This window comes from Streptomyces sp. NPDC088730 (genome assembly GCF_044751215.1).
Taxonomy (GTDB): domain Bacteria; phylum Actinomycetota; class Actinomycetes; order Streptomycetales; family Streptomycetaceae; genus Streptomyces.
In genome coordinates this window covers 54992-110694 of record NZ_JBIVLK010000012.1, presented here as the reverse complement: position 1 = coordinate 110694, position 55703 = coordinate 54992, and the positions used below count along the sequence as shown (strand labels likewise).

Genomic DNA, 55703 nt, shown 5'->3' with positions numbered 1-55703 from the left:
GCTACCTCGTCGCGTACAACCAGCTCTACCTCTCGCTCCCCGCGGAGGTGGAGCGCGCCACCGGATCGCAGACCGCCCTCGGCGCGCTGTTCGCGCTCTCCTCGCTGCTCGTCGTCTGCGCCCAGCTGCCGGTGACCCGCTGGACCGCCCGGCGCCTGGCACCCCGTACCGCGCTCGTCGCCGGGCTCGTCACCGTGGCCGCCGGATTCGCCGCCGTGCCGTCGGCCCCGCACGGGCCCGCCGGACTGCTGCCCGCGGCCGCGTTCGTCGTCCTGCTCACCCTCGGGCAGATGCTCCTGGTGCCGGCCGCCCGGGGCCTCGTACCGGATCTCGTCGACGACCGGCACCTCGGACTCGCCACCGGAGCGCTGTCCTCCGTCTCCGGTGCGGCCGTGCTCGTGGGCAGCGCCGCCACCGGGGCGCTGCTCGGCGCCCCGGCCCCCGTCCGGTGGGCGGTGCTCGCCGCGGTCCCGCTCGCGGGCGCCGCCCTCGCGCTGACCCTTCCGGCGGGCACGGAGAGCGAGGGCAGGGCGGCCGGGCGGCCGGTGCGGGACCAGGGGCCCCGGCCGGTCCAACCCGGGCCGTAACAACTGTCGTCGCAATCCTCCAAGGGGTCGCGGGGCACTGGTGCGCGCCGACTACCCTTGAGGCGTGACTATTCGCCTGTATGACACCAGCGCCCGGCAGATCCGTGACTTCGTCCCGCTCACAGCGGGCTGTGTCTCGATCTACCTCTGTGGCGCCACTGTCCAGGCCGCTCCGCACATCGGGCACATCAGGTCCGGGCTGAACTTCGACATCATGCGCCGCTGGTTCGAGCACCGCGGCTACGACGTGACGTTCGTCCGGAACGTCACCGACATCGACGACAAGATCATCACGAAGTCGGCCGAGCAGGGCCGCCCGTGGTGGGCCATCGGTTACGAGAACGAGCGCGCGTTCAACGCCGGTTACGACGCGCTCGGCTGCCTGCCGCCCACCTACGAGCCGCGCGCCACCGGTCACGTCCCCGAGATGATCGAGATGATGCGCGGCCTCATCGAGCGCGGTCACGCCTACGCCGCCGACGGCAACGTCTACTTCGACGTGCGCTCGTTCCCCGGCTACCTGTCCCTCTCCAACCAGGACCTGGACGATCTGCGCCAGCCCTCGGGCGACAACGAGACCGGCAAGCGCGACAAGCGCGACTTCGCCATGTGGAAGGCGTCCAAGCCCGGTGAGCCCAGCTGGGAGACCCCCTGGGGCCGCGGCCGTCCCGGCTGGCACCTGGAGTGCTCCGCCATGGCGCACAAGTACCTCGGCGCCGCCTTCGACATCCACGGCGGCGGCATCGACCTGATCTTCCCGCACCACGAGAACGAGATCGCCCAGGCCAAGGGCTTCGGTGACGCGTTCGCGAAGTACTGGGTGCACAACGGCTGGGTCACCATGTCCGGCGAGAAGATGTCGAAGTCGCTCGGCAACTCCGTGCTCGTCAGCGAGATGGTCAAGACCTGGCGCCCCATCGTGCTCCGCTACTACCTCGGCACCCCGCACTACCGGTCCATGATCGAGTACAGCGAGGACGCCCTGCGCGAGGCCGAGTCCGCGTTCGCCCGCATCGAGGGCTTCGTCCAGCGCGTCACGGAGAAGGCCGGCGAGACCGTCGAGCCCGCCGCCGAGGTGCCGCCCGCCTTCGCCGAGGCGATGGACGACGACCTGGGCGTCCCGCAGGCCCTCGCGATCGTCCACACCACGGTCCGCCAGGGCAACAGCGCGCTCGCCGCCGACGACAAGGAGGCCGCCGTCTCCCGTCTCGCGGAGGTCCGTGCGATGCTCGGGGTACTCGGTCTCGACCCGCTCGACGACCACTGGGCCTCCGAGAGCGACCGGGGCGACGATCTGCACGGCGTCGTCGACACCCTCGTACGGCTCGTCCTCGACCAGCGTCAGTCGGCGCGCGAGCGCAAGGACTGGACGTCGGCCGACGCCATCCGCGACCAGCTCAACCAGTCCGGGCTCGTCATCGAGGACAGCCCGACCGGACCACGGTGGACACTCGGCCCGCGCCAGTAGTCCTCCCGAGTGCCGCCCGGCCCGCCGGGCGGCACACTCTCACTTATACGCACGCACGTCTGAAGCAACGAAACAGGTAGGTCATGGCCGGGAACAGCCAGCGCAGGAACCGCCGCACGTCCAACAAGAAGGGCATGCAGGTCGGCAGCGGCGGTAACCGACGCCGTGGTCTCGAAGGCCGGGGCCCGACGCCGCCCGCGGAGGACCGCAAGAAGCACAAGAAGAACCGCATCGCGACCGCCAAGGCCAAGCAGGCCGCCAACCGCCGCCCCGCCCCCCGGCGCGGCGGCGTCAAGGGCACCTCCGAGATGGTCGTCGGCCGCAACCCGGTCTTCGAGGCGCTGCGCGACGGCGTGCCCGCCACCACCCTGTACGTCCAGCAGTACATCGACAACGACGAGCGGGTCCGCGAGGCCCTCCAGCTCGCCGGCGAGCGCGGCAACATCAACCTGATGGAGGCCCCGCGCCCCGAGCTGGACCGGATGACGAACGGCCTGAACCACCAGGGCCTCGTCCTCCAGGTCCCGCCGTACGAGTACGCGGACCCGCAGGACCTCACCGCCGCCGCGTACGACAACGGCGAGGACCCGCTGATCGTCGCCCTCGACGGCGTCACCGACCCGCGCAACCTCGGCGCGATCGTCCGCTCCGTCTCCGCGTTCGGCGGCCACGGCGTGGTCGTGCCCGAGCGCCGCGCGGCCGGAATGACCGCCGGAGCCTGGAAGTCCTCCGCCGGCACCGCCGCCCGCACCCCGGTCTCCCGCGTCACCAACCTGACCCGGGCGCTGGAGGCGTACAAGAAGGAAGGCATCGCGATCGTCGGCCTGGCCGCCGACGGCGAGCACACCGTCGAGGACCTGGAGGCGCTCGGCGGCCCCGTGGTCGTCGTCATCGGCAGCGAGGGCAAGGGCCTCGGCCGGCTCGTCGGCGAGACCTGCGACTACCGGGTCCGCATCTCGATGCCCGGCGGAGCCGAGTCCCTGAACGCCGGCGTCGCGGCCGGCATCGTGATGTACGAGGTCGCGCGCCGCCGCACCTGATCCGCACCGGGCCGGGTCCGGCCCGGTCCCGTGCGGGCCGGGGCAGACTCGGGTTCCGCGCACCGGGCCCGCGGGAACACTCGCACGGGGGGCGGCCGACGGGGGACACCCCCGGCGTCCGCCGTCCTCGCGCGGCCGTGCGCGGGGGCGCATCGGAGCGCGCGTACGCCCCAACGTGCCCCGCCACCACCGGTTGACGGGCCTCGGACACTTCGACGCCGTCAAGGCAGTGTCCTAAACACCCATCACTCGGTTAGATGAGTGTGGACACCAGAACGCCTCGGTTCGACGAGCAACCCGCCCTGAGCATGACCAAGGTGGACTGCGACCCTGCGCAGGTCATCGTCAACCACGCCAGCTTCCGGGTACAGCTCGCGCCCGGCCAGCGCGCCCGGCTGCGCGGTGTGACCCCCGCCGCCGCGCCCAGGATCCCCGCCATGAGCGGCTCCGGAGCGGGGCGCGGCCGACGCGCCCCCGTCGTGTGGAGCGGCAGGTCCGCCCCCGGCGACCCCGGCGCCACCGGACTGCTCCAGGCCGTACGGAACTCCACCGCGGGCCGGCCGGGCGTCAAGGGCCGCCCCGACACCGCGTACGACCCCTACGAGCCGTACGCCTCGTACGAACCAGCCGGTACCCAGGTCATCCCGCGCCTGGAAGAGACCCAGCCCACCCCGCTGATCGGCGGTCCCAGGACCGGCGGGCCGCTGCTGCCGCCGATGCGGCAGGCCGTCGGCGCGTTCGACCCGGTCGAGACCGGCTCGGGGCGGTACGCCGCGGACGACTACCGGACGGACGAGTACCGGACCGACGTGTACGGCCCGGACGGGCCCGGCCGGGGCCCGAACGGCGAGGGCTTCGACGACCGCGACGACGTCACCGACGACCGCGACCGCGAGCGGAGCGGCGACTCCGTCCGGCACGCGTACTACCCCGGCCGCCGCATGAACCTCGGCGTCGTCCTGCTGCCCATGCGGGTCTTCCTCGGCTTCATCTCGATCTACGCGGGCATGGGCAAGCTCTGCGACCCCGTCTACTTCGACGGCGGCGACCGCGGCTCCATGGTCAAGTGGCTGACCTCACTGCACCCCTGGGCCCTCGCGGAGCCGCTCCGCGAGTTCGCGCTCTCCCACCCCGTCGGCGCCGGACTCAGCATCGCCTTCCTCCAGGTCGTCGTCGGAGTCCTCACCGTCCTCGGCCTCTGGCAGCGCGTCGCCGCCTCGGTCGGCGCCCTGCTCTCCGCCGCCCTCCTGGTCACGGTCAGCTGGCGCACCGTCCCGGTCTACGACGCGCCGGACATCATCTACCTCGCCGCCTGGAGCCCGCTGATCATCGCGGGCGCCCCTGTCTACTCCGTCGACGGACGCCTGGCCGGGGAAGCCTGGCGCAGGCTCGGCCCCCGCTCCGAGATCTGGGACCTCCGCCGCCGCGTACTGCGCCGCGGCGCGGCCGTCGCCACGGTGGTCGTCGGCCTCACCCTGCTCATCGGCTCCGTCCTCGGCGGGGCGGTCCGCTCGACCGGGGTCGTCACCGTTCCCGGGCCCAACGGAGTCCCGACCAACCAGCTCCCCGGCTCCCCGCTCCCCGAGGAGTCCCGCAGCGGCGCCAAGGCCTCGCACACCCCGGCCGGCCGCGAGCCCGCACCGACCCGGAGCACCGCCCCCCGGACGCCGTCCGCGGAGACCTCCGCGCCCGCCACGGGCACGGTCCGCGAGTCGGGCCAGGCGACGGCGGGCACGGGCCGGCCCAGCCAGACCCAGGGCACCGGCCAGCAGCCCCCGCAGCGGACCACCCCCCAGCAGCCCCCGAGCACCAGCGCCGGTCCCAGCTCCGCGGGCCCGGCCGGAGGCGCCGGCGGCACCACCGCGGGCGGCCCGGACCAGGCCCCCGGGACGGACGGCGCCCCGGACGCCTCGACCGGCGGAAGCGGAAGCGGAGGCGGCGGCAAGAACCCCCTGGGCGGCCTCCTGGGCTGAGCCCGAGCCCGGCCCGTAGGCGGGAGGGGCGTACGCAGCGAACACAGCGGGGGACCCAACAGAGGGACCCAACAGCGGACAGAGCGAGGGGCGGGGGCCCGGGGGGGTACGGGGGCCCCCCCCCGCGCGGGCCGCGGGTGGGTCGGGGGCGGGGGGGCCAGGGGGCCGCGGGGGGGGGGGCGCCCGCCCCCAACCCGGGGGGGCCCCCACCCCGGCCACCCCCCCGGCGACCGGGCGGGGGGGGGGCACCGGATCGATTCCGGTGCCCGCCCCTCGCTCTGTCCGCTGTTGGGTCCTTCGCGGTGTCCACAGGGTCCCGAAGGCGGTGGCGAGCCCTACTGGCCGTCCAGCTCCTTGGCCGCCTCCGTGAGGTCCTTGGCGGTGTCGATGGCCCGCCAGTACGCCCCGTGCGGCAGCGGATAGCCGGCCAGCCGGCGCTCCCGGGCGAGCCGGGGAAACGTAGTCCGCTCATGATCACCACGGTCCGGCAGCATCGCCGTGAACGCGGGGGAGAACACGTACACCCCCGCGTTGATCAGATACGGCGAGGGCGGCGACTCGATGAAGTCGGTGATGTGCCCGAAGGCGTCCGTCTCCACCGCGCCCCACGGAATCCGGGGGCGGGCCAGCGCCAGGGTCGCGGTCGCATCACGCTCCCCGTGGAACGCGGCCATCTCACGCAACGAGAAGCGCGTCCAGATATCACCGTTGGTCGCGTACCAGGGCTGCTCCGGATCGGGCAGCCGGGCCGCCGCGTACTTCAGCCCGCCGCCACGGCCCAGCGGTTCGGACTCCACGACCGTCGTGACGCGCAGCGGCAGCACCGCCGCGTCCAGCCACTCCTGCAGCACCTCGGCCAGATGCCCGCAGGACACCACGGCATCGGTCACGCCCTCCGCGGCCAGCCAGGAAAGCTGATGGCCGATGATCGGAGTCCCGGTACCAGGGATCTCGACCATCGGCTTGGGGCGGTCATCGGTGTACGGGCGCAGCCGTGACCCCTGGCCACCCGCCAGGATCACGGCCTGCGTCGGAAACGTATGCATGTCAGGCACGATATGCCGTGCCCGCACGGGGACGGTCAGCTGAACTGTGCGACACCCGAGGCGAAGGACGTGTCGCAGACGGGACGCGAGAAGCGGTGCGCCCGCGTCGGGCCGTACTGCTCGACCGCCGCCCTGCCCAGGGCCTTCGCGATCGACATGCAGTGCCTCGCGAGCGACGGGCGTCCCTCGACGGCACGCTGGAGATCCGTCAACGCGACGGCGGGGTCCTTCTCCTGGAGTTCCAGGAGGAGCTTGTCGCGCAGGATGTCCTGTGTGCTGCGCGGCTTGGCGCGCTTGGAGACGGTCTGCGCCGAGGCGGTGAGCATCTGGGAGTCGGAGTTGTGAGATGCCCACGGCACGGCGGTGACCGCGAGGGTCCCGGACAGGACCATGACGACAGGCAGTACGAGAGCGAGAGTTCGGCCGATGCGGCGCGCGGTGTGGGTCACGCAGTGAGCGTAGCGGGCAGTGATGAATTGGCGACATTACGTCACTCTCGCGAGGGATGGTTCGAGAGTGTTTTTCGAATACCGTGTTGACGAACCGGAGCGAAATGACCGTTGTGCCGGGGAATTTGAGGTGGCCGGCCCAAACCCACGAAACGCGCGTCGGCCCCGCACGGAGTCCGTGCGGGGCCGACGTCGTACGGCGGGTGTGCGAAATCAGTCGGTGAGACGCTCACCGGTGGAGGTCGCGAAGACGTGCAGCTCGTCCGGGCGCGGCACGACGTGCAGCTTGGTGCCCTTCTCCGGGACGGCGCGGCCGCCGACGCGGACGACCAGGTCCTTGTGCTCGCCGGCGACCTCGGCGGCACCGTAGACGAAGCCGTCGGCGCCGAGCTCCTCGACGACGTTGACCGAGACGGCCAGTCCGGCCGGGGCGTCGGCGGAGTCCTTGGTGAGGGACTTCGCGGCGGCGCCGCCGTGCTCGACGATGTCGAAGTGCTCGGGGCGGATACCGACCGTGACGGTCGTGTCGCCGCGGTCCGCGGCGGCGGTGAGCGCCGCGCGGGAGACCGGGACGACGCTGTTGCCGAACTTCACGCCACCGTCGGTGATCGGGACCTCGACCAGGTTCATCGCGGGGGAGCCGATGAAGCCGGCCACGAAGAGGTTCGCCGGCTTGTCGTACATGTTGCGCGGCGAGTCGACCTGCTGGAGCAGACCGTCCTTGAGGACCGCGACACGGTCACCCATGGTGAGGGCCTCGACCTGGTCGTGGGTGACGTACACGGTCGTGATGCCCAGGCGGCGCTGGAGCGAGGCGATCTGCGTACGGGTGGAGACACGGAGCTTGGCGTCGAGGTTCGACAGCGGCTCGTCCATGAGGAAGACCTGCGGCTCACGGACGATGGCACGGCCCATCGCGACACGCTGACGCTGACCACCGGAGAGCGCCTTCGGCTTGCGGTCGAGGTAGTCGGTGAGGTCGAGCATCTTGGCGGCCTCTTCGACCTTCGCCCGGATCTCGGTCTTGTTGATACCGGCGATCTTCAGCGCGAAGCCCATGTTGTCCGCGACGGACATGTGCGGGTACAGCGCGTAGTTCTGGAACACCATCGCGATGTCCCGGTCCTTCGGCGGCAGGTGCGTGACGTCGCGGTCACCGATGCGGATCGCGCCGCCGTTGACGTCCTCAAGACCCGCGAGCATGCGCAGGGAGGTCGACTTGCCACAACCGGAGGGACCGACGAGGACGAGGAACTCGCCGTCCTCGATGTCGATCTCCAGCTGGTCAACCGCGGGCTTCGTGGAGCCGGGGTATACGCGGGACGCCTTGTCGAACGTGACACTGGCCATGCTGAATCTTCTCCTCCACCGGCAGGAACGTGCCGGACGATCCGTTGTAAGGGAGTGGTCTGGTCCACTTGAGTGAACCTTCAGCGACGCTACCTGGCCATTTCGAATCTGTCAGTAGTTCGAAGGGGACGAAATTCCGGCGCGGACGCGGTGCGGGGTTGGTTACACTGCTCCGGCACGCCTCCTTAGCTCAGCTGGCCAGAGCAACGCACTTGTAATGCGTAGGTCATCGGTTCGAATCCGATAGGGGGCTCGGTGAAACCCCAGGTCACGTGGTCCGTGACCTGGGGTTTTTCTCATGTCGTTCCCTTAATCCTGTCGATGTGCCGCTTCAGCGGCTCCGCCGGGCGCCCCCTGGTGGCTCGGGCGCTGTGCGGTCAGGAACAGGTGCCCGCTGCCTTGTCGCGGGTGACGATGTCCGTGGTGCCGCGGGTGTCGGCCCAGACGACGCGGTCGGAGCCGTTCTGCATCCCGGGGTACATCTGCGCGGTGGGTGCGCAGGAGACGCGGTGCCAGGGTCCGCCGTTGCCGTGCATGACGTCCTCGACGTTCGCGATCTCCAGCTTCGGCATGTTCGCGTTGGTGAGTCCGCCGAAGGTGGAGGCCGTGAGGTCGGTGCGGATCAGCGAGGTGTCGTTCACGGCGAGCTGGACGCCCGAGCCGAAGATCGAGCGAAGCTTGACGCTCCTCTGCTTCGCGGTGTTCGCCGGGTCCGACAGGTCGTAGCCGGAGACGCTCTGGAAGCCGAGCAGGAACGGGTTGGTGATGACGGCGAAGCCGTACTTCCCGTTCTGCACGTAGTCCGTGGCGGAGCTCAGGAGGTCGCCCGCCTTGGTCGTGGTGAGCGTCTTCGTGGCGAGGTCGTAGACGTTCAGCATGGTGGTGGAAGTGCCGCCGTAGTCGAGGAACGAGACCTTGCCGCCGCCGATCTGCGGGCGCACCGCGCTCGTGCCGGGCGCGGGGGTGATGTTCACCGCGGGCTTGTCGCCCTGCTTGACCCATACGTCGGCCTCGTCGCCCTGGATGTCGACCCAGGTCAGGGTCTTGCCGTCGACGTCGGGCTCGCGCTGGTCGCCGGGGCCGCCGGCGATGACCGTCACCTGCGCGTTCTTGCCGCCGTTCGCCTTGCGGCCGACGATGTCGGCGCCGTTCACGCCCACCCGGCTGTAGTAGAGGGTGTTGCCCTTGAGAGCGGGGTCGATGGCCCAGGTGCCGGGGGTGGAGATGTCCGTGGCGCCCTTCTCGGGCTTCGAGACCAGGCCGGTCTTGATGCCGTACTCGGGGGTGCCGTCGAAGAAGCTCTTCAGGTCGATGTAGGAGGTGGCCCAGCGGTCGCCGGCGAGGGCGATGTTGTGGGACATGTCCATGCCCTCGCCGCCGGGGGCGATGTCCTTGGCGAGGGTCACCGCGTCACGCGGCGCCTCGACGTCCTCCCAGCCGGGGACGATGCCGTGCTGGTCGAAGGCGTTGTTGATCTGCTGGAGCTGCGTGGCGTCGGCGCCGAGCCTGCGGGCGGCGTCCACGATGCCGTAGCGCGCCTGGAGGAAGTCGGTCCAGGGCGTGAAGTTCTCGGTGTCGGCCGTGTAGACGATCTTGTCGGCGAGCTTCTTGCCGACCGACTTCCGCATGTCCCACATGGCCCCGGCGATGATGGTCGAGTTCGAGTGCACTCCGCCGTTGTCACTGGCGAGCGGGATGTTGATGTAGTCGCGGTCGGCGCGGCGTCCGTCGTTGAGGTCGCGCAGCGCGCAGTCGGCGGGGTCCTTGTCGTGGCCGCACAGGTCCTCGCCGATGAGGCCGGACTCCGGGTCCTTCATCGAGAGGCCCTCGTCGTCGACCTCCATGGCCTCGCCGAAGTAGTCGCTGACCGCCTCGTTGAGCGCGCCCGACTGGGAGACGTAGAGCAGGCCGGCGGTCTTGTCGGTGATGCCGTGGGTCATCTCGTGGCCGACGACGTCGAGACCGGCGGAGGCGGGGGCGCCGTTGATGTTGCCGTACACCATCTTCGTGCCGTCCCAGAAGGCGTTCTGGTAGGCGGCACCGTTGGAGGTGACGTTGACGACGGAGCGCATCGTGCCGCCCTTGCCGTCGATGCCGTCGCGGCCCAGCTCCTTCTTGTAGAAGGCGTAGACCTTCGCGGCGTTGACGTGCGCGTCCACGGCGCCGCTGTCCGTCGCCGCGGCGGGGAAGTCCACGGTGTCGGCGGAGGCGAGCGGGGTGCCGGCGGGCAGGGCGCTCTCGTAGTTCTTGACGTCGCCGCCCTGGGCGTCGTACGTCAGGATCTCGCCGCCGGTCTTCTCGTACATCTTCTGTGTCCGGTCACGCAGTTCGACGCGCCCGTCGGTGCGCTCGTAGGCGTTGAGGTCCTTCTGCTCGCCGTCGTAGTTCACGCCGTGCCCGGTCACGGGGCCCTCCGCCCCGGCGAGTTCGTTGTACGAGAGCGCGACGCCGCCGCTGTGCGCGTCGACGTACACCTGCTGGCGGACGGGCCGGCCCGAGAGGTCCGTGCCGGTCACGGTGAAGTGCCAGGTCAGCAGACCGGCTCCGCGCGGCAGGACGACGAGGCCGTGGGCGGCGGTGGACCGCTCTGCGCGGCTGAGCCTGCGCAGGCTCTCGTCGCTGAAGAGGCGGCCCCGGGCCTTCTCCTCGGTCAGCTTCGGGGTGACGTCGGTCGTGAGCCCGGTGAAGAGGCTGCCGCCCGCCGATTCGACGGTGGTGCCTTTGGTGTGCACGGCGTACTCGGCGCCGAGCACCGGCACGCCCTTGAGGCTCTGGGTGAAGCGGACCGTGGAACGGCCGTCCTGGGTCGTGGACTTCGGCTTCGAGAGTTCGAGCCCGGACGTGTGGTAGACGTCGTTGCGGGCTTCGATATGACGCTGCGCCGCGGTCGCCGGGGTGCCGGCCGTGGCGTCGCGCCGGGCGGCGGCGTTCCCTTCCTCGATGCCCGCCGTGAAGGCGGGGACCTGGGTGCTTTCGCCGGGCACGATGTCCGGCGTAGCGGTGGCGGCGGGAGCGGCGTGGGCCGGGATCGTGGTGAACAACCCGGTGAGGAGTGCGGCCGTCGCGGTGGCGGCGGCCATACGTATGCGTCTGGAACTGGTGGAGGGCATGCCTGACTTCCTGGACGGGGTCGGGGGAGTTGGTAGATGGGGCACCCGAATCGTCGCGAGGCGCACGGGGTGGGAGCAATGCCTCCAGGTGTCACATCCTTGCCATTGGCAAGAGCTCGCCAGCAGTGTTCGAATGGACGCCACAGGGGACGGTGCGGGGACGAAAAGGGAACAGTGCTGCACAATCTGGACTTCACGCGCGACCAGGAGTCGGTCTATCGGAGCCTGGTGGCGGTCGGCACGCTCAGCACGGAGGCGCTCGCCCGCTCGTGCGTCCTCGAACTCCCCCGGATCGTCGCCGCTTTGGCCGAGCTCCAGCGTTCTGGCCTGGTGACCTCGCACGAGAGCCCGGACGGCGGACTGTTGTGGGAGCCCGCACCGCCCTCACTCGCCCTCGGCGCACTCCTCGCGGTGCGCCAGGACGAACTGCGCTCGGTGTCGGCCGAGATCGGCAAGCTCGACGCGGCGTACCGCACGGCCGTCGCGCGCCGTGGGGCCGACGACACGGTCGAGACCGTGCACGGCAGGGACAACATCCGCCACCGCTTCCTCCAACTCCAGCGCGGCGCGAAACGCGAGGTCATGAGCCTGAGCAAAGGGCCCGCGGTCGCGGTGCGGCGCGCCGACAACCCCGCGGAGCTGACCGCCATCGAACGGGGTGTCCGTATCCGCGTCGTGGTCGAGCCGAGCGTGGTCGAGGAGGACCTGTCCCTGCTGACCCTGGGCCTGTCGATGGGCGAGGAGGTACGGGTCGCCGCGGAGGTGCCCACCAAGCTTGTCATCGTGGACGGCGAACACGCGCTGCTGCCCCTGCACGCGGAGGCGGACAGCATCGCGGAGCACGCGGTCATCGTGCACGCGTCGGGGCTGGTCTCGGCGCTGTCCGGCCTTTTCGAACAGGTCTGGCAGCGCGCCCGGCCGCTCAGCGGGCACAGCCGGGGCGCCGACGACCGGGCGATCCAGGCCCTCATGCTCGCGGGCCTCACCGACGAGGCGATAGCCCAGCGCGTCGACACCTCGGTCCGCACGGTGCACCGACGCGTCCGGCGCATGATGGACCGCACCGGGGCCGCGACCCGCTTCCAGCTCGGCTGGCACCTGCGCGACGAGGCGAGTGAGGACGGTTAGGGCCGGTCGTCAGGGTGCCGTCGTTGCCCGGACGGCGGCCGGCCTCGCCCGGCGGCCCCCGCGTGGGGGTTCACTGGCGCGCGGCTGACGGTCGGGCGGCAGCCTGGTGGCGCTCGCGGTGGCGGGCCACCGCGTCGTTGTTGGCGCAGCGCACCGAGCAGTAGGTGCGGCGGCCGTTGCGGGAGGTGTCGACGAATGCCAGGCGGCAGTCGCGGCGGGCGCAGCGGCCCAGCCGGTCGGCGGCGGCGGAGCACACGACGTAGGCGAGTCCGGCTGCGGTGACGGCCCGGATGTGGGTGGCGGCGTCGGCGCCGGTGGCGCTGTAGTGCAGGTGGGGGCGGCCGTCGTGCAGGGAGATCCTGGGGCTGCTGGAGGCTTCGGCGAGCAGGGTGTTGACCGTCTGGCACCGCTCTTCGAGGTCCTGCCGCCCGAAGCACGCGGCCAGGCGCCGGCTCCATGTCCAGATCGTCTCGGCCTGCGTGGCGGTGAGCGTGCGGTGCACCACGCCGTGTGCGGCGAGGAGTGGTTCCAGGTGCTCGGGGGGTGGTGGTGCGGTCAGGTTGACCAGGTCCGCGGCCAGCCGGGCGGCCTCGCCGCCGTAATGGTCGAAGTGCATGGGGCCATTACATCACTGGGTGGGTTCGGGCCGATAGGGGTGTCACGCCCGTTAGATGTAATGGTTGAAGTGATTTAGGGCGTGAAGTCATGTTGGGGGCATGACTTCCGCAACCACGGTCCCGCCGTCGGGCGACCGCTGTCCCGTCTGTCACGAGCCCACTCCGGCGGAGACGCGGTGGTGGACGCTGAGCTCCTGTCACCGCACATCCGAGGGTGAGGTCGAATACTGCGTCGGTGGCTGCGGCTGTCTCGTCGTTCTGCTTGACGGCGAGATGGTCAAATGCCTGCGACGCGTCGCCGGTCGGAGGGGCCGGGGCCGTGAGCGGCACTTGCCCCGCCGCCCGGGTGCCGTCGCGGGTGTGTGAGGGTGGCTGCGGCCGAGGCACGTATGCACTGTCGTACATGGGGGGTTGTCGTGAGCCAGGTGCTCTATGGCGAGCGGTCCTGGAATCCGCTGGCGCAGACCGTGGAGTTGACCGAGGAAGGGCTGCGCAGGGGTGGCCGGACCACACCGATGGGTGAGCTGAACCTCGGCGCCATGGCGGAGGCGTACGGGCGTGGGTGCTGGCTGGGCGGCGGCGGGGCCGAGCGCGCGCTCGACCGGCTTCCGGAGGGCCCCGGGGTCGTCCCGCTGACCCGCGTCACCGGCACCGCGGTCCCGGTGAGGGTGCGTCGGGCGGCCGAGTTCGCCGGCACTCTCGGCGAGTTGGCGGTGCGGCTGTGCGGCGGGACCGGGCAGGTGGCCGCGCTGGCGGCGCGGGCCGGGGCCGAGGGCGTACCGCTGTGGATCGCGCGGAGGTTCGCGGACGGGCCCGCCGGGCCGGTCGCCGTCGCCGTGGACCGGCGGCTGGTGCGCGTCGACGTGTGGGGGCCGGACGCTCCCGCCGTCCGCATCCGCGCGCCCCGCGGCTTCCAGGGCGAGGCCCCCGATCCGGCCAAGGGCCTGTGCCTGACGGTCGGCGACACCGTGGCGGAGCTCGCACTCAGGAAGAAGCTGCGCAAGTCCAAGAGCGTGGTCGAGGTGCGGCTTTCCGGGGCGCACTGGGTGCTGCGCCGGGAGAACGCGACGAGCTCGTGGCTGCTGCGAGGCGATCAGCGTGTCGCCCTGCTGGCGCGTCCCCCGCGCCGGCCGGCCCGCACACCCGACACGGTCCTGCGGCCGCTGGCCCCGGTGCGCCACGAGAGCGCGGACCCGCTCGACGCGGTCATGGCGCACCTCTTCGCCGCCGCCTTCGGGATAGGCGACACGACCGGGACCGCGCGGTTCCGGTCGGAGCGGCAGGCCGGGCGCGGGGGTGAGCCGGTCGCCACCGACGGGGCGTGGGACCGCCCCTGGTTCAGCAACCTCGGCAACGGCGGTGACGACAACGAGCCCGGCGGCGGAGACGGCTGGGGCGCGGACGGCGGCGACGGCGGGGACTCCGGTGGCGGCGACGGTGGTGACGGCGGGGGCGGCGACGGTGGCGGGGGCGACTGAGGGATCGCGGCGCATCCGTGGGGCCGTACGGGCGTTGACCGGAAGGGTGCATGCCCGTCTCGCGTGTAGGCGTCTCGCTGTCCCGGTTAACGGATGTGCGGGCACATGGCCAATTTGCGCTACTAGCTGACGAGTAATCAGCCCGAGGGACCTCCCTGCGTGTCCTCTGCGTCGCGGGCATAAAGCTTTGTCATATTTCAGCCGATTTCCCCCTGTTTGTTTCGTCCTATTCATCAGGGAAGGCAGAAATATGGGCAGGTTCAGGTACGGAACCAAGGGGGCGGCCGTCGCGCTGGCCGCTCTGGGTTCGCTCGTGGCCGCCGGAGGCACGGCTCACGCGGAGGCGGGCCAGGACAGCATCAGCATGCTGAAGCAGGAGAAGAGCCAATGGTGCTGGGTCGCCTCCGGGCTGACCATCGCCAAGTTCCAGGGCTTCGGTTCCACGCAGGCGGACTTCTGCAACCGCGCTCAGCCCTACTACGGATGCAACAACCAGCCGGCCACGCTCGACGACATGGCCAGGGGCTGGAACAGCCTCGGCATGACCCACACCGGCTCGGCGCTGAACAGCGCGGCCTCGTTCGACCAGGTGTACACGGACGTCAAGGCGGCCCGGCCGATCGCCGTCCGCATCGGATGGACCTCCGGTGGCGGCCACATGAACGTGGTCTACGGCTTCAACACGTCGAACAACACGATCGCGGTGGCCGACCCGTGGCCGGACACCACTACCTACACGTGGTGGAACTACAACGACTACGTGAGCAACAGCTCGTCCAAGTGGACCCACTCCCGTATCGGTATCTCCCGCTAAGGCAGACGACGACATGCGCAACACCAGCTGCACCTCACCGTCCGGCAGCCGGGCGGCCCGCTCCGCCCGTCCGCTCGTCCTCGTCGCAGCAGCCGCCTCGGCCCTGCTGTCCGTCGCCGGCCCGGCACACGCGGCCCCGGCCAAGGACCCCCTCCCCGCCGACATCCCCGACTACCAGGCCGCTCTCGACGCGGTGCACTCCGCCGACGTGCGCGACACCGTCTGCCGCTTTCTGCGTACTCCGGTGCCCACCGAGGGCGGCACCGATCCGGTGCAGACGATCCCCGAGACGGCCGAGCCCTGCCAGGGCCTGCCGGAGTTCACGATCAAGGACCCCGTGGCGCGGAACGAGATCACCCCGGAGTTCGCCGCCGGCACCGCTCAGCCGCTGCCGACGGAGGCGATCAAGCTGACGCAGCTGGTCTCCACGTTGAGCGCGAGCGTCAACGACCGCACCGCCACCGTCATGCTGGCCCCCAGCCAGGGCGGCGGCTGGCACCTGGCGGGCGTGCGCGACGGCGACAGCGACGCCGTGTACGCCGCCAAGGCGGGTCTGGGCACGCTCGTCTTCACCGAGCCGCAGATCCGAGGCTGGTACCGGCTCAAGCTCACCACCGTCGAGCCGCTCAACGACGAGGCCCGCCAGGGGCTGGGCGGTCAGGACTCGGCATCGCTCAGCGACTACCAGAAGCTGGTGAAGTCCCGCTACGCCGACAAGCTGCCGGGCTCGGAGTACGACACCAAGGGCTACTCCAGCGGCTACAGCCTCCCGAGCACGCGGAGCGACAGCCCCTCCTCCACCCTGCTCGTTGCCGGTGGTTCCGGCGCCGCACTCGCCCTCGCGGGCGGCGGCGCCGCCGTCATCCGCAGGCAGCGGCGTACGAACGGCAGCTGATCCCAGCGCCGTTGGCCCTCGCGCCGGATGCGGACGCGCATCCGGCCGGGACGCGGCTCATCGGCCCTGCGGACCCGCCCCTGCGAACCGGTCCGCCGGCTCCGCCTCCCCCTACGAAGGGCGGATCAGCGCGCCCCGCGGCCGGGAGGCGCGGAGGCGCACGTCATGCCGAGGGGCGCTTGCCGACCAGCTCCTGGTAGAGCGCACGGCGCTCCTCCGCGTTGCCGTCCGTCGCGGCGAGGTCCCGGTCCCACTGCTGCTTGATCTCCTCCAGGTAGCCTCGCCAGCCGCCGGCCGATTTCGCGCCCATGTCCCGCAGGTCGACGTACCGTTCGTTCATGCCGAGGCCGCCGGAGCCGATCTTGTCCCCCTTGTGGCCGTGCAGGATGGATTCGGGGTTCGAGGTGGCCTCGGTGGAACGGAAGTCGTGTTCGTAGCCGACGGGGCTTTCCGCGTGCGGCGCGATGGTCTCGACGCCGATCTGGAGGGACCCGTCCTTCTCCATGGTCGGGCGGTGGTAGACCAGCAGGACGTGGCCGTACGAGCCGTTCGGCAGGACCATCGCGCCGTTCCAGTCCTTGGAGCCGAATCCGCCGCCGGAGATGTCCTGGCCCCACAGCTTCGGCCGGGCGGCACCGATGGCGAGCTTGTTGGTGAGGGACGCCTTGACGCCGCCCTTCTCCTTGAACTTTCCCTGCTTCTCGCCCTTGTTGGGGCCGATCTCGGTGCGGTGGGTGGCGAAGCCCCGCTCGGACACGTGCTCCGCGGGCTCCCCCTTGGTGGCGTCCTGGGTCGCGCCGAGGAAGTGCGGCAGCCAGTAGGCGGGATCGTCCTTCGCGCTCAGCGCGGGGATACGCACGTTGACGCGGCCGCCGTGGGACAGCGCACGGATGACGTCCTGCTCGTGGTCCGCCACGTGCCGGTTCTTCTCCGGGGCGTAGAGCTGAAGTCCGTGACGCAGGATGAGCAGGATCTTGGTGAGCATTTCACGGCCCTGAGCGTCCTTCTCGACGTAGTCGGGCGCCTTCTTCCCGTCCTTGCCCACCGGGGTGCCCTCCGCCGGGACGGAACCGTCGTGCATGCGCTCGGGGGCTATGCCCTCCGGGTGGAGCGTGTCGACGGCGGTGTCGCGGATCTGCTGGTCGCGCTCCGTCTCCAGGTCCTTCCGCTTCTGCGGGTCGGTGCCGGGGGTCTGGGTGAGCATGAACCGGCCGAGGGTGTAGGCCGGGTCCGTGGGTGCGCGGCCGGACAGGTCCGACAGGATGTCGGGACGCTTCCCGATGGCCAGTGTCGCGGTGAGTACGCGCTTGCCGGGGTCCAGTTTCAACCAGTCGTCGAACGGCCCCTTGGCGTACGTCTCGGCCTCTTCGTAGCTGCCGATGCCCACATCCTTCAGCCACTTCGTATTGACCGCGGACAGCTGCCTGATGTCGGCCAGCTCCTCGTCGCTGAACGCCTCCCCCCGCATCACCCGCCGTTCCAGGGTCTTCCGCAGCCGGGCGGGCCCGTCGACCATCCACTGTTCGGGCCACCAGGTGCCGGGCGCGAAGATGTTCGCCTTGGATTTCGTCTGGGTCGTGTGCTGCTCGATCGACTGGCTGAGCCGGGCGATGATCTCCTTGCCCTTCGGGTCCGCCTCCTGCGCCGGTCCGGCTGTCTCGGCGCCCTCCTGCCCGGTGGGTTCCGCGCGCTGGACCGTGGTGGCCCCGCCGACGGAGCGCTGCACGGCCTCACCGTGCCGGCGCCCCTCCTCCTCGTGCCCGCGGCGCATCATCTCCAGCACCACCTGGTTGCCGCTGCTGGCCTGCACCCCCATCAACCCGGTGGGTGCGGCCGTGCGTGCGGTCTTCTCCTGGCCGGCCGGTGCGGCGGAGCGCTTCCTGTCGTGGGATTTCATTGACACCCCTTAGCCGAGACCAGTGCCCCTTGTCGGTCGGGACCGGTGCGTCTTGACCGAGACCGGTGAAGTGAAACGCTAGGTCCCCGGCTTCGGGTCCGGAACCTCCACGGGCCGGTCCGGGGGCCGCGGGCGCTCCGTCGCACCCGGTCCCACCAGTGGCGTTGCATGCTCCGGGCAGCGGCCCCACGAGAAGATCTGCCCGCAGAGGCAGAGCCGCTGCCCCTCCGGACCTGGGCTGTCGGGCTCCGGACGGAGCCGGGTTGTCGGTTCCGGACCGAGCCGGTCCGTCGGTTCGGACGGACTCGGGTTGTCGGTCCCGGACCGAGCCGGGCTGTCCGTTCCGACCCGCTCAGCCCCGTCCCGCAAGCCGGTCCGCGATCTTCGCGATCGGGTCGGTGCCGGTGCGGGGCGAGGTGAGTTCGCGGCGGTCGGCGGCGCGGTAGGCGGCGTACATGCCGTGGACGCCGAGCCAGCGCAGGGGTTCCGGTTCCCAGCGGCGGACCTTGTGGTTGGCCCAGGGCAGGGCGGTCAGTTCGGTGGGGCCGCCCTGGCCGGAGTCCTGCTGGATCAGGTCGCGCAGGGTGCGCGCGGCGAGGTTGGTGGTGGCGACCCCGGAGCCGACGTAGCCGCCCGCCCAGCCCAGGCCCGTGGAGCGGTCCAGGGTGACGGTGGCGCACCAGTCGCGGGGGACGCCGAGCACCCCGGACCAGGCGTGCGCGATGCGGGTGCCCGCGGTGGTGGGGAAGAGGCGGACCAGCAGGTCGCGCAGGGCCTCGACGGTGGCGGGCTGGGTGCGGCCGTCGTTGTCGGTGGCCGAGCCGTAGCGGTACGGGACGCCCCGGCCGCCCAGGGCGATGCGGTCGTCGGCGGTGCGCTGGGCGTACATGTAGGCGTGGGCCATGTCGCCGAGGGTCTCGCGGCCGTTCCAGCCGATGGTGTCCCAGAGGGATTCGGGCAGCGGCTCGGTGACGATCATGGAGGAGTTCATCGGGAGCCAGGTGCGCTTCTGGCCCTTGATGCCCGCCGTGAAGCCCTCGGTGCAGCGCAGGATGTACGGGGCGCGGACCGTGCCGTACGGGGTGACGGCGTGTTTGGGCTTGATCTCGGTGACGGGGGTCGACTCGTGGATCGTGACGCCGAGGCCCTCCACGACGTCCGCGAGGCCCTTGACGAGTTTGGCGGGGTGCAGTCGGGCGCCGTGCGGGGTCCAGGTGGAGCCGATGGCTCCGGTGACCTGGACGCGTTCCGCGGTCTCGCGGGCGCCGTGCAGGGTGCGGTCGGTCTCACCGAAGGCGATCTCCACGGAGTGGAAGTCCTTCAGGCGGGCGAGCTGCGCCGGGGTGCAGGCCACTTCGAGGACGCCGCCCCGGTGGATGTCCGCGTCGATCTTCTCCTCGTCCGCGACGCGGATGACCTCGGCGACGGTGTCGTTCATCGACCTCTGGAGCCGGACGGCCGCTTCGTGGCCGTGCAGCTTGGCGTAGCGGTCGCGGCCGGCGACGCCGTTGTAGAGCCAGCCGCCGTTGCGGCCGGAGGCGCCGTAGCCGCAGAACTTGGCTTCCAGGACGGTGATGTTGAGGAAGGGGACGGCCTTCTTGAGGTAGTACGCCGTCCACAGGCCGGTGTATCCGCCGCCGACGATGCAGATGTCGGCCGTGGCGTCGCCGGGCAGGGGTTCGCGGGGGAGGGGGGTGCCCTGGTCCGCGTACCAGAAGGATATGCCGCCGTTGGCTGTACTGACGGTGCTCATGTTGCCCCTGCTGTCCGGGTGACTTGCGCCGGTGGTGTGGCCGGCCGTGGAGTGCGGTGGTCCGCGTGGCTGGACGTTACTGGGCGGGGCCCGGTTTCGTCTCGTGGTGGCGGCGGGTCAGCGGGTAGCAGGCGAGGCCGATGAGCGCCGCGGTGAAGTGGCCGACGTCGGTGAAGGTGGCGCCGGTGACGAGCGGGACGCCGTAGATGACGAGGACGGCGAAGAGGTACACGTACCGCCAGGGGCGCGGGACGTAGTAGGTGAGGACGGCGACGACCCCGGCGAGGGCGTAACTGACCCCGACGTCCAGGGTGTTCGCGGCGGTCCCGGGCGCGTGGCCGTGCCGGATGGCCCAGGCCAGGACGCCTTCGCTGACGAGGGTGGCCAGGACGTGCGCGGCGGCGACGACGGTGAGCCAGCGCAGCGTGCCCAGACGGCGTTCCGCCGGGGCGTGGAAGACGGTGTAGAGCACGGCGTAGGGGAGCCATTCGCCGCCGTCGATCCAGAACGCGCTGCTGATCAGGACGCGTACGGGGTTCTGGGACAGCTCGTGGATGTTGGTGGAGCGCTGCCGGAGGAAGTCCTCCTCGAAGTCCGGTGACATCTGGTGGACGATGACGGTGGTGACGAAGAGGGCCAGCAGCCAGACGTAGGTGCCGGGGGCGCTGCGGATCCATGAGCCGGCGCCGCGGAGCCACGTGATGGGGGCGGGGCGGGGCCGCGTGGGCGGGGCGGGGTGGCTCGGGGTCATATCCGATTGACGCACGCTCCTAGGATCGGCGGCGTGATTGACATTCCGGATGCGCTGATCGCCACTCAGTCCAAGTACAACGGTGCGGCCGGGCGGGCGTTCCTGGCCGCGCTGCCGGGGCTGGCGGCGGAGTTCCTGGAGCGGTGGGGGCTGCGCCGGGACGGCGAGGCGCTGTACGGGGTGTGCGCGCTGGTGCTGCCGGTGGTGCGGGTGGCGGACGGGCGTCCGGCCGCGCTGAAGTTGCAGGCGGTGGACGCGGAGACGGCGGGGGAGCCGCTCGCGCTGCGGGCGTGGGGCGAGGCGTCGGCGGGTGCGGTGGAGCTGCTGGACCACGATCCGGCGACGGGGACGATGCTGCTGGAGCGGCTGGACGGGCGTCGTTCCCTGTCCGGGACGGCGGATGTACGGGAGGCGGTGCGGATCATCGCGGAGCTGCTGGCGGGGCTGACGGCGGTGCGGGCTCCGGTGGGGAGCGGTCTGCGGGGCCTTGCCGAGGTGTCGGCGCGGATGCTGGCGGCGGCGCCGGGCGCGGTGGGGCTGCTGGCGGACTCGGCGGAGCGGCGGCTGCTGGCGGACTGCGCGGCGGCGGTGCGGGAGGTCGCGGGGGAGCCGGGGGACCGGTTGCTGCACTGGGATCTGCACTTCGGCAACGTGCTGGCCGGGTACCGGGGCGGACCGGCGGGGGAGGGGGACGGGCGTGGTGCGCGTGACGGCTCCGCGGGGGCGGCGGAGACGCGGTGGGTGGCGATCGATCCGAAGCCGCTGGCGGGCGATCCGGGGTTCGAGCTGTTTCCGGCTCTGGTCAACGAGTTCGACGCGGAGGCGGTGGGGTGGCGGTTCGATCTGATGACGGAGGTGCTCGGTCTCGACCGGGCGCGGTCCCGTGCGTGGACGCTGGGGCGGGTGCTGCAGAACGCGTGCTGGGGCGCGGAGGACGGTGCGCGGCGGCTGGAGCCGGAGCAGGCCGAGATCGCGCGGCGGCTGCTGGGCCGGTAGCGGCGGGCGGCGCGGCACTGTTTACGCTGCCCCCATGATCCGTACCGCTACCGCCGCCGATGTCCCCGCCATTCACGCGATGGTCCGTGAGCTGGCCGACTACGAGAAGGCGCTGCACGAGGCGAACGCTACTGAGGAGCAGTTGCGCGAGGCGCTGTTCGGTGAGCGGCCCGCCGCGTTCGCGCACATCGCGGAGTCGGACGAGGACGGTGAGGTAGTGGGCTTCGCGCTGTGGTTCCTGAACTTCTCCACCTGGCGCGGTGTGCACGGCATCTATCTGGAGGACCTGTACGTGCGCCCGGAGCGGCGGGGCGGCGGACACGGCAGGGCGTTGCTGGGTGAGCTGGCGCGGATCTGTGTGGAGCGCGGCTACGAGCGGCTGGAGTGGTCGGTGCTCAACTGGAACGCTCCGTCGATCGCGTTCTACGAGTCGCTGGGCGCGCGGCCGCAGGACGAGTGGACGGTGTACCGGCTGACGGACGGGGCGCTGGCGGAGCTGGGCGGGCGGTAGCGCCTCCCGTCCGGGCCGGGTTCGCCGGGCGGGGCTCTGGGGGCTGTCCTTCGGATCAGGGGATGAGGACGACCTTGCCGGTGGTGCCGCGGGTTTCCAGGGCACGGTGGGCGGCGGCCGCTTCGGCGAGCGGGTAGCGCTGGACGGCGGGGCGCAGACGGCCGGCCGCGGCCTCGGCGAGGGCACGCGTCTCCAGGGCGCGCAGGCCGCCGCCGCGTTGGATCATCGCGGGGCCGAGGACGCTCTGCGAGGTGATGGCGCGGGCGGCGAGTTCGTCCTCGGTGAAGGTGAGTGGCCGGCCGTCGTCGAGGCCTTGGCCGGACCAGCCGTAGACGACGTGCTGTCCGCCCTTGCCGAGGAGGTCGACGGCGGCGCGTGCGGTGGTACCGCCGACGGAGTCGTAGACGACGGTGGCGCGGCGGCCGAGGGCGTCCAGGTGGGTGCGGACCTGGCGGGGCCAGTCGGGGAGGGTGTAGTCGACGGCGAGGTCGGCGCCGTTGGCGCGGACGAGGCCCGTTTTGGCGGGTCCTCCGGCGAGGCCGATGACGGTGGCTCCGGCGTTCTTGGCGTACTGGACGAGCAGGGTGCCGATGCCGCCGGCCGCGGCGGTGACCAGGACGGTCGACTCGGGTCCGAGCGGGGTGAATCCGAGGATGCCGAGGGTGGTGCGGCCGGTGCCGATCATCGCGACGGCCTCGGCGTCGTCGAGGCCGTCGGGTACGGGGTGGAGCTTGTCGGCCTCGGTGACGGTGAGTTCGGCGTAGCCGCCGGGGACGTTGCCGATGTGGGCGACGACGTGCCGGCCGAGCCAGCCGGGGTCGGTGCCCTCGCCGAGCGATTCGACGGTGCCGGCTATTTCGCGGCCGGGGACGGTGGGCAGCGGGGTGGGGGCGGGATAGGGGCCGGTCATCCCCTGGCGCAGGGCGGTGTCGAGCAGGTGTACGCCGGCGGCGCGGACGGCGATCCGGACCTGGCCGGGCCCCGGGGCGGGGTCCTCGACGCGCTCGTAGACGAGGTTCTCGGCGGGGCCGAAGGCGTGGAGGCGGACGGCGTGCATGGTGGGCTCCCCGGGGTGTCGGTGTCGGTGCCGGTGAGCCCACTCTTCGGCCTCAAGCGCGCTTGAGGTCAAGCCTTGAGGTCAAGCGGTGTCCGAGCGGTCGAGGTGGCGGGTCGCGGGGCGGTGTTCGGTGGCCCGGAGGGCGAGGAGGGCCGCTTCGATGCCGCTGTTGAAGGAGACCTCGCTGAGCAGGCCGGGCGCTGCGACCTGGTCGCCCGCGAGGAAGATTCCGTTGCCCCGGTCGATGGCGGGGCGGTCGCGCCAGGTGGTGCCCGGGTGGTCGACGGCTCCGGTGCGGCCGGTGGCGAGGGCGTCGCGCCGCCACACGGTGCGCTCGCGCCAGCCCGGGTAGCCGAGGTCGAGCAGTTCTTCGGCGCGGGCGGTTCCGGTGGACCTGGACTCGTCGGGGCCGATGGGGAACTGGCCCTGGAGGAGTTGTTCACCGGCCGGGGCGAGGGTGCCGTCCTGTGCGGTGAACCGTTCGATCCAGCCGGGGGCGTCGAGGTCGGACACGGCGAACGCGTCGCCGCGGCGGGTGCGCAGGGTGAGGTCGATGAGGGCGGTGCGGCCGGAGGCCCAGGCGAGGGTGGGGTCGCGGAGGAGGGTGCGGGCGGCGTCGAGGGAGGTGGCGACGACGACCGGGCCGGTGCGGGCGAGGGAGTCGAGGGCGGCGGTGTCGATGCGGGTCGCCGTCTCGATGCGGACGCTGAGGTTCCAGGCGCGGGACGCCATCCGGTCGATGATCTGCGCCCAGCCGCCGATCGGGTAGCGGGCTTCCGGCGGCAGCGCGCCGGCCCGGTGCAGCCGTTCCTGGACGAACGCGGCGGAGAGGCTGCCGGGGTCGTGGTGGAAGAGCGCGACGGCCGCGTAGTGGGCGGCGATACGGGCGCCCTCCTCGCCCACCTGCGCGGTGGCCCAGGTACGGAAGTCGATGTCGGCCGGGACCCGTGCGGCGCTGCGGCGGCTGAGCCGGAGGAGGGCGAGGGGCGGGGTGCGGCGCAGGGTGGAGCGGTGGCGGAAGCGGAGCCGGGTGGCTTCGAGGGGAGGGACGGCGGTGGTGGGGCCGAGGAGGTCGCGCCGGTCGAGCCAGGTCCAGTGGGGGCCGCGGCGGTAGAGGGCGTGCGGTCCCTCGTTGGTGCGGTACGGGCCCTCCTCCGCGGTCCTGGCGCGTCCGCCGAGGGTGTGGTGGGCCTCGTGGACGGTCACCGGGGCGCCGGACTCGGCCGCGGTGATGGCTGCGGTGAATCCGGCGAGACCCCCGCCGATGATGTGGATGCGCTGCATGGTCCCCGTCTCCTTCGCTGGAGGTGCCTTCGCGTACATGACGGGTGGCGGGGGCCCGGGTGTGACATCGGCGGGCGGGGCGTTGTCAGTGGGGTGCGTCACGATGGGGGGATGGTGCGCAGCAGCGGTAGTGGTCAGGGGAGCGGCAGGGGCCGGGGCGGCAAGGACGGGGTCGCGGAGGCGCGGCGCCCTGAGGTGCGGCTGCCGCCGCTCGAACCGTTCGGCGGTGGGGGGCTTGAGCCGGACGGGGATTACGACGGGGTGCGCTTCGAGTCCGTGGATCTGGCGGACGAGTCGGGTCCGGGCGCCCGGTTCATGGACTGCGCGCTGGAGAACTGCGCGCTGGACCGTACGGAGCTGGTCAGGGCCCGGTTCATCGATTCGGTGCTGACGGGCGTACGGGGGGTGGGCACGGATCTCGCCGGGGCGTCGCTGCGTGACGTGGAGATCGTGGACGCGCGCCTGGGCGGGGTGCAGCTGCACGGCGCGGTGCTGGAGCGGGTGCTGGTGCGGGGCGGGAAGATCGACTACCTGAATCTGCGGAAGGCCCGGCTGAAGGACGTGGTCTTCGAGGGCTGTGTGCTCTCCGAGCCGGATTTCGGGGGCGCGCAGCTGGACCGGGTGGAGTTCCGGGACTGCGTGCTGAAGCGGGCCGATTTCAGCGCGGCGCGGATGGAGTCGGTGGATCTGCGGACGGTCGCGGAGCTGGACATCGCGCGTGGGGTGGAGCGGCTGGCGGGCGCGGTGATCAGCCCTTCGCAGCTGATGGAGCTGGCTCCGGCGTTCGCGGCGCAGATCGGGGTGCGGGTGGAGGCGTGAGCACGCGCTGAGGCCGGAAGGGGCCCGGTCAGAGGCGGGGGAAGCGGGCCTGGAGGTCCCAGACCACCGGGTTGTCCGCGAGGCCCTCGTGCATGTCGGAGAGGTCCGCGATCAGGTCGTGCAGAAAGTCGCGGGCCTCACGGCGCAGCAGGGCGTGGTTGAAGGTGAGCGGTGCCTCCTCCGCGGGCATCCAGTCGGCCTCGACGTCGACCCAGCCGAAGCGGCGCTCGAAGAGCATCCGGTCGGACGACTCGGTGAAGTCGAGTTCCGCGAACTGGCGGCGGTGCGAGCGGTTGCCGCGGGGGTCGCGGTCGAGCTGTTCGACGATGTCGCACAGGGCCCAGGCGAAGTCGAGCACCGGCACCCATCCCCAGCCTGTGGATACCTCGCGGTCCTCCTTGGTGTCCGCGAGGTAGACGTCCCCGGAGAACAGATCGTGGCGCAGGGCGTGGACGTCCGCCCGGCGGTAGTCGGTCTGCGGGGGGTCGGGGAAGCGCCGGGAGAGGGAGTAGCCGATATCGAGCACGGTTCGATGGTGTCATGCCCGGCGTGTCGCTCCTGCCGGTCCGTGGGCGCGGGTGGACACAGCTCTTGACCGTCCAAGGCGGAACGACGTCCGCTACCGCTTCGTGCGCGACATGTCCGACCTGGACTGAAGGGAACCGGAGCACGCGCAGGACGCCCAGTACCTTGGTGTGACTTCGCGATCCTGTGGGGGACCCTGGTCGGGAACGGGTGCGGTCACCACGTGATCACCGGGGTCGCGCGGACTCCTTCCGCCTGATCAGGCCGGCAACGCGATCACAGGACGAGCATGAGTTTGCCGCCGGGGCGGCGGGATCGGCTGAGCTCGGCCGCTTCCTGGACCCGGTCGAGGGCGTAGGTGCGGGCGACCGGTACGACCAGGATGCCTTCGCCGGCGAGCCTGGCGAACTCATTCATCTGGTCGTAGCGGATCTCGGTGGTGATCCGGACGCCCAGTTCGGCTGCGGCGGCGAAGTCCGAGACGGTCAGGACACGGTCGGGGTTCCCGGTCAGCTCGATCAAGGTCGGCAGCGAGCCGCCAGCCGGACTGGGCCGGTCGGCGTGGTCGATCCGACCCCCGGTCGGCGTGGCGTCCAGGGCACGGTCCACGGGGCCTGGGGTCAGTGCGCTGACGCGTTCGGCCATGCCCTCGCCGTAGGCGGTCACCTGGGCGCCGATCTCTTCCAGGGCGGTGGCCCGGGTCGGCCCGGCTGTGGCGATCACCCGAATACCCCGGTGCAGCGCGAAGCGCACCGCCGCCTCACCCACGGTGGTGCCCGCGCCGTGGACGAGCAGCAGCTCACCCGGCTGGACGCCGAGGTCGTCGAGCGCGCGCCACGCCGTCTCGGCCGCCATCGGCAGCGCGGCGGCCTGCTCGGCGGTCACGCCCTCGGGTATGTGTGCCCAGGCCGGCATCAGCGCGTACTCGGCGGCGCCGGCCGTCGGGCCGTCGAAGGTGGCCGGGCCGAACACGCGGTCGCCGATCTGGACGCCGGTGACGCCCTCGCCGAGCGCGTCGACGGTGCCCGCGACCTCAAGGCCGAGCCCGCGCGGCAGCGGCGGCAGGTGGTCGGCGAGGAGACCGTCGACGACGTGCCAGTCGGCCGGTGTCAGGCCGCAGGCCCGCACGGCGATCCGGATCTGGCCGGGTCCCGGCTCCGGCTCTGGGACGTCGCGGAGCACGATCACGTCCGGGGAGCCGAACCGGTCGAACTGCAGAGCCTTCATGACGATCTCCTAGCTGATAACAGCATCTGTTGTCATTGACCGTACCAGCTGATGACAGCTTCTGTTGTCGTACTCTGGTGGGTATGCCACGATGGGAATCCGATGCACAGGGCCGGCTCGAACGCGCGGCGCTCGAACTGTTCGAGACGCAGGGGTTCGAGCGCACCTCGGTCGCGCAGATCGCAGGCGCCGCCGGTCTGAAGGAGCGCTCCTTCTATCGCTACTTCCCCGACAAGCGGGAAGTCCTCTTCGCCGGCAACGAACTTGAGGCCCACCTGGTCGCCCAGGTCGAGGCGGCCGATCCGGGTCTCACCCCGATCGAGGCGCTGCTGACCGCGCTGGGAACCGCCGAGGAGATCTTCCGCCCACGCGAGTTCCTGCTGCGCCGGGGAAGAGTGATCGCCGCCAACCCGGCGCTGGCCGAGCGCGATCTGATCAAGCTCGCCGACATCGCCGACGCGCTGGCGCCGGCGCTTGAGCGCCGCGGCGTCGAGCCCGGCAAAGCACGCTTCATCATCGACGTGGTGCTGGCGATCCACCGGCGCGCCATGCCCCGCTGGCTCGCCGAGCCGGACACCACCCTCGCCAAGCTCATGGCCCAGGCCGCCGCCGAGCTGTGCGAAGTGGTCGCGCCGCCGGCTCCGACGGTCCGCTGAGTCGGCCGCAGAAGAGGAGCAGCGCCCACCGGGCCGACCGCGGCCCACTCCAGCGGGGTCGGCCGGCGTGTTTAGCGCGCTTTGCATATGAGGAACAGGCTCAGAGAACTGCGGTCTGGGCAGGGGCTCTCGCGGGCGCAGTTGGAGACGGCGCTCGGGATCTCGCGCCAGACCGTCAACGCCATCGAAAACGAGCGGTACGCCGCTCGCCCTGGTGCTGTTGAGTCGCCGGGGCGAGACCTGTCGGGGGCTCACTGAGGGATACCTGTCGGGGACTCACTGAGGAGACCGGCGAGCGAATGGCCCGGACGGGTCTGTCGGCCTGGGCGGTGACCGACGGGGTACTCGCGCTGGCGAATCCCGGCGGTCTGGTGAGTGAACTGGCGGGCGGCGGAAGCGGATCGCCGGTCTTCTGGCCCGTCGGCCTTGGCGTCGTTTCCTGCGTGGAATCCGTGAGGGTGCTGCGCCGGCGGATGTGAGCACCAGGCCGGTGCGGCGCGATCCGTCGGTCACCCCCCTAACCGCAGCTCACGCTCGGGGCTCAAGCGTCGAGTTCCGAGCGCTCTTTCAGCGGAATGGGTGGAGGTACTGAATGCCCACCCACCCTCCCTGCCTTGAGGGTTGACTTTTCGCGATCGACTTGCCACGGAGGGTAGCCGCGCTCTAGCGTCAGCAGGACCAAAGCGGCCCCCGTCGGTGCAGAAACACCTAACGAGGGCCTGACCACTTCGATCGTACGGAGCGATCTGATGGCTGCCAGCCAGCTTAGTGCCGCCCCCTCCTCTGTGCCCGTCCCTGTTCCCACGCTTGATCACCCGATGGCCAGTCCCGGGTACGGCAAGCGTTCCGCGCCCGGCCAGCGCCCGCGCACCGATCACGATTTCGTGCACCTGCTGCCCCGTGACGCCGCTGTCGCCGCGTATATCGACGGGCTGTGCGACGGTGCCGACATCTCCGTGAAGACCCTCGCCAAGGTGCTCCCGTACGGCCAGTGCGCCCTGCGCACCACGCTGAACCGGCTCCAGGAAGCGGGCCACCTGCGCCGGGGCAGCGAATGCATCGCGACGGAGGAAGCACTGCTCTGGGTCACCCGGACGTTCTTCTCCCGCACCTCGCGCGGGGACGAGTGGTGGAACGCGTTCGTCCGGGGCGACGTACCGCAACAGCAGGCTCCCCAACGCCCCACCCGTTCACGGGCGTTCATCCTGCTCGCCGCCCTCGGCCGCCACACCCCCACGCTCACCCTCTCGCACAGGGACTGCGTGACGCTCGAACCCCAGGTCACCGAATGGTTCGAACGCGGCGCCACCGAACCGGAAGTCCTGCACGCCCTCACCGAAGGCTTGCCCCCACGCATCCACCACGCCGCCTCCCTCCTCCGCCGACGCCTCCTGGACAAACTCCCACCCGTACGCGAAGCCTCACCCACCCCCCGAGTCGTCCTGCGCACCCTCGAATGCCGCGAATGCCGCGCCCCCGGCAACGCGACAGCCATGCCCGGCGGACTCTGCGGAAACTGCCGAGGCAACGCCCCACAAACCCCCACAACCCCCAACGGCCCTGCGGGCGCCGTACCCGACCACGGCGTACGCGCCAGGATGAGCGCCGTACGCGCCGGACTGGTACCCCGCGCCGAGCGCGGACACCGGTGATGCTGCACGCTCTGCGGCCGAATCACGCCTCCAGGGCGTCTTCCCAGGTGTGCCGCTCGACGTGGTCGGCGAACAGGCAGCAGCCCTCACCGTCGTGCTCTGGGGCGGCCACCGGGCAGTCCGGCAGCACGAGAAGTTCCGTCTCGTCCGCCCCGTGCCAGCGGAGCCACAGCGCGGTTCCGTACGTGCCGGCGTCGATGAGGAGACCGAAGTGCTCGCCCTCGTGCGCGGACAACTGACACTGCACCGCTCTGTCGACGTACGTGGCGGCCGACTTCTCCAGCGCCTCCCGTGCCAGGTCGAGGGGCACCCGGAGCCAGTGCGCGCACCGCATCACGACTTCACCCGAGAGGAGGGTCCAAGGCGCGGGGACTGGTCCGTGCAGCGCGGGCACGTGCATGGCGTGAAGCGACCGGGGTTGTCGAGGGCCATCGGACTCTCGTCTTCCTGTACCTCTGTCACCTGGCCCCAAATCCGTCCGGAGTCGCGGGAGACCCGGAGGGCCATGAGGGCCCTCGGTGAAGAGCCCAGGCCCCGCGTCCGCGCCTCACCGTCCGGCTCGCGCGCCAGAGCCTCGTCTCTCGTCGTCATGACCGAACTCCTTTGTGAATCCCGCTGCTCGTCTGGGGCAACATCCAGGAAAGCGCGCGAAGTCGGAGGTCTCCACGGCATCTATGCGGCAGTCTTGACGCAGATCCGTGGACGGGCGCTGAAGGCCCCGAAACCGCAGGAAGGGGGCGCGATGGGATTGGCGGAACGACGCAGGACCCTGGGCTACAGCCAGGAGACGTTGGCCGAGTTACTCGGTGTGGACCGCACTACTGTCGGACGCTGGGAAAGCGGCAAAGCCGCTCCTCAGCCGCCCCAGCGAAGGTCCTTGGCCACCGCCCTCGAAGTCAGCCTCCAAGAGCTGGACGCTCTCCTGGCACCAGCACGAGCCGCAGACCGGACGGCCGCAGGGCCCCAGTTCAGTGACCCCCCGAGCGCGGGAGACCCCGACGAAATGATCCGCCGCGAATTCCTCCGCATACTGACGGTCAGCGGGGTTTTTGCCACCCTGCCGGTCGAGGAGGCCGAGGCCCTCACCGAGGGCGTCCGCCGGGGGGTGCCCGCCGACTTCGCACGCATGAACAGCCACCTCTGGCAGGTTTACCAACTGGCCCGCTCCAAGGGTTCCGTGTACCCCGTCATCCGTGACCAGCTGACGACACTCAACGAGGCATTGGCGGGCCATCGTGGAAGCGCGCGCCCTCTTCTGAACGCGGCCTCCGACCTCTTCCAGCTGGCCGGAGAGGTCGCGTTCGACCGCAATCGGTACTCCGACGCAGCGGCGTCGTACTCGCTCGCGGCATCGATCAGCAAGGATGCCGAGGCGTACGACCTTTGGGCATGCGCGCTCGTTCGCCACGCTTACGTGGACATGTCCGAGCAGTGCTACCGCCAGGCGGCGCAGCTGCTCGACGCGGCCGAGCGACTGGCCGGCCGGGGGGACAACAACCTCTCGACTCGGTATTGGGTCGCTTCCGTCCAAGCCGAGGCACACGCCGGCCTCGGCGACCTGGACGCGTGCGAGCGTGCGATGGATCAGGCGGAGACTGTCCGCGACCTCCCCGCGGGCAGCGTCAACGGTGGATGGCTTCGGTTCGATGGTGCGCGGCTGGCCGAGGAACGGGGGGCGCGCTACGTACAGCTCGGCCGTCTCGACCTGGCGGAGAACGCCTTGAAGGATGCCTTGGAGCAGACAGCCCTGGCATCCGGGCAGTCGTACCGGCGACGCGGAGCAGTGCTCACCGACCTGGCCGCCATCGGCGCGAAGCGGCGGGACGTCGAGCAAGTCGTGGCGTACGGCAGGGAAGCCGTCGGCCTGGCCCGAGCATCCGCGTCCGGGTACGTCGCCCGTAGACTCCGAGCCCTGTGCGACGAGTTCGGTCCCTTGAGCCGTGACCACCGCGTGGCGGAGCTGGGGGCGGAGATCGCCATGCTGAGCACGCCGTGACGAGAGGGGTAGGCATGCCGCAGACCGAAGGTGCGCGACTGTTCCGGGAAACCTGGATCGCGGGGGTGCACCAGCACTTTCCCGGGGAGCCGAAGGCCGGCTACGTCATCCCGTGGGAAGACACCCCGCAGTGGGAGCGCGAGGCCGCAGGCTCGGTCTACGACCAGGTCCGGCTGTTCGTCGAGGTCAGCGGTGGCCACACGTCGAGGTTGTCCCGCGAGCAGAAGAGCCGGTTCGTCGCGACGTGCTGGACGGCACAGATGTTCAAGCGCTTCGAGGAGCCGAAGCCGGGCTACGTAGCGGACTGGCCCGACCTGCCGTCCTGGCAGCAGGAGACGGACGCCGACATCTTCGAGGCCATCGAGAAGGCTCTGAGCTAACCACACCGGAACGTTCCTGGGTGAACAGTGGATTGGGCCGTCAGGGCGGGTACGGCGGGCTGAGGGTCTTCCCCTTCGCTCCCACGAGATCGGCGCGTTCCAGACCGCACACAAGCGCCTGATCCGATGGGCTGCCGACGGCACCTGGCGGCGGACCCTCGCTGCAGTCCTCGCCCAGGCGGACGCTGCTGACGAGGCGGGGTGGGCCGTGTCGGTGGACTCCACTGTCTGCCGGGCTCACCCGCACGCGGCCGGGGCAGGAGCATTCGACGCGGTATCCACGCTGTCATCCCCCAGCCGTCCGACCGGATCGGCCACCGTCTGCGGCGAGGCAGTGCCGGCGGCCGACCGCCGTCCTTCGACGCGAAGAAGTACAAGCAGCGCCGAAGGGACCAGTCCCAACGTGCTCCACGACGTTGAACGCCATGCGCATGGGGAGGGTGTCCTCAGCCGGACAGGCCCTAATCCCGTGCGACGGGCAGGAGCGCCCAGGCATTCTGGAGGTCGAGGTCGAAAGGCGCCAGCTCCAGCTCGGGCGGGAAGATCGGCTTCGACGAGATGACCATCATCAGATCTTGATCTGGAACACGGATGAAGAAGGGTGTCGGGAACGGCTTCTGCGGAGCCGGCTCGATCTTCCACTCACGGGTCGGGAAGTCGCTCACCGGCCCCAGGACCACCCTCTCGCCCTTCTCCGGCTCCTTGTAGCTCAGGGAACGAGAGGGGAAGAGGCGGGCGGGGATCTGGATGGCGGCGAGGCCGCCCTCGCGGACCTCCACCCTGAACTCTTGATCTCTTTCCGGCGCGGCCCCCGGAGCCGTGACGGTCACGCCATTTTCCCCGGCTGTGAGGACCCGCGCCTCGGGGACCAGTTCGCCGGGCCAGCTGACGATGCGATAGACGCCGGATTTCATGCTTTCCAAGGTGACTCCTTCGCCTGGTGACTGCCGCGACCCGCGACCGACTCCGGTCGACAGCCTCCCGCGGCAACAAGTGGGCCGGACCAAAGGTCGGCCGGACCACCGGGCAACGCTGCAGAAGCTCTGAAGGAGCGGTACGAGACGGCAAACCACCCGAACGCGGGAAAACCCTGGGGGCCCGCATGCCCTCAGCCCTCAAGGCAGCAGCCGTTGCTCCTTGGCCACGGCGACCGCCCCGGCGCGGGTGTCGACGCCGAGCTTGTCGTAGATGCGGCCCAGGTGGGTCTTGACCGTGGCCTCGCTGATGAACAGGGCGCGGGCGATGTCGCGGTTGCCCAGACCCCGGGAGAGCTGGCCGAGGATGTCGCGTTCGCGGTCTGTGAGGGTGGGCAGCGGCTTGCGCATGCGGGCCATGACGCGGCTGGCGACGGGCGGGGATAGCGTGGTGCGGCCCTGGGCGGCCGAGCGGATCGCGGCGAAGAGCTCCTCCGGGCGTTCGGCCTTCAGCAGGTAGCCGGTGGCACCGGCCTCGATGGCGCGGGTGATGTCGGCGTCCGTGTCGTACGTGGTGAGGACCAGGACGTGGGCGCCTTCCGTGCCGGCCACGATCCGGCGGGTCGCCTCGACGCCGTCGATGCCCTCGCCCAGCTGGAGGTCCATCAGGACGACGTCGGGGGCGAGCCTGGCAGCCAGGGCGACGGCCTCCTCGCCGCTGCCGGCCTCGCCCGCCACCTCGATGTCGGGTTCGCTGCCCAGGAGGGCGAGGAGCCCGGCGCGTACGACGGCGTGGTCGTCGCAGAGCAGGATGCGGACGGGCGCGGGGACGGGCGGGTGCGCGGCGGTCATGCGGGGTCCCGGTTCGGTGGGGTGGGGGCGGCGGTCATGCGGGGTCCCGGTCTGGTGGGGTGGGGGCGGTCGTCATGCGGGGTCCTGGGGGGTGAGGGCGGCGGACGGTCCGTCGGTGAGGGGGACGGCGGCGGTCACCACGGTGCCCTCGCCGGGGGCGGATTCGATGGTGAGGCTGCCGCCGAGCTGACGCAGCCGGGCGCGCATCGCGGGCAGCCCGTGCCCGCGCACCCCGCCCGGCTCCCCGGTGTGTGCGGCGGGCGTGAAGCCGTGGCCGTTGTCCGCGATGTCGAGGACGACCCGGTCGTCGAGGTGGGTGAGGGTCAGCGCGGCCTCGGTGGCGCCCGCGTGCTCGGTCACGTTGGCCAGGGCGCCCTGGGCGATCCGCAGCAGCGCGGACTGCACCCGGTCGGGCAGCGCGTGGGCGGGTGCGCCCTCGACGTGGCAGCGGACGGTCGGCCGGCCCTGCGCCTGCGCGGTCTCGCGGGCGGCGAGCGCGTGCAGCGCCGCGTCCAGGCCGCCGCCCTCCGCCAGGTCCGCCGGGGCCAGGTCGTGGACGAAGCGGCGGGCCTCGGCGAGGTTGCGCTCCGCGATACCGGTGGCGGTACGGATGTGGCGGCGGGCGGTCGCCGGGTCGGTGTCCCAGGTGCGGTCCGCGGCCTGGAGCAGCATCTGCTGACTGGACAGGCCCTGGGCCAGGGTGTCGTGGATCTCCATGGAGAGCCGCTGGCGCTCCGCGAGGGTGCCCTCGCGCCGTTCGGTGGCGGCCAGCTCGCGGCGGGTGCGGAGCAGGTCGTCGATCAGCTCGTTCTGCGTTGCGGCCTGGCGCCGCATGTGGACGAAGACGGCGGTCGCGACGGCGGCGACGGCGGGCGGGGCGAGGATCAGGTTCGGGTCGAAACCGTCGGCCAGCCGCAGTTGCGCGGCGACGACGAACAGGGTGAGGAGCGCGACCAGGGCGAGCGCGGCGCGCGGCGGCAGGATGCGCAGCCCGGTGTAGAACAGCGGCACCGCGCACCACGCGAAGCTCGGCGCGAGGACGACCAGCACCATCCACACGGCGACCAGCGCCCCCAGCCAGAGCAGGCTGCGCGGTGTCGGGCGGGAACCGAGCACCGGCCCGATCACGTACAGGGCGGCCAAGGCGACGGACAGCCCGATGATCCACGGGGTGCGGGCCTCGCCGGGGTGGCGCAGCAGGAACCGGGTCAGCGAGGCGCCCAGGAGCAGGAAGAACGCGGCGTGCATCAGCAGGGAGAGACCGCGAGTGCCGGGGGTGCCCCGCTCATGTACGGAGCTGCCGGGGGCGCCCCGCTCATGCGTGGAGAGCCTGCGGGTGCCGGGGGCGCCGGTCTGCCCGGCGACGCGTACCGGCCGGCTTCGCCGCTCCACCCCGTACCCCCTTCTGTGAACCGTTCCCGTTCCACGGAACCGCTGCTGACCTGCGCGGACATTCCATCGTCACCCTGATCGGCCGCCGCCGCATCAACCGATCGGCCGATGGGGCCGTCAGCCGTACCGCGCCCGGTGTCCAGCCGGTACGCCGACCGTACGGCCACGGGTCCGGCCGGAGCATTGATCTCAGAACGCAGGAAAGACCCACGGCCACCCACGGCCACTCCGGAGGAGCCCACCATGAAGAAGATGTCGCTGCGCACCCGTGTACTGACCGGCGCCGTCGCCGCCGCCGCTCTCGGGGCCGGCACCCTCGGTGCCGTGTCCGCGAACGCCTCGGCCCCGGCCGCCGCACCCGCCGCCGCCGTCAAGGCCGACACCGCGAACCGGAACCTCCAGCAGTCCACGCACCTGACCGTGGACGCCGCGTCGAAGGCCGCGCAGGCGGCCCTGGACGCGGCGGAGAAGGAGCACCAGAAGGTCGCCGTCTCCGTCGTCGACCGCAACGGCAACACCATCGTCACCCTGCGCGGCGACGGCGCGGGCCCGCAGGCGTACGAGTCCGCCGAGAAGAAGGCGTACACCGCCGTGTCCTGGAACGCGCCCACCTCCGAGCTGGCCAAGCGGCTGGCCCAGACGCCGAACCTCAAGGACATCCCTGGCACCCTGTTCCTCGCGGGCGGCGCCCCGGTGCAGGTCAAGGGTGCCCCGGTCGCGGGCATCGGAGTGGCGGGGGCGCCCAGCGGCGACCTCGACGAGAAGTTCGCCCAGGCCGGCGCCGCCGCGCTGGCCAAGTAGTCACCACCACGTACGGGAGACCGGCATGAACGCCCTCGATCAGCAGCTGCTCGACGCCGCACGCACCGGCGACACCGATTCCGTGCGGACCGCGATCGAGGGCGGTGCCCGGGTGGACGTCCGCGACGCGGAGCTCCGCACCCCGCTGCTCCTGGCCGTCCACGGGGACCACGTCGAAGCCGCCCGGCTGCTCGTCGCGGCGGGCGCAGACCCCGACGCGCAGGACCGGCGCGAGGAGAGCCCCTGGCTGGCCACGGGCGTCACCGGCAGCGTCCCGATGCTGCACGCGCTGCTGCCGGCCGGGCCCGACCTGAAGCTCCGCAACCGGTTCGGCGGCATCGCGCTGATCCCGGCGAGCGAGCGCGGCCATGTCGCCTACGTACGGGAGCTGCTCAGGGTCACCGACATCGACGTCGACCACGTCAACCGGCTGGGCTGGACGGCGCTGCTGGAGGCCGTGATCCTCGGTGACGGCGGCCGGGCGCACCGGCAGATCGTCGAGCTGCTGCTGGCCGCGGGTGCGACACCGGGGCTGCCGGACGGCGACGGGGTCACGGCCCTGGAGCACGCGGAGCGCCGGGGCTTCGCGGAGATCGCGGCGCTGTTGCGGGACACCCGGTGAATCCCCGCCACGCCGGGATCTCCCGTCGCGCCGGGAAACGCCTTCACTCGGTGCATCCCCGTCGCGCCGTCGTGGCCCTCGCGGCGGCGGCGGTGCTCGCGGGCTGCGCGGCGGACCCGTCCCCCGCGCCGCCGCCCGCCACGAGCGCCGCGAAGGCCCCCGCCACCACGGCCCCCACCGCGAAGCCCCCCGCCGCGAAGGACGGCACCCTGCTCCTCGCCGACTTCGGCGGGGACACCGTGACGTTCGTCGATCCGGAGCGCGGCGCGTTCGACCGGGTCGAGGTCGGCACCGCCCCGTACGGGCTGGTCGTCGGCGCGGACGGCCGGGCCTGGGTGGCGACGGCCGAGGGCGTCGCGGTGGTCGACACGAAGACGCGTACCCGGACGGCCCGCATCCCGTACCGGACGGCGACCGGTCCCGTCACGACCGGCGAGTACCGGGGCGGCGGCATGGGCATCGCCCTCGCGCCCGACGGCCGGCACGTCTACGTGGGCGTCAACGTGCCCGGTGCGAAAGGGGTGCTGGAGGTCATCGACACCGGGAGCCGCGAGGTCACCGGCACCGCGCCGGTGGGCCGCCGCCCCTTCGACGTGGACGTCTCGCGCGACGGCGGCGAGGCGTACGCCACCGGGCACGACTCCTTCGACGTGACCTCGGTCCGTACGGACACGCTGCGCACCCGGCGGATGGAGGTCGCGCCGTACGGCACGGAGGGCGGTCTCGGCTCCTGGCTGAAGCCGCACTACGCGGTCGTACGGCCGGGGGACGGCAAGCTGCTGCTGCCGTTCGAGGGCGAGCGGCTGGCGGTCCTCGACCCGCGCACCGGGAAGGTCGCCGTCGAGCGGATGACGGCCAACACCCACCAGCACGGGGCGGCGCTGACCCCCGACGGCACGCTGCTCGTCGTCGGCACCGGACCGATCGCGTCCGACGACGAGGACGCGTCGCTGACCGTCCGGGCCCCCGACGGCACCGAACGGCTCGTGCCCCTGGACGGTCCGCACGAGGACGTGGCGGTCTCCGCCGACGGCCGTACGGCGTACGTCACCGGGGGCTTCACCCGGGACGGGTACTGGAACGGGCTCACGGTCGTCGGCCTGGCCGGTGACAGCCCTCCGGTCCGGCTGGCGGCGGGGAACCGGCCGCTGGGGATCGCGGTGCTCTGAAACCATGGTCCGGGCATCCCCCTACTCCGACATTCCGCACATAGGATCATCGGCGTGGATCTGGATCTGGATCAAGCCGCCCCAGCACGCACACCCGGCACATCCCGCAGGGCAGGGGCACGCACGGCCAGGACCGTCGTCCTGCTGCTCGCCCTCGTTCTCCTCGCCCCCGCCTGTACCGGCGGGGTGGAGGGCAAACCGGGCGCCTCCGGGGTGCGTGACCCGTACTTCCCCAAGCTCGGCAACGGCGGTTACGACGTCACGCACTACGACCTCACGCTCGATGTCGACCCGGACGAGCAGACGCTGCGGGGCACCGCCGAGATCACCGCCCGCGCCACCCAGGACCTCAGCTCTTTCAACCTGGACCTCGACGGCCTCACCGTGGACTCCGCGACCGTGGAGGGCCGGCCGGCCGCCGTCAACCGGGCGGGCAGCGAGCTGACGCTGCGTACGGACGCGAAGGCCGAGAACCGGCTCCGCGAGGGCGAGACGTTCCACACCGTCATCCGCTACTCCGGCTCCCCGAAGACCATCACCGACCCGGACAAGTCGCAGGAGGGCTGGCTGCCGACCGACGACGGCTCCCTCGCCCTCGGTGAGCCGACCGGCTCGATGGCCTGGTTCCCGGGCAACAACCACCCGGGCGACAAGGCCACGTACGACGTGTCGGTCACCGTCCCCAAGGGGCTGACTGCGGTCTCCAACGGGGTGCAGGCCGGTCCGCCGACGACGCGGGGCGGCCGCACCACGTACCGCTGGTACACCGCCGAGCCGATGGCGAGCTATCTCGCGGTCCTGGCCGTCGGCCGGTTCGAGACGAAGACGTCCACGATGGCGGGGGGCATCACGGTGTCCACCGCTGTGGACCCGGAGTCGGCGAAGGCGAGCGCGCGGACCGTGGCCCGGGTTCCCGAGGTGGTGACGTGGGAGGCGGAGCACTTCGGCCCGTACCCGTTCTCCGCGACCGGCGCGATCGTCGAGCGCGAGGGGGACGCCGGGTACGCGCTGGAGACGCAGAACCGGCCGTTCTTCCCCGGACCGCCGAGCGTCGGGCTGCTGGTCCACGAGATGTCGCACCAGTGGTTCGGCGACTCGGTCACGCCCGCGAGCTGGCGGGACATGTGGCTCAACGAGGGTCCGGCGACCTACGCGGAGTGGCTGTGGGAGGAGGAGAAGGAGGACACCCCGGCCCAGGAGTCGTTCGACGAGGCCTACGCGGACGACGACAACTGGGCCTTCCCGCCCGCCGATCCGCCGTCCGCGGCCGGCATCTCGGACCCGCCGGTCTACGGTCGGGGCGCCATGGTGATCCACAAGATCCGCGAGGCGGTCGACGACGACGAGAAGTTCTTCGCGCTGCTCGCGGGCTGGACGAAGGCCCACCGGCACGGCAACGCCACCACTGCGCAGTTCACCGCGTACGTGGAGAAGGCGACCGGCCGGGATCTGACGGAGCTGTGGAAGAAGTGGCTGTACGGCAGGGGCCGGCCGGCCGCGGACGGCTGACCGGCCGTGGCTGTACGGCAGAAGCCGGCCGGCCGCGGACGGCCGGCCGGCTCCCGGGAGCAACGGACCGGGTGTTACTTCACGTTGACGCCGGTCCAGGCGGCGTCGACGGACTTCAGCTCGGCGCTGTCCGCGCCGTAGAGGTCGGTCGCGGCCTTCTCGGTCGCGGTGCGGGCGGCCGCGTAGTCGGTGGAGGAGGTCATGTACTCGGAGAGGGCCTTGTACCAGATCTGGATGGCCTTGTCCCGGCCGATGCCGGTGACGGTGGAGCCGTCGGAGGTCGGGGAGTCGTAGTCGACGCCGTTGATGGTCTTCGCGCCGCTGCCCTCGGCCAGCAGGTAGAAGAAGTGGTTGGCGACACCGGAGGAGTAGTGCACGTCCTCGTTGCCGACGCTGCTGTCCCAGTAGTCGGCCGAGCCGCCGTCCTTGCTCGGCTGGTCCATGTAACGCAGCGGGGTGCCGTCGCCGTTGATGTCGATCTTCTCGCCGATGAGGTAGTCACCGACGTCGGTGGCGTTGTCGGCGTAGAACTCCACCGAGGTGCCGAAGATGTCGCTGGTCGCCTCGTTGAGGCCGCCGGACTCACCGATGTAGTCGAGGTTGGCGGTGGACGAGGTCAGCCCGTGGCTCATCTCGTGCCCGGCGACGTCGAGGCCGGTGAGGGCGCTCTTGTTGTCGGCGCCGTCGCCGTACGTCATGCAGAAGCAGCTGTCGTCCCAGAACGCGTTGACGTAGGCGTCGCCGTAGTGGACCCGGGAGTACGCGGCCTTGCCGTCGCCCGCGATGCCGTCGCGGCCGAGCACGTCCTTGTAGAAGTCCCAGGTCTCGGCGGCGCCGTAGTGGGCGTCGACCGCGGCGGTCTGGCGGTCGTTTCCGGTGCCGTCGCCCCACGTGTCGTCGTCGTCGGTGACCAGGTCGCCGGTGCCGCTCTCGCCCTGGTTCAGGTCGTACGTCTTGTGGCCGCCGCGGTCGCCGTCGGTCAGCTCGAAACCGGAGCCGGACGCGGTGGTGGACAGGTCCACCTTGCCGCTGTACTGGCTGTTGCCGACGCCGGCGGTCTCGATCTCCTCGTAGCTCTGGAGCACCTTGCCGGTGGTGGCGTCGGTGATGACGCGCTTGCGGCTCGGGGTGCCGTCCTTCTGCACCCCGGTCTTCACGGATTCGAGCGCGAGGACCGGCTTGGAGCCGCCCGCCCAGATCACCTTGCGGGCGGCGGCCACCGTCTTGATCTTCGCCGTCGTGGACGGCACGGATATCTTGGCGTTCGTCGCCTTGGTGACGCTCTTGAGCTTGCCGTTGCTCGCGATGTGGGTGACGAGGTCGCCGCCGATGACGGGCAGTCCGGCGTAGGTGCGCTCGTAGCGGGTGTGGACGGTGCCCTTGGCGTCCTTGATCACGTCACGGGCGATCAGCTTCTCCTTGCCGCCGAGCTTGAGCGTGGCGGCGGTCGAAGAGGCGTCGTTCTGGGCCGACTTGATGGCCGTGGTGCGCGCCGCGGCGGCGCCGAACGCGGGGGAGGAGGCGGAGGAGCCGTTGTCGGGGGCGGCCGTCCGGGCGTTCGCGGTACCGGTCTGCACTCCTACGACGACCATCGCGGCCACGGCGGCCAGGGCTGCGGCGCGACGGGTGTTCATGTGGGGGGTCATGGGTTCTCCGTTGCTCGTTCCGTGGGGGGTTACGAGCGGAGAGCGTGCCACCGAATGACCGACATTGACGGTGCACCAACAATTACCTCACATTTCTTTGACCAGTTCTTGTCCGACTGAGGTGCGTCCGTGTCCGCTATCCGGCGGACTTCCGCCGGTTGTGCAAAACCGCGTGTCGTTCGCCCTGTTGGGGGCGATCAGTGGTATGCGGACGCGCCGGAGCCCCCGGCCGCAGGACGATCGGCCGGGGGCTCCGGTGAAGCGGTGGGACGGAGCGTCAGAGGGTGACGCCGAAGTCCTGGGCGATGCCGCGCAGGCCGGAGGCGTAACCCTGGCCGACGGCGCGGAACTTCCACTCGGCACCGTTGCGGTACAGCTCGCCGAAGACCATGGCGGTCTCGGTGGCGGCGTCCTCGCTCAGGTCGTAGCGGGCGATCTCGGCGCCGCCGGCCTGGTTGAGGATGCGGATGTAGGCGTTGCGCACCTGGCCGAAGTTCTGGCTGCGGGTCTCGGCGTCGTAGATCGACACCGGGAAGACGATCTTGTCGATGTCGGCCGGGAGCCCAGCCAGGTTGACGGTGATCTGCTCGTCGTCGCCCTCGCCCTCACCCGTGACGTTGTCACCGGTGTGCACGATGGTCTGGTCCGGCGTCGCCTTGTTGTTGAAGAAGACGAAGTGACCGTCGGAGAAGACCTTCCCGGCGGCGTTGACCGCGATCGCGGACGCGTCGAGGTCGAAGTCCGTTCCGGTGGTGGTACGGACGTCCCAGCCGAGGCCGACCGTGACGGCGGTGAGGCCGGGGGCCTCCTTGGTGAGGGAGACGTTGCCGCCCTTGGACAGGCTTACTGCCATGGGAAGTCCCTTTCATCTGTCGGGTGCGGGCTTCGTGTCGTCACGAAGCTACCGTCACCCTCCATAACGCGGACAAGGGACCGAGAGGTTCCTTCCGGCTTTGCTTTCTTTACCGAACGGTCGCCGGGTGCGGCCGCGGGACGGTCCGCGGGTCCGTGGGTCCGCCGGTCCGTAAAGAAGGTGACGAACACCCGGTGGGCCGGGGAACATGGGTGTCATGTCCGGGCCCTATGTCATCCGCGGTGCGGTCTCCCTGCCGGAGGCCGAGCTCATGTGGCGTTTCTCGCGGTCCTCCGGGCCCGGCGGGCAGCACGTCAACACCACCGACTCCCAGGTCGAGCTCCGCTTCGACCTCGCGGCGACCGAGTCGCTGCCGGAGGTGTGGAAGGAGCGCGCCCTGGAGCGGCTGGAGAGCCGGCTGGTCAACGGGGTGGTGTCGGTCCGCTCCTCGGAGCACCGCTCGCAGTGGCGCAACCGCGAGACGGCCGCCGTACGGCTCACTTCCCTGCTGGCCGAGGCCACGGCGCCGCCCCCCAAGCCGCGCCGCAAGCGCAAGATCCCGCGCGGCATCAACGAGCGCAGGCTGCGCGAGAAGAAGCAGCGCGGCGACACCAAGCGCGGCCGCTCCGGCCGCGACTGGTAGAGCCGCCGAGAGGCGCTGAGCGGTCAGCCCAGCTGCCGGTAGCGCCCCCGGAAGTACGTCAGCGGGCCGCCCTCCTGGGTCGGCAGCTGGGCGCTGAGCACCCGCCCGATCACCAGCGTGTGGTCACCCGCCACGACGCGCTGCTCCGTACGGCACTCCAGCGTGGCGAGCGCGCCCCCGGCCAGCGGCGCCCCCGTGACCTCCCCGCGTACATAGGGGATGTCCTCGAACAGCAGCCGGTCGCTGATCCGGCCCTTCATGGCGAACCGTCCGGCGATGTGCCGCTGGCTCTCCGACAGCACCGAGACGGCCCACAGCGGCTGCTCCGCCAGCAGGTCGTCCATCCGTGAGTCGTTGCGCAGGCTCACCATGACCAGCGGCGGGTCCAGCGAGACCGACATGAAGGCGGTCGCGGTCATGCCGACGTCCTCGCCGCGCCCCCGCTCGTCGAGCGGTGGCTCCTGGGCGGTGACCAGCACCACGCCGGCGGCCAGTCGGGCGAGGGCACCACGGAACTCGTCGTTGCTCACCCCCTCAGCATGGGGGACGGGCCGGGAACGCGGGGCGGGGGGCTTCGTCTGCAACACACCGGGCACGCTAGTCGTGCACGGGCCGGTGGCGCATCGGGCCAGGGAACCAGGCAGGTCCTAGGACCTGCCGAAGAGCTGGAGGTCATCCTTTACTATCTGTTGTGACTTGTCTCACAGAGCGCGATATTTGTTGACCCTGTGTACCGAGTGCACAGCTCACTGTGATTCAGTGGCCGTGACACTGCAGTAAGTACGTCAAGTACACCGATATGAAACCTGGAGTGCTGTCGAGGTCTCGGGGAGTGCGAGCGATGGAGGCCGAGTCGGAGCCGTACGTCCGTCTTGCGACGATGCGGCAGCTGCACCAGGCCGTGGCCGATCTCAACACGGCGCGGAGCCTGGCCGACACGCTGCAGACCGTGGCCGACGGAATCGTCGCTGGTCTCGGCTACGAGCTGGCCTGCGTCAACCTCGTCCGTCCCGACGGTGACCTCGTCGTCGCCGCCTTCGCCGGGAACAGCGCCGCGGAGGCCCTGATCACCGGCCGCGTCGGCTCCCGCACCTCCTGGGAGCGCCGGCTGGCCATGGGCGAGATATGGGACGAGCTCCGCTTCATACCGCACACCGAGGGCTGGGTCCTCCTCGACGACGACGTCCCGCAGTGGCACACCGAGGGCCCCGAGCCCCGCTTCGAGGACGAGTGGCACCCCCAGGACCGGCTCTACGCCCCGATGTACGCCTCCGGCGGCGGCTCCGACCTCCTCGGCGTCATATCCGTCGACCGCCCCCGCAACGGCCGCCACCCCGGGGCCTGGGGCCGCGAGGCCCTCCAGATGTACGCCTCCCAGTCGGCCATCGCCATCAGCAACGCCAGGCTCCGGGCCAACATGCAGCGCGCCCTGGTCCGCCTGGAGCGGGAGCAGCAGGCGCTGCGGGCCAGCGAGGAGTCCTTCCGCCAGGCCTTCGAGTACGCCCCCAGCGGCATGGCCATCGCGGAGATGGGCGGCGACCAGCACGGCCGGCTGCTCCGCACCAACGACGCCCTGTGCCGGCTGCTCGGCCGCCCCGCCTCCGTCCTGCGCCGCTACTCCTTCGCGGACCTGGTCCACCCCGAGGACATCGGCACCCTGCTCCGCACCTCCGCCGAGGGCGGCCGCGCCGAGCTGCGGCTGGGCCGCCGGGACGGCACCTACCTCTGGGTCTCGCTGCGCAACTCCGTCGTCGCGGACACCGCGGACGGGCCGCGCTTCCTGCTCACCCACGTCGAGGACATAGAGGAGCGCAAGCGCCACGAGCTGAACCTCGCGCACCGCGCCTCGCACGACGCCCTCACCGGCCTGCCCAACAGCGCCGAGCTGCGCTCCCGGCTCAGCGCCCGGCTCTGCGAGCGCCCGCACGCGATGGCGTCCACCGACGTGCAGGCGCTGGACGCGGCGTACGGCGATGTGGACGAGGCCCGGCTGCACGGCTTCCCCGCCGACGGCTTCGACGCCGGGACGGGCGTCGGCCCGTACGACCACCATGTGCATTCCGTCGCACCCGACACCGGGCAGGACGACGGCTCGAAGGGCCTCGCGGTCCTCTTCTGCGACCTGGACGGCTTCAAGTCGATCAACGACCGCTTCGGCCACCACACGGGTGACGCGGTCCTCATCGAGGTCGCCCGCCGGCTCACCACCTGTGTCCGCGACGGCGACACCGTCGCCCGGCTCGGGGGTGACGAATTCGTCGTGCTCGCGGACGGGCTGGGCTCTGCGGACGCCGCGGACCTGGCCGTACGCCTGCGTAACGCCATCATTCCGCCCATTCGGGTCGACGGCCGGGCGGTCCGCGTCGGGGCGAGTTTCGGCATCGGCTGGGCCTCCTGCGGCATGACCGCGGAGGAAGTGCTGCGCTCCGCCGACCAGCGGATGTACATCGAGAAGCGGTCCCGCTCGAAGGTTCACCGCAGGGCCGGCTGACGTTCGCCGGGGCGTTGTGCGCGTACCCCGCCCCGGTCCACGCGGCACCTCCGGCAATTCTTGGGCTGGTCCGTTCGGGGTAGGCTCGGCCGGTCGGCGTGGGCTGACGGTATACGGCGAGTGGCCGACGACATGGTGAGGAGTGACCCAGGGATGGCCGGGAACAACGGCGCGAGCACACCCGAGGACGACGACCCGTTCGGCTACCTCTACGAGGACGGGCGGGCGGCCGGTGCGCAGCCGCCCGGTCAGGGCGGCCAGGGGGGCTACGGCTACCCGGGCCCCGCCGCGCAGCGCGGTGTCCCGCGCACCTCGTACAACCAGGTGCGGACCGTCGGTGAGCGCCAGTACGGCCAGCAGGTGCCGCAGCAGGGGGCCTACGGCTACCCGCCGCAGGCGCAGAACAACGCCCAGTACGGGCAGCAGCAGGGCCAGTACGGGCAGCCGAACGCGCAGTACGCGGCCCCGGAGACGTACCCCGGCGCCCCCACCTCGCAGGTCCCCCACCAGGGCGGCCGGGGCAACGGCGGCGGTCCCGGCAAGGGCGGTCCCAACACCAAGGGCCTGCTGATCGGTGCGATCGCGGTCGTCGCGGTCGTGCTCATCGGCATCGGCGCCGCCCTGATGACGGGCGACGACGACAAGGGCAAGAAGACCAACGACGACGCGGCGTCGTCCTCCTCCGGTCCGGCCGGTGAGGTCGAGGAGTCGCCGAAGCCGCAGCAGTCGAAGTCCTCCGAGGCTCCTCCGGAGCTCCCGAAGCAGGACGCGGTGTCGCTCAAGCTCGGCGGCACGGCGGCCGTGGAGAAGAGCGTCAAGGGCGCCGAGGGCCCCGGCGGCGCCTATGTTTCCGGTTTCAACGCAGTCGGATCCTCCGTGACGTGGCAGGCCGCGATGGAGAAGGCCGGTTCGTACCGTCTGACGGTGCGCTACGCGATCCCCGGCAAGGATGCCAACGCAACGTTGACGGTCAACGGGAAGCCGAACTCACAGCCGATCGGGCTCAAGGACTTCGTCCATTCCTCGGACCCGAACTGGGAGAAGAACTGGCAGACCACCTGGGCGCCCGTCGACCTGGTCAAGGGCGAGAACGAGATCAGCATCTCGTGCCAGGACGGAAACCAGTGCGATGTGCTCCTTGACTGGCTTGAGGTCACGCCCGCGAGCGGCTGAGATCTCCTGACGCGTTGCTGCCGCGCAGCAGCGTGCTGACTGGCCGAGAAACAGGAGGCCCCGCCCTACGTCACGTGCGTGGGGCGGGGCCTGTTTCGCTTGCCCGGTCGTTCGGAGGGGTGCGCCGTCGGCCGCCGCGAGACGGCTTGAACTACACGACACGCGAGGGGCGTACGGCGCCGACCGGCTGCTTCATCAGGACCAGCGGGACACGCCCACACACTTGGCGGCGACCCAGCCCAGACGGCCGCTTGAGTCAAGGACGCCGATCCAGCTGTTGCCCGACGGTCCGCCGGTCCAGCACGTGTAAGACCCGCCGGAGTACGCCTGGCAGAGGTTCTCTGAGCACTTCCTGCCGGAGGAGGTGACCGTGCCCGTCTTGGCGGCCCCAGTGCTGCGCGAGGCACGCACTGTGGCCGTGTGCCCGTTGTACGTCCTTAGCCGCCGCGTGAGGAGAGGCGATCTTGAATGGAGGTGCGGCCAAATGGAACACGAGTCCTGAGGGGTGGGGAAAGATTCAGCCATACTCGGTTCGGGTCAGTGTGTGGTGCCTGACATAAGCCCCAGGAAGCCCGCGACCGTCGCGGCCATCGCCTCGCGGCCCGGCGCGATGTACTTGCGCGGGTCGACGCCCGTGGTGTTCTCGGCGAGGTAGGACCGTACGGCTCCGGTGAACGCGGTGTTCAGGGCCGTGCCCACGTTGATCTTGACCATGCCGGAGGCGGCGACGGCCTGGCGGATCTCTTCGTCCGGGACGCCGCTGGAGCCGTGCAGCACCAGCGGGACGGGGACGGCGTCGCGCAGCCGGCCGATCAGCGCGTGGTCCAGGGCGGCGGTGCGCTCGGTCATGGCGTGCGAGGAGCCCACCGCGACGGCCAGCGCGTCGACACCGGTCGCGGCGACGTACGCGGCGGCCTCCTCCGGGTCGGTGCGGACGCCGGGGGCGTGGGCGTCGAGCGGGGCCTCGCCCTCCTTGCCGCCGACCTTGCCGAGCTCGGCCTCGATCCAGATGCCGCGCTCGTGGCCCCAGGCGACGGCCTCCGCGGTGGCCCGCACGTTCTCCGCGTAACTCAGCTTGGAGGCGTCGAACATGACGGAGCCGAAGCCCTCGTCGTGCGCCTGGTGCAGCAGCTCCACGGACTCGACGTGGTCGAGGTGGAGGGCGAGCGGGACGGCGGAGGTGCGGGCGACGGCGGCGGCGGCCGCCGCGATGGCGGAGAGCCGGCCGCCGTGGAACTTCACGGCGTTCTCGGAGATCTGGAGGATGGCGGGGGCACCGGCCCGCTCCGCGCCGGTGGCGATGGCCTCCGCGTGTTCCAGGGTGATGACGTTGAAGGCGGCGATACCGCGTCCCTGGGCCTGGGCGGCGGAGACGAGTTCACCGGTACTGACGAGCGGCATTGCTGACCTCTGTTGATTCCTCGGGCCCGGTGAGGGGCCCGGTGGGGGCGCGGCTGGGGCGTGTCCGCGAAGTACCGTCGTCCGCCCGAAGAGCGGGCCCGGCGCCGCCGGGCGGGCGAGACTTCGCGGACACGCCCCTAGGCCGCTCCGTCTGCGTGTTCCTCGATGGCGACGCGCGGCAGCAGCTCCTCGTAGGCCGCGCGGTCGAAGTCACCCGCGGTGGGGGCCAGCACGGTCGCCGTCGACAGTGCCACCGCCCGCCGCAGCCGGTCCGGCCAGCTCAGGCCCTCGACGAGGGAGGAGAGCAGCCCGGCCACCGCGGAGTCGCCGGCCCCGGTCGGGTTGCCCTTGACCGCGGCAGGCGGGGACGCCCGCCAGCTGCCGTCGGGGGTGACCGCCAGCATGCCGTCCGGGCCCAGTGAGGCGATCACCGTGTGCGCGCCGCGGCGGCGGGCGTCGCGGGTGGCGCGGGTGGGTTCGCGGGAGCCGGTGAGCTGGGCGAGCTCGTCGGCGTTCGGCTTGATGAGGTCGGGGCGGGCGGCGATGCCCCGGCGCAGCGGTTCGCCGCTGGTGTCCAGGAGCACCGGGACGCCGGCCGCGCGGGCCGGCCGGATCAGTTCGGCGTAGGCGCCGACGTGGATGCCGGGGGGCAGGCTGCCGCAGAGGGCGACCGCTTCGGCGCCGGTGAGCAGCTTCTCGTAACTGCGGAGGAAGGCGGTCCACTCGTCGGCGGTGACGTGCGGCCCCGGTTCGTTGAACTGGGTGGTGTCGCCGGTGGTCCCGTCCACGACGGCCAGGGTGCGGCGGGTGTCGCCGGCCACCGGGACGAGCGCGTCGGTGAGGCTCGCCCGGCCGGCCGGGAGGTCCGCGAGCAGTTGCCGCAGTACGGAGCCGGTGGCGCCGCCCGCGAAGCCGGTGACGACGCTGTCGTGGCCGAGGGCGGTGAGGACCCGGGCGACGTTGATGCCCTTGCCGCCGGGCCGCTCGGAGAGATCGGTGACCCGGTGGCTGGCGTGCGGGACGAGGGCGGGAACGCCGTACGTCAGGTCGAGTGCCGTGTTCAGCGTGACCGTGAGGATCACTCGGCCGCCCCCTCGATACGTGCTGAGCGCGGATGCCGGTCGCGGAATCCGCTGTTCCTGGTTGTTTCGCGGACGATCATGCCAAAGAGCCGGCGGCGGGCCCAGACCCGGGGGACAACCGCCGTCTCTTCGTTACGTTCTGTCCGGGGACTGCCGTCAGACCGCCGCGGGCACCGGCTGGACGGGCTGGACGACCCACTCGCCCTTGCGCATGACGCCCTTGAGCGCGAAGTCGGCGTCCAGGACGACCAGGTCGGCGTCCTTGCCCGGTTCCAGCGAGCCGACCCGGTCGTATACGCCGAGCAGCCGGGCGGGGTTGGCGGAGATCGACTGGACCACGTCACCGACCGGGATGCGGTCGATGGTCACGGCGCGGTGGAAGGCGGTGTCCAGGGTGAGGGTGGAGCCGGCGATGGAGTTGCCCTCGACGAGCCGGGCGACGCCGTCCTTGACCTCGACGGCGAGCGGGCCCAGCTGGTACTGGCCGTCACCGAACCCGGCCGCGTCCATGGCGTCGGTGATCAGGGCGACGCGGTGGGCGCCCGCGTGGTGGTAGGCCAGTTGCAGGGCGGCCGGGTGCAGGTGCGTGCCGTCGTTGATCAGCTCGACCGTGATCCGCTCGTCCTCCAGGAGGGCGGCGATCGGGCCGGGCGCGCGGTGGCCCAGGGGCGGCATCGCGTTGAAGAGGTGCGTGGCGACGGTGGCGCCCGCGTCGATCGCCTCGACGGTCTGCTCGTACGTGGCGTCGGTGTGGCCGATCGCGGCGATGACGCCGTGTTCGGCGAGCAGCCGTACGGACTCGATGCCGCCGGGCAGTTCGGTGGCGAGCGTGAACATCTTCGCGGTGCCCCGGGCGGCGTCGATCAGCTTGCGGACCTCGGCCGGGTCCGGGTCGCGCAGCAGGCCCTCGCTGTGGGCGCCCTTGCGGCACGGCGAGATGAAGGGGCCCTCGAAGTGGACGCCGGCCAGCTCGCCCTGCTCGACGAGCTCGGAGAGGATGCCGGCCCGTTCGGCGAGGAAGTCCATCTCGCCGGTGACGGTGGAGGCGACCAGGGTGGTGGTGCCGTGCTCGCGGTGGGTGCGGACGCCGGTGAGGACGTCCTCCACGGTGCCGGAGGTGAAGGAGGCGCCGCCGCCGCCGTGGTTGTGCATGTCCACGAAGCCGGGAACGATCCAGTGGCCGGACAGGTCGACGCTCGGCGCGTCCTGTGCCGGACCGGCGGCGATGCGGGTGCCTTCGATGACCACCCGGCCGTTCTCGACGGTGCCGGTGGGGAGTACCACCCGGGCACCTGCGAGAACTGTGCTGTCTGCGCGTCCGGCCATCAGGCGGATACCTCCGTGGAGAGAAGATCCCAGGCGAGCAGCCCTGCGCCCAGGCATCCGGCGGTGTCCCCGAGAGCCGCGGGGACGATGTGGGGCAGCTTCTGGAACGTGACGCGTTCCTCGACGGCCGCACGGAGTGGTGTGAACAAGGTTTCCCCCGCCTCGGCGAGACCGCCACCGATGATGAGCGTGCGGGGGTCCAGCAGGGTGAGCGCGGTGACGAGCCCGGCGGCCAGGGCGTCCACGGCGTCGTGCCAGACCGCGAGGGCCGCCGGGTCGCCCGACTCCACGGCCTTGGCGCAGTCCGCCGCGTCGGCCTTCGGGTCCCCGGACGCGGCGGCCCAGGCCCGGCTGACGGCGGCCGCGGAGGCCAGCGTCTCCAGGCAGCCGCGCTGGCCGCAGCTGCAGTCCGGGCCGTCCGGTCGGATCACGATGTGGCCGATCTCGCCGGCCGAGCCGTGGGCGCCCGCCTCGATGGAGCCGCCGATGCCGATGGCCCCGGCGATCCCGGTGCCCAGCGGGATGAAGACGAAGCGGTCGGCGCCCCGGCCCGCCCCGATCCGGCCCTCCGCGAGTCCGCCGGTCCTGACGTCGTGGCCGAGGGCGACGGGGACGCCGCCGAGCCGCTCACCGAGGAGCCGGCGCATGGGGACGTCGCTCCAGCCCAGGTTGGCGGAGTAGAGCGCGACGCCGTTCTCGGCGTCGACGATGCCGGGCACGGCGACACCGGCGGCGAGAGCGCTCTCGCCGAAGTGCTCCTCGCCGTACGCGCGCAGATCCGCCGCGAAGGCGAGGATCGACTCCACGACCGCGTCGGGGCCGCGCTCTCTGCCGGTCGCGCGCCGTGCCTCGTAGAGCAGGGCGCCATCGGCCCCGACCAGTGCGGCCTTCATTCCGGTGCCGCCCACATCGAGGGCGATGACGTGTTTCACGGGAAACAGTTTCGCCCGAGGAACCCCAAAAGGTCTAGTCCACTATCGCTGTTTGTTGCGCATCCATACAAAATCCGCCCGCAACCGGGTGGCAATCCGCCGTGAACGCGCCCCGCGTGCGCCCTCAGCCCGGCAGGATCACGCTCCGCGACAGGTTGCGCGGGTGGTCCGGGTCGTAGCCCTTCGACTCCGCGAGCGCCACCGCGAGCCGCTGGGCCCGGATCAGGTCGGCCATCGGGTCGGCGGCGGTACGGGCCACGAGCGTCCCGCCGACCCCCGCGACCTCGCCCGCCAGCCCCTCGGGCAGGGCGCCGAACACCCAGGCCACCCGGTTCGGCCCGGTGATCGCGATGGGGCCGTGGCGGTACTCCATCGCCGGGTAGGACTCCGTCCAGGCGCCCGCCGCCTCGCGCATCTTCAGCCCGGCCTCCTGCGCCAGCCCGTAGGTCCAGCCGCGCCCCAGGAACGTCCACTGCTCGGCCGAGACCACCGCCTCGTCCAGCGGCTCCGTCACCGCCAGCTCCGCGTCCACGGCGGCCTCCGCCACCGTCTTCACGCCCGCCGGAAGCGGTCCGGCGGCCTCGATACCGGCCCGCAGGAAGGCGAGCGCGGTGGTGGCGAACCGGGTCTGCACGACCGACTCCTCGTCGGCCCAGTCCAGGACCGCCACCGTGTCGGCGGCGTCCATCACCGGTGTCTTCGGATCGGCGGTCAGTGCGAGGGTCGGCGTCTTCCCGCGCAGTTCGGCCAGCAGTGCCAGCACCTCGCTCGTGGTGCCGGAGCGGGTGATGGCCACGACCCGGTCGTAGGACCGCCCGGCCGGGAACTCCGAGGAGGCGTACGCGTCCGTCTCGCCCTGCCCGGCCGCCTCGCGCAGCGCGGCGTAGGCGATGGCCATGAACCAGGACGTGCCGCAGCCGGTGACGGCGACCCGCTCACCCGGACGCGGCAGCCCCTCGGCCACCGCGCCCGCCTCTGCGGCACGCCGCCAGCAGCTCGGCTGGGTGGCAATTTCTGATGCGGTACGGGACATGCGGTACGGCTCCTCGCGGGGTGGGCGCGTATAAAGGTCTGGACCATTAGGACTCTGGGAGGGCCAAGGACCTTGTGCCGGGCCCTGGTTGACCGAGACCTACTTAGCAGTCACTCCGCGCCCCGTGCAATGCTGCTGCGTTGCCGAAGCGATACCGGGGTGGTGTAGACCTCCTCGGAGGCGGTGGGGCAAAATCGCAGCTCATCCGGAGCGCCCCACGCGGACGTGGTTGCCGCGGATGGCGCGATCGACGAGGACGGACTGGGCTGTGCAGCGGCGTTACTTGGGACTGACGGCGGCTGTCGCCGCGCTGGGGATGACTGCGGTGCTGTCCGGCTGCGGCGGCGAGAGCGACGGGGGAGACGTCACGCTGAAGCTGGTCGCGGCCGACTACGGCACCGGCGAGGCGAACAAGTCGGACAAGTACTGGGACGGTGTCGCCCGGAGCTTCGAGGCGTCCCACCCCGGCATCAAGGTCGACGTGACCGTGCTCCCGTGGACGGACATCGACCGCAAGGTCGCGGAGATGGTGAAGGCCGGAAAGGCCCCCGACATCGCGCAGATCGGCGCGTACGCGGACTACGCCAAGGCAGGGAAGCTCTACTCGGCCGACCAGATGCTCAGCGTCCGCACCCAGGCCAACTTCCTGCCGGTCCTCGCGGACGCGGGCCGGGTCAGCCAGGTCCAGTACGGGCTGCCGTTCGTGGCCAGCACCCGGCTGCTCTTCTACAACAAGAAGCTCTTCGGCCAGGCCGGTCTCGACGCCCCGAAGACCTGGAGCGACATCGCGGGCGACGCCGCCGCGCTCAAGCAGCGCGGCGTGAAGTTCCCGTTCGCGCTGCCGCTGGGCCAGGAGGAGTCCCAGGCCGAGACGCTGATGTGGCTGCTCAGCGGCGGCGGCGGCTACACCGACGACGTCGGCTCGTACAACATCGACTCGGAAGAGAACGTCAAGACGTTCGACTGGCTGAAGTCGGACCTCGTCGACAAGGGCCTCGTCGGCCCCGTCGCCCCCGGCAAGCTCAACCGGGCGAAGGCCTTCGCGGCGTTCACCAGCGGCGACGTCGGCATGCTCAACGGCCATCCGACGCTGATGCAGGAGGCCAAGAAGAAGGGCGTGGACGTCGGCATGGTGCCGCTGCCCGGTATCAACGGGCCCAGCACCAGCTCGATGGGCGTCGCCGACTGGATCATGGGCTTCAAGCAGAACGATCACCGGGTCGAGATGGGCAAGTTCTTCGACTTCATGTTCAGCGACAAGAACGTCATCGACTTCGCGGACACCTACGACATGCTGCCGGTCACCGACAGCGCCTCGGCCGCGATGGAGGCCGACCCCAAGTACAAGCCGCTGTACAAGTTCCTGGACGCGCTGCCGAGCGCCCAGCTCTATCCGTTCGGAAAGACGTCCTGGGCCCAGGCCAGCGAGTCGATCAAGAAGAACATCGGTGAGGCGGTCGAGCCGGGCGCGAAGCCCGAGAGCGTACTGGGACGCATAGCGCAGGAGTCCACGGCGGCGGAGAGCGCGGAGTAGCGGGCGGCGGCCCGCAGGTCACGGGCCGCGCCATATATTGGCTGATATGACCGCCCTTCCCCCGGACACCCCCGACGAGCCCGCACCGCCCACTCCCGGACTCTCGGAGCGGGACCGCGCGGTGCTGGCCGTCGAGCGGCAGTCCTGGACCGGCCCCGGGGCGAAGGAGCGGGCCATCCGGGAGCGGCTCGGCATCTCCCCGACCCGCTACTACCAGCTGCTGAACGCCCTGCTGGACGACCGCCGGGCGCTGGAGGCCGACCCGGTCACGGTGAACCGGCTGCGGCGGGTCCGCGAGGCGAGGCGGGGCCGCCGCTGAGCCGGCCCGCTCAGGCCCCTCCGGCGATTGACCGGCCCGCTCAGGCCCCTCCGGCGATGGAGGAGCGGGGTACGGGGCCGAGCCCCGGCCGGCCCCGCGCGCAGCCGGAGCCCCGGCCGGCCCCGCGCACAGGCCACCGCCTATAGGCTCGGGCGCATGGGCAGCCACCCGCACACCCCGTCCCTGCCGACCCCGACGACCCCCGCCGGACGGGAGGGCCTCGCCGCTCTCCTCGGCCGGCCCGACCGCGCCGTCATCGCGCTCGATTTCGACGGCACCCTCGCGGACATCGTGCCGGACCCCGAAAAGGCCCGCGCCCACCCCGGGACCGTCGAGGCGCTCGCCGCACTCGCTCCCCGGGTCGCGTCGATCGCCGTGATCACCGGCCGCCCGGCCGGCGTCGCGGTCCGCTACGGCGGCTTCGCCGGGGTCGCCGGACTGGACCACCTCGTCGTCCTCGGCCACTACGGCGCCGAACGCTGGGACGCCGTCTCCGGCACCGTCCGCGCCCCCGCCCCGCACCCCGGCGTCGCCGCCGTGCGGGCCGAACTGCCCGGATTCCTCGACCGGTTCGACTCCTGGCGCGGTACCTGGATAGAGGAGAAGGGCCAGGCGCTCGCCGTCCACACCCGCCGCGCCGAGGACCCGCAGGCCGCCTTCGAGGCGCTGCGCGGCCCCCTGGGCGAGCTGGCCGCCCGGCACGGACTGATCGTCGAACCGGGCCGGATGGTCCTGGAGCTGCGGCCCTCCGGCATGGACAAGGGCGTCGCCCTCACGCAGTACGTGCGCGAGACGGGCGCCGAGTCCGTGCTGTACGCGGGCGACGACCTGGGCGACCTGGCCGCGTTCGCCGCCGTGGAGAAGCTCCGCACCGAGGGCCCCGACGGCACCCCCGGCCTGCTCGTCTGCAGCGGCGAGGCCGAGGTGCCGGAACTGGCCGCACGCGCCGACCTGCTGCTGCCCGGTCCCGGAGCGGTCGTCGGCTTCCTGTCAGCCCTGGCGCAGCGCCTCTAGCTGGTCCAGGAACCACTGCTGCGGCGGCAGCGCGGTGGCCGCCGCCGCCAGCCGCTCCGTGCGCTCCGCGCGTTCACCGTCCGCCATCGTCAGCGCCTCGTGCAGGGCGTCGGCGGTGGCGGACACGTCGTACGGGTTCACCGCGATCGCGTCGTCCGCCAGCTCCTCGTACGCCCCCGCCTCCCGCGACAGCACCAGCGCGCAGCCGTGGTCGGAGACGACCGGGACCTCCTTGGCGACCAGGTTCATCCCGTCCCTGATCGGGTTGACGAGCGCCACGTCGGCCAGCCGGTACGCCGCCAGCGAGCGGGCGAAGTCGTCCTTGACGTGGAGGACGACCGGGGTCCAGTCCGCCGTGCCGTGCTTCGTGTTGATGTCGTCGGCGACGCGCTTCACCTCGGCCGTGTACTCCCGGTACACCGCGAGGTCCTGCCGGGAGGGGTAGGCGAACGCGACGTGGACGACCCGGCCGCGCCACTCGGGACGTTCGTCGAGCAGGGCCCGGTAGGCGAGCATCCCGCGGACGATGTTCTTGGACAGCTCCGTGCGGTCCACCCGCACGATCGTCTTCCGGCCGGGGCCCACCTGTTCGCGCAGCGCCGCCATCCGCTCGTCCACGTCCGGCTCGTGCGCGCGCCGGAGCAGGAAGTCCGCGTCGGCGCCGAGCCCGTGCACACCGATCCGGGTGCGGCCGGTGCCGCCCAGGATCTCCGTGCAGCAGCTGATGAAGGCGTCCGCCCAGCGGCGGGTCAGGAAGGCCGCCCGGTCGGCGCCGAGGATGCCGCGCAGCACCTGCTCCGCGATGTCGTCCGGCAGCATCCGGAAGTAGTCGACGGGCGCCCACGGGGTGTGCGAGAAGTGGCCGATGCGCAGGTCGGGGCGGAGCTCGCGGAGCATGCCCGGCACCAGCACCAGGTGGTAGTCCTGCACCAGGACCGCCGCGCCCTCGCCCGCCTCCTCGGCCAGCGCCTGGGCGAAGGCCCGGTTGTAGGCCTCGAAGGACGCCCACTGGCGCCGGAACTCCGCGTCGAAGACGGGCTCCACGGGGGTCTGGTAGAGCAGGTGGTGGACGAACCAGAGCACCGAGTTCGCGATGCCGTTGTACGCGTCGGCGTGCACGTCCGCGTCGATGTCGAGCATCCGTACGCCCGGCTCACCGACCCCGCGCCGGACCGCCTCGCGGTCGCCCTCACCGAGCGCGGCGCAGACCCACATCTTGTCGTCCACCGCGCTCAGCCCCGAGACGAGCCCGCCCCCGCCCCGTTTCGCGTCGAGTGAGCCGTCCTCGTTCAGTGCGTACGAGACCGGACCGCGGTTGGACGCGACGAGTACCTGGGCGGCGGGCTGAGGGGCGTGCTCGGAGACCATGCGCGGAATCTAGCCCGATACCGAACCGTCCAAACGTGCGTGCGGCCGCGGTCCGTCCCGGATGCTGCCGGGTGACCTGCGGCCGGACGGCCGCAGGTCACCCGGCAGCCGCTCAGGCGGCGCGGCGCGAGACGTACTCCTCGATCTCGCGCATCGGCGGCCGCTCCTGG

The 55703-nt window shown here is 71.6% G+C and carries 53 protein-coding genes, 1 tRNA gene and 1 pseudogene (2 of these 55 running past the window's edge); 29 read left to right on the top strand and 26 right to left on the bottom strand.

Annotated elements, in window-relative coordinates:
* The 4 genes from ACIP89_RS28955 to ACIP89_RS28940 form a co-directional block, all read left to right on the top strand.
* Nucleotides 1-587, top strand: the 3' portion of a protein-coding gene (locus ACIP89_RS28955; protein WP_402117510.1) for an MFS transporter. It extends 700 nt beyond the left edge of the window; 587 of the gene's 1287 nt are visible here — the last part of the coding sequence; its start codon lies off the left edge, out of view; the stop codon is at nt 585-587.
* Nucleotides 588-651: 64 nt separating this feature from the next.
* A complete protein-coding gene (gene cysS, locus ACIP89_RS28950) occupies nt 652-2055 on the top strand; it encodes a cysteine--tRNA ligase (RefSeq protein WP_401922626.1) in 1404 nt (467 codons plus the stop codon).
* Nucleotides 2056-2138: 83 nt separating this feature from the next.
* The gene (gene rlmB, locus ACIP89_RS28945) at nt 2139-3095 is read left to right on the top strand and encodes a 23S rRNA (guanosine(2251)-2'-O)-methyltransferase RlmB (protein WP_402117508.1); all 957 of its coding nucleotides are present in this window, start codon (nt 2139-2141) and stop codon (nt 3093-3095) included.
* A gap of 257 nt (nt 3096-3352) precedes the next feature.
* Nucleotides 3353-5068 carry a DoxX family membrane protein gene (locus ACIP89_RS28940; protein WP_401922631.1) on the top strand — a complete coding sequence of 572 codons (1716 nt, stop codon included), beginning with the start codon at nt 3353-3355 and terminating at the stop codon, nt 5066-5068.
* Nucleotides 5069-5403: 335 nt separating this feature from the next.
* Here the strand turns inward: ACIP89_RS28940 and ACIP89_RS28935 are convergent, their stop codons facing one another.
* The 3 genes from ACIP89_RS28935 to ACIP89_RS28925 all read right to left on the bottom strand — a co-directional run bounded on the left by ACIP89_RS28935 (nt 5404) and on the right by ACIP89_RS28925 (nt 7913).
* The gene (locus ACIP89_RS28935) at nt 5404-6114 is read right to left on the bottom strand and encodes an NDP-sugar synthase (protein WP_401922633.1); all 711 of its coding nucleotides are present in this window, start codon (nt 6112-6114) and stop codon (nt 5404-5406) included.
* A gap of 35 nt (nt 6115-6149) precedes the next feature.
* Nucleotides 6150-6563 (bottom strand): hypothetical protein, encoded by a 414-nt coding sequence (locus ACIP89_RS28930; protein WP_073733016.1) that lies wholly within the window; start codon nt 6561-6563, stop codon nt 6150-6152.
* A 213-nt stretch (nt 6564-6776) separates the two neighbouring features.
* The gene (locus ACIP89_RS28925) at nt 6777-7913 is read right to left on the bottom strand and encodes a sn-glycerol-3-phosphate ABC transporter ATP-binding protein UgpC (RefSeq protein ID WP_327338243.1); all 1137 of its coding nucleotides are present in this window, start codon (nt 7911-7913) and stop codon (nt 6777-6779) included.
* A gap of 179 nt (nt 7914-8092) precedes the next feature.
* On the opposite strand from ACIP89_RS28925, the gene ACIP89_RS28920 reads away from it, so the two are divergent.
* Nucleotides 8093-8166, top strand: a tRNA-Thr gene (locus ACIP89_RS28920).
* A 124-nt stretch (nt 8167-8290) separates the two neighbouring features.
* Here the strand turns inward: ACIP89_RS28920 and ACIP89_RS28915 are convergent.
* On the bottom strand, nt 8291-11023 hold the full coding sequence (locus ACIP89_RS28915) for a M4 family metallopeptidase (RefSeq protein ID WP_402117507.1): 2733 nt from the start codon (nt 11021-11023) through the stop codon (nt 8291-8293).
* 174 nt (nt 11024-11197) lie between these two features.
* Here ACIP89_RS28915 and ACIP89_RS28910 point away from each other — a divergent pair, with 174 nt between their 5' ends.
* Nucleotides 11198-12151, top strand: a complete 954-nt coding sequence (locus ACIP89_RS28910) for a TrmB family transcriptional regulator (RefSeq protein ID WP_402117505.1) — start codon at nt 11198-11200, stop codon at nt 12149-12151.
* Nucleotides 12152-12221: 70 nt separating this feature from the next.
* On the opposite strand, the gene ACIP89_RS28905 is transcribed toward ACIP89_RS28910, so the two are convergent.
* Nucleotides 12222-12767 (bottom strand): CGNR zinc finger domain-containing protein, encoded by a 546-nt coding sequence (locus ACIP89_RS28905; protein WP_401932455.1) that lies wholly within the window; start codon nt 12765-12767, stop codon nt 12222-12224.
* 417 nt (nt 12768-13184) lie between these two features.
* Between ACIP89_RS28905 and ACIP89_RS28900 the strand changes: the two genes are divergently transcribed.
* From ACIP89_RS28900 to ACIP89_RS28890, 3 genes are all read left to right on the top strand, one after another.
* On the top strand, nt 13185-14246 hold the full coding sequence (locus tag ACIP89_RS28900) for a hypothetical protein (RefSeq protein ID WP_402117503.1): 1062 nt from the start codon (nt 13185-13187) through the stop codon (nt 14244-14246).
* Nucleotides 14247-14496: 250 nt separating this feature from the next.
* The gene (locus ACIP89_RS28895; RefSeq protein ID WP_401922680.1) at nt 14497-15060 is read left to right on the top strand and encodes a papain-like cysteine protease family protein; all 564 of its coding nucleotides are present in this window, start codon (nt 14497-14499) and stop codon (nt 15058-15060) included.
* A gap of 13 nt (nt 15061-15073) precedes the next feature.
* Entirely contained in the window at nt 15074-15955 is an 882-nt protein-coding gene (locus ACIP89_RS28890; RefSeq protein WP_402117501.1) for a hypothetical protein, read from the top strand.
* Between the two features lie 163 nt (nt 15956-16118).
* On the opposite strand, the gene ACIP89_RS28885 is transcribed toward ACIP89_RS28890, so the two are convergent.
* The 3 genes from ACIP89_RS28885 to ACIP89_RS28875 form a co-directional block, all read right to left on the bottom strand.
* On the bottom strand, nt 16119-17852 hold the full coding sequence (locus ACIP89_RS28885) for a PE-PGRS family protein (RefSeq protein ID WP_402117499.1): 1734 nt from the start codon (nt 17850-17852) through the stop codon (nt 16119-16121).
* A 352-nt stretch (nt 17853-18204) separates the two neighbouring features.
* Nucleotides 18205-19605, bottom strand: a complete 1401-nt coding sequence (locus tag ACIP89_RS28880; protein ID WP_402117498.1) for an NAD(P)/FAD-dependent oxidoreductase — start codon at nt 19603-19605, stop codon at nt 18205-18207.
* Between the two features lie 76 nt (nt 19606-19681).
* Nucleotides 19682-20356, bottom strand: coding sequence for a rhomboid-like protein (locus ACIP89_RS28875; protein ID WP_402117599.1), 675 nt, complete (start codon nt 20354-20356; stop codon nt 19682-19684).
* 33 nt (nt 20357-20389) lie between these two features.
* Between ACIP89_RS28875 and ACIP89_RS28870 the strand changes: the two genes are divergently transcribed.
* Nucleotides 20390-21352, top strand: coding sequence for an aminoglycoside phosphotransferase family protein (locus ACIP89_RS28870; RefSeq protein ID WP_402117497.1), 963 nt, complete (start codon nt 20390-20392; stop codon nt 21350-21352).
* A 34-nt stretch (nt 21353-21386) separates the two neighbouring features.
* Complete coding sequence (locus ACIP89_RS28865) at nt 21387-21863, top strand: GNAT family N-acetyltransferase (protein WP_401932441.1); 477 nt, start codon at nt 21387-21389, stop codon at nt 21861-21863.
* Between the two features lie 55 nt (nt 21864-21918).
* Here ACIP89_RS28865 and ACIP89_RS28860 read toward each other — a convergent pair whose 3' ends face one another.
* Complete coding sequence (locus ACIP89_RS28860; RefSeq protein WP_402117496.1) at nt 21919-22920, bottom strand: zinc-binding dehydrogenase; 1002 nt, start codon at nt 22918-22920, stop codon at nt 21919-21921.
* Nucleotides 22921-23001: 81 nt separating this feature from the next.
* A complete protein-coding gene (locus tag ACIP89_RS28855) occupies nt 23002-24204 on the bottom strand; it encodes an NAD(P)-binding protein (RefSeq protein WP_402117495.1) in 1203 nt (400 codons plus the stop codon).
* A gap of 111 nt (nt 24205-24315) precedes the next feature.
* On the opposite strand from ACIP89_RS28855, the gene ACIP89_RS28850 reads away from it, so the two are divergent.
* On the top strand, nt 24316-25023 hold the full coding sequence (locus ACIP89_RS28850; RefSeq protein ID WP_402117494.1) for a pentapeptide repeat-containing protein: 708 nt from the start codon (nt 24316-24318) through the stop codon (nt 25021-25023).
* 28 nt (nt 25024-25051) lie between these two features.
* Here the strand turns inward: ACIP89_RS28850 and ACIP89_RS28845 are convergent, their stop codons facing one another.
* Together ACIP89_RS28845 and ACIP89_RS28840 are read right to left on the bottom strand one after the other, a co-directional pair.
* Nucleotides 25052-25549 (bottom strand): hypothetical protein, encoded by a 498-nt coding sequence (locus tag ACIP89_RS28845; protein ID WP_073733003.1) that lies wholly within the window; start codon nt 25547-25549, stop codon nt 25052-25054.
* 275 nt (nt 25550-25824) lie between these two features.
* Nucleotides 25825-26775 carry an NADP-dependent oxidoreductase gene (locus ACIP89_RS28840; protein WP_402117493.1) on the bottom strand — a complete coding sequence of 317 codons (951 nt, stop codon included), beginning with the start codon at nt 26773-26775 and terminating at the stop codon, nt 25825-25827.
* An 83-nt stretch (nt 26776-26858) separates the two neighbouring features.
* Here ACIP89_RS28840 and ACIP89_RS28835 point away from each other — a divergent pair, with 83 nt between their 5' ends.
* The 4 genes from ACIP89_RS28835 to ACIP89_RS28820 all read left to right on the top strand — a co-directional run bounded on the left by ACIP89_RS28835 (nt 26859) and on the right by ACIP89_RS28820 (nt 29083).
* The gene (locus ACIP89_RS28835; RefSeq protein ID WP_402117491.1) at nt 26859-27431 is read left to right on the top strand and encodes a TetR/AcrR family transcriptional regulator; all 573 of its coding nucleotides are present in this window, start codon (nt 26859-26861) and stop codon (nt 27429-27431) included.
* 87 nt (nt 27432-27518) lie between these two features.
* Nucleotides 27519-27689, top strand: a complete 171-nt coding sequence (locus ACIP89_RS28830) for a helix-turn-helix transcriptional regulator (protein ID WP_402117489.1) — start codon at nt 27519-27521, stop codon at nt 27687-27689.
* Between the two features lie 41 nt (nt 27690-27730).
* The gene (locus tag ACIP89_RS28825) at nt 27731-27910 is read left to right on the top strand and encodes a hypothetical protein (protein ID WP_402117488.1); all 180 of its coding nucleotides are present in this window, start codon (nt 27731-27733) and stop codon (nt 27908-27910) included.
* A 339-nt stretch (nt 27911-28249) separates the two neighbouring features.
* On the top strand, nt 28250-29083 hold the full coding sequence (locus tag ACIP89_RS28820) for a hypothetical protein (RefSeq protein WP_402117486.1): 834 nt from the start codon (nt 28250-28252) through the stop codon (nt 29081-29083).
* A 22-nt stretch (nt 29084-29105) separates the two neighbouring features.
* On the opposite strand, the gene ACIP89_RS28815 is transcribed toward ACIP89_RS28820, so the two are convergent.
* Nucleotides 29106-29417, bottom strand: a complete 312-nt coding sequence (locus ACIP89_RS28815; RefSeq protein WP_402117485.1) for a hypothetical protein — start codon at nt 29415-29417, stop codon at nt 29106-29108.
* Between the two features lie 408 nt (nt 29418-29825).
* On the opposite strand from ACIP89_RS28815, the gene ACIP89_RS28810 reads away from it, so the two are divergent.
* The 3 genes and pseudogenes from ACIP89_RS28810 to ACIP89_RS28800 form a co-directional block, all read left to right on the top strand.
* Entirely contained in the window at nt 29826-31079 is a 1254-nt protein-coding gene (locus tag ACIP89_RS28810; protein ID WP_402117597.1) for a helix-turn-helix transcriptional regulator, read from the top strand.
* 14 nt (nt 31080-31093) lie between these two features.
* Nucleotides 31094-31459, top strand: a complete 366-nt coding sequence (locus ACIP89_RS28805; RefSeq protein ID WP_401932418.1) for a hypothetical protein — start codon at nt 31094-31096, stop codon at nt 31457-31459.
* 82 nt (nt 31460-31541) lie between these two features.
* Nucleotides 31542-31843 (top strand): annotated as a pseudogene (locus ACIP89_RS28800) (hypothetical protein); the annotation flags it as partial.
* A gap of 77 nt (nt 31844-31920) precedes the next feature.
* On the opposite strand, the gene ACIP89_RS28795 reads toward ACIP89_RS28800, so the two are convergent.
* The 3 genes from ACIP89_RS28795 to ACIP89_RS28785 all read right to left on the bottom strand — a co-directional run bounded on the left by ACIP89_RS28795 (nt 31921) and on the right by ACIP89_RS28785 (nt 34617).
* On the bottom strand, nt 31921-32382 hold the full coding sequence (locus tag ACIP89_RS28795; protein ID WP_402117484.1) for a hypothetical protein: 462 nt from the start codon (nt 32380-32382) through the stop codon (nt 31921-31923).
* Between the two features lie 192 nt (nt 32383-32574).
* The gene (locus tag ACIP89_RS28790) at nt 32575-33225 is read right to left on the bottom strand and encodes a response regulator (RefSeq protein ID WP_401932413.1); all 651 of its coding nucleotides are present in this window, start codon (nt 33223-33225) and stop codon (nt 32575-32577) included.
* A gap of 72 nt (nt 33226-33297) precedes the next feature.
* Entirely contained in the window at nt 33298-34617 is a 1320-nt protein-coding gene (locus ACIP89_RS28785) for a sensor histidine kinase (protein WP_402117483.1), read from the bottom strand.
* 243 nt (nt 34618-34860) lie between these two features.
* On the opposite strand from ACIP89_RS28785, the gene ACIP89_RS28780 reads away from it, so the two are divergent.
* The 4 genes from ACIP89_RS28780 (at nt 34861) to ACIP89_RS28765 (ending at nt 38718) form a co-directional block, all read left to right on the top strand.
* Nucleotides 34861-35418: a heme-binding protein gene (locus ACIP89_RS28780; RefSeq protein WP_401932407.1), complete on the top strand. Its 558-nt coding sequence runs from the start codon at nt 34861-34863 to the stop codon at nt 35416-35418.
* A gap of 25 nt (nt 35419-35443) precedes the next feature.
* Nucleotides 35444-36040, top strand: a complete 597-nt coding sequence (locus ACIP89_RS28775) for an ankyrin repeat domain-containing protein (protein WP_402117481.1) — start codon at nt 35444-35446, stop codon at nt 36038-36040.
* A gap of 50 nt (nt 36041-36090) precedes the next feature.
* The gene (locus ACIP89_RS28770; RefSeq protein WP_402117480.1) at nt 36091-37209 is read left to right on the top strand and encodes a YncE family protein; all 1119 of its coding nucleotides are present in this window, start codon (nt 36091-36093) and stop codon (nt 37207-37209) included.
* Between the two features lie 144 nt (nt 37210-37353).
* Nucleotides 37354-38718 carry a M1 family metallopeptidase gene (locus tag ACIP89_RS28765; protein WP_402117596.1) on the top strand — a complete coding sequence of 455 codons (1365 nt, stop codon included), beginning with the start codon at nt 37354-37356 and terminating at the stop codon, nt 38716-38718.
* 74 nt (nt 38719-38792) lie between these two features.
* Here ACIP89_RS28765 and ACIP89_RS28760 read toward each other — a convergent pair whose 3' ends face one another.
* Together ACIP89_RS28760 and ACIP89_RS28755 are read right to left on the bottom strand one after the other, a co-directional pair.
* Nucleotides 38793-40364 (bottom strand): M4 family metallopeptidase, encoded by a 1572-nt coding sequence (locus ACIP89_RS28760; protein WP_401922728.1) that lies wholly within the window; start codon nt 40362-40364, stop codon nt 38793-38795.
* Nucleotides 40365-40641: 277 nt separating this feature from the next.
* The gene (locus ACIP89_RS28755) at nt 40642-41217 is read right to left on the bottom strand and encodes a TerD family protein (protein ID WP_024493494.1); all 576 of its coding nucleotides are present in this window, start codon (nt 41215-41217) and stop codon (nt 40642-40644) included.
* A 208-nt stretch (nt 41218-41425) separates the two neighbouring features.
* Between ACIP89_RS28755 and arfB the strand changes: the two genes are divergently transcribed.
* Nucleotides 41426-41860: an alternative ribosome rescue aminoacyl-tRNA hydrolase ArfB gene (arfB, locus tag ACIP89_RS28750; protein WP_328865984.1), complete on the top strand. Its 435-nt coding sequence runs from the start codon at nt 41426-41428 to the stop codon at nt 41858-41860.
* 23 nt (nt 41861-41883) lie between these two features.
* Here the strand turns inward: arfB and ACIP89_RS28745 are convergent, their stop codons facing one another.
* Nucleotides 41884-42390: a flavin reductase family protein gene (locus tag ACIP89_RS28745; RefSeq protein WP_402117478.1), complete on the bottom strand. Its 507-nt coding sequence runs from the start codon at nt 42388-42390 to the stop codon at nt 41884-41886.
* 311 nt (nt 42391-42701) lie between these two features.
* Here ACIP89_RS28745 and cdgB point away from each other — a divergent pair, with 311 nt between their 5' ends.
* Together cdgB and ACIP89_RS28735 are read left to right on the top strand one after the other, a co-directional pair.
* Nucleotides 42702-44351, top strand: coding sequence for a diguanylate cyclase CdgB (gene cdgB / locus ACIP89_RS28740; RefSeq protein ID WP_401922734.1), 1650 nt, complete (start codon nt 42702-42704; stop codon nt 44349-44351).
* A 153-nt stretch (nt 44352-44504) separates the two neighbouring features.
* Nucleotides 44505-45524, top strand: coding sequence for a CBM35 domain-containing protein (locus ACIP89_RS28735; protein WP_402117477.1), 1020 nt, complete (start codon nt 44505-44507; stop codon nt 45522-45524).
* 537 nt (nt 45525-46061) lie between these two features.
* On the opposite strand, the gene ACIP89_RS28730 is transcribed toward ACIP89_RS28735, so the two are convergent.
* The 5 genes from ACIP89_RS28730 to ACIP89_RS28710 form a co-directional block, all read right to left on the bottom strand.
* Nucleotides 46062-46925, bottom strand: a complete 864-nt coding sequence (locus ACIP89_RS28730; protein ID WP_402117475.1) for a ketose-bisphosphate aldolase — start codon at nt 46923-46925, stop codon at nt 46062-46064.
* A 137-nt stretch (nt 46926-47062) separates the two neighbouring features.
* On the bottom strand, nt 47063-48007 hold the full coding sequence (locus ACIP89_RS28725) for a 1-phosphofructokinase family hexose kinase (RefSeq protein ID WP_401922740.1): 945 nt from the start codon (nt 48005-48007) through the stop codon (nt 47063-47065).
* Nucleotides 48008-48163: 156 nt separating this feature from the next.
* Nucleotides 48164-49333, bottom strand: coding sequence for an N-acetylglucosamine-6-phosphate deacetylase (gene nagA, locus ACIP89_RS28720; RefSeq protein ID WP_401932394.1), 1170 nt, complete (start codon nt 49331-49333; stop codon nt 48164-48166).
* Nucleotides 49333-50265 carry an ROK family protein gene (locus ACIP89_RS28715; protein WP_401922746.1) on the bottom strand — a complete coding sequence of 311 codons (933 nt, stop codon included), beginning with the start codon at nt 50263-50265 and terminating at the stop codon, nt 49333-49335. The genes nagA and ACIP89_RS28715 overlap by 1 nt, the downstream gene beginning before the upstream one ends.
* A 124-nt stretch (nt 50266-50389) precedes the next feature.
* Nucleotides 50390-51298 carry an SIS domain-containing protein gene (locus ACIP89_RS28710; RefSeq protein ID WP_401922749.1) on the bottom strand — a complete coding sequence of 303 codons (909 nt, stop codon included), beginning with the start codon at nt 51296-51298 and terminating at the stop codon, nt 50390-50392.
* Nucleotides 51299-51614: 316 nt separating this feature from the next.
* On the opposite strand from ACIP89_RS28710, the gene ACIP89_RS28705 reads away from it, so the two are divergent.
* From ACIP89_RS28705 to otsB, 3 genes are all read left to right on the top strand, one after another.
* Nucleotides 51615-52832, top strand: coding sequence for an extracellular solute-binding protein (locus ACIP89_RS28705; protein ID WP_402117594.1), 1218 nt, complete (start codon nt 51615-51617; stop codon nt 52830-52832).
* Between the two features lie 46 nt (nt 52833-52878).
* Complete coding sequence (locus ACIP89_RS28700; protein WP_401922752.1) at nt 52879-53151, top strand: DUF3263 domain-containing protein; 273 nt, start codon at nt 52879-52881, stop codon at nt 53149-53151.
* A gap of 156 nt (nt 53152-53307) precedes the next feature.
* Nucleotides 53308-54165 carry a trehalose-phosphatase gene (gene otsB, locus ACIP89_RS28695; protein ID WP_402117474.1) on the top strand — a complete coding sequence of 286 codons (858 nt, stop codon included), beginning with the start codon at nt 53308-53310 and terminating at the stop codon, nt 54163-54165.
* On the opposite strand, the gene ACIP89_RS28690 is transcribed toward otsB, so the two are convergent.
* Both ACIP89_RS28690 and ACIP89_RS28685 read right to left on the bottom strand, forming a co-directional pair.
* A complete protein-coding gene (locus tag ACIP89_RS28690; RefSeq protein ID WP_401922758.1) occupies nt 54142-55533 on the bottom strand; it encodes a trehalose-6-phosphate synthase in 1392 nt (463 codons plus the stop codon). The two genes, otsB and ACIP89_RS28690, sit on opposite strands and share 24 nt — an antisense overlap.
* Nucleotides 55534-55645: 112 nt before the next feature.
* Nucleotides 55646-55703 carry the final stretch of a glucosyl-3-phosphoglycerate synthase gene (locus ACIP89_RS28685; protein WP_401923781.1) on the bottom strand. 893 nt of this gene lie beyond the right edge of the window, so 58 of the gene's 951 nt are visible here — the last part of the coding sequence; the start codon falls outside the window, past its right edge; it ends in the stop codon at nt 55646-55648.

Bases quoted from the DNA above. Each gene is read 5' to 3' on its own strand.
- ACIP89_RS28865 (WP_401932441.1), top strand. From the start codon at position 21,387: ATGATCCGTACCGCTACCGCCGCCGATGTCCCCGCCATTCACGCGATG.
- cdgB (WP_401922734.1), top strand. From the start codon at position 42,702: ATGGAGGCCGAGTCGGAGCCGTACGTCCGTCTTGCGACGATGCGGCAG.
- ACIP89_RS28700 (WP_401922752.1), top strand. From the start codon at position 52,879: ATGACCGCCCTTCCCCCGGACACCCCCGACGAGCCCGCACCGCCCACT.
- otsB (WP_402117474.1), top strand. From the start codon at position 53,308: ATGGGCAGCCACCCGCACACCCCGTCCCTGCCGACCCCGACGACCCCC.
- ACIP89_RS28940 (WP_401922631.1), top strand. From the start codon at position 3,353: ATGAGTGTGGACACCAGAACGCCTCGGTTCGACGAGCAACCCGCCCTG.
- ACIP89_RS28855 (WP_402117495.1), bottom strand. From the start codon at position 24,204: ATGCAGCGCATCCACATCATCGGCGGGGGTCTCGCCGGATTCACCGCA.
- ACIP89_RS28710 (WP_401922749.1), bottom strand. From the start codon at position 51,298: ATGTCCCGTACCGCATCAGAAATTGCCACCCAGCCGAGCTGCTGGCGG.
- ACIP89_RS28690 (WP_401922758.1), bottom strand. From the start codon at position 55,533: ATGGTCTCCGAGCACGCCCCTCAGCCCGCCGCCCAGGTACTCGTCGCG.
- ACIP89_RS28780 (WP_401932407.1), top strand. From the start codon at position 34,861: ATGAAGAAGATGTCGCTGCGCACCCGTGTACTGACCGGCGCCGTCGCC.
- nagA (WP_401932394.1), bottom strand. From the start codon at position 49,333: ATGGCCGGACGCGCAGACAGCACAGTTCTCGCAGGTGCCCGGGTGGTA.
- ACIP89_RS28875 (WP_402117599.1), bottom strand. From the start codon at position 20,356: ATGACCCCGAGCCACCCCGCCCCGCCCACGCGGCCCCGCCCCGCCCCC.
- rlmB (WP_402117508.1), top strand. From the start codon at position 2,139: ATGGCCGGGAACAGCCAGCGCAGGAACCGCCGCACGTCCAACAAGAAG.
- ACIP89_RS28760 (WP_401922728.1), bottom strand. From the start codon at position 40,364: ATGACCCCCCACATGAACACCCGTCGCGCCGCAGCCCTGGCCGCCGTG.
- ACIP89_RS28735 (WP_402117477.1), top strand. From the start codon at position 44,505: ATGGCCGGGAACAACGGCGCGAGCACACCCGAGGACGACGACCCGTTC.
- ACIP89_RS28815 (WP_402117485.1), bottom strand. From the start codon at position 29,417: ATGCGGTGCGCGCACTGGCTCCGGGTGCCCCTCGACCTGGCACGGGAG.
- ACIP89_RS28755 (WP_024493494.1), bottom strand. From the start codon at position 41,217: ATGGCAGTAAGCCTGTCCAAGGGCGGCAACGTCTCCCTCACCAAGGAG.
- ACIP89_RS28775 (WP_402117481.1), top strand. From the start codon at position 35,444: ATGAACGCCCTCGATCAGCAGCTGCTCGACGCCGCACGCACCGGCGAC.
- ACIP89_RS28820 (WP_402117486.1), top strand. From the start codon at position 28,250: ATGGCCAGTCCCGGGTACGGCAAGCGTTCCGCGCCCGGCCAGCGCCCG.
- ACIP89_RS28895 (WP_401922680.1), top strand. From the start codon at position 14,497: ATGGGCAGGTTCAGGTACGGAACCAAGGGGGCGGCCGTCGCGCTGGCC.
- ACIP89_RS28805 (WP_401932418.1), top strand. From the start codon at position 31,094: ATGCCGCAGACCGAAGGTGCGCGACTGTTCCGGGAAACCTGGATCGCG.
- ACIP89_RS28905 (WP_401932455.1), bottom strand. From the start codon at position 12,767: ATGCACTTCGACCATTACGGCGGCGAGGCCGCCCGGCTGGCCGCGGAC.
- ACIP89_RS28860 (WP_402117496.1), bottom strand. From the start codon at position 22,920: ATGCACGCCGTCCGCCTCCACGCCTTCGGCCCCGCCGAGAACCTCGTC.
- ACIP89_RS28840 (WP_402117493.1), bottom strand. From the start codon at position 26,775: ATGAAGGCTCTGCAGTTCGACCGGTTCGGCTCCCCGGACGTGATCGTG.
- ACIP89_RS28825 (WP_402117488.1), top strand. From the start codon at position 27,731: ATGGCCCGGACGGGTCTGTCGGCCTGGGCGGTGACCGACGGGGTACTC.
- ACIP89_RS28705 (WP_402117594.1), top strand. From the start codon at position 51,615: ATGACTGCGGTGCTGTCCGGCTGCGGCGGCGAGAGCGACGGGGGAGAC.
- ACIP89_RS28885 (WP_402117499.1), bottom strand. From the start codon at position 17,852: ATGAAATCCCACGACAGGAAGCGCTCCGCCGCACCGGCCGGCCAGGAG.
- ACIP89_RS28730 (WP_402117475.1), bottom strand. From the start codon at position 46,925: ATGCCGCTCGTCAGTACCGGTGAACTCGTCTCCGCCGCCCAGGCCCAG.
- ACIP89_RS28850 (WP_402117494.1), top strand. From the start codon at position 24,316: ATGGTGCGCAGCAGCGGTAGTGGTCAGGGGAGCGGCAGGGGCCGGGGC.
- arfB (WP_328865984.1), top strand. From the start codon at position 41,426: ATGGGTGTCATGTCCGGGCCCTATGTCATCCGCGGTGCGGTCTCCCTG.
- ACIP89_RS28790 (WP_401932413.1), bottom strand. From the start codon at position 33,225: ATGACCGCCGCGCACCCGCCCGTCCCCGCGCCCGTCCGCATCCTGCTC.
- ACIP89_RS28810 (WP_402117597.1), top strand. From the start codon at position 29,826: ATGGGATTGGCGGAACGACGCAGGACCCTGGGCTACAGCCAGGAGACG.
- ACIP89_RS28915 (WP_402117507.1), bottom strand. From the start codon at position 11,023: ATGCCCTCCACCAGTTCCAGACGCATACGTATGGCCGCCGCCACCGCG.
- ACIP89_RS28890 (WP_402117501.1), top strand. From the start codon at position 15,074: ATGCGCAACACCAGCTGCACCTCACCGTCCGGCAGCCGGGCGGCCCGC.
- ACIP89_RS28925 (WP_327338243.1), bottom strand. From the start codon at position 7,913: ATGGCCAGTGTCACGTTCGACAAGGCGTCCCGCGTATACCCCGGCTCC.
- ACIP89_RS28835 (WP_402117491.1), top strand. From the start codon at position 26,859: ATGCCACGATGGGAATCCGATGCACAGGGCCGGCTCGAACGCGCGGCG.
- ACIP89_RS28880 (WP_402117498.1), bottom strand. From the start codon at position 19,605: ATGAGCACCGTCAGTACAGCCAACGGCGGCATATCCTTCTGGTACGCG.
- ACIP89_RS28935 (WP_401922633.1), bottom strand. From the start codon at position 6,114: ATGCATACGTTTCCGACGCAGGCCGTGATCCTGGCGGGTGGCCAGGGG.
- ACIP89_RS28830 (WP_402117489.1), top strand. From the start codon at position 27,519: ATGAGGAACAGGCTCAGAGAACTGCGGTCTGGGCAGGGGCTCTCGCGG.